This window comes from Rhizobium sp. FKY42, assembly GCF_005222835.1.
Lineage (GTDB): Bacteria > Pseudomonadota > Alphaproteobacteria > Rhizobiales > Rhizobiaceae > Neorhizobium.
The window spans coordinates 1-56,726 of the sequence record NZ_STGA01000073.1; the positions used below are offsets into that span (position 1 = coordinate 1).

Below are 56,726 nucleotides of genomic sequence, written 5' to 3' on the forward strand. Positions count from 1 at the left end.
GGTCTCTCCACTACGATGTAGAACTCGTCCAGTCCTCCACCGTAGGTGGAGGTTTACTTTGATTGCAATGTACAACAGCCGCCCCTTGAGGCGGCTGTTGTCGTTTAGAGCGGGGTTCGATCTGATTGGATCACATTGTAAGGTAGAATCCGGGCGGTCCGGCCTGCCCGCTACCTGCATTCAGTTCAGAGAAGCACTCGCCGCAAACAGTTCGTTCTTGTCGTACAAAGCAAAGCGGTCAATCATGCCGACACTGGCTTGATTGAACACAAGAACCTGCACGTTGTGACCGGCCTGACAGAGCTTGTCTTATGACTATCGACGCTTCTTTGTGAGATAAAGAAGCGCCGGAGAGGACGGCCATCCTCTTCCGGCGATGGGGGAGAGAGCGTGGTATAAGAGAAAATCGTTCAGTTTGAGGAGTGAATCCACCGGTAGATCCAATATCCATCAGGGGTTCGCGACTTAAGGCACGGCGCACTTTATTGGATTTGATAGAGCCGCGCCTTCGATCTTTTTTTGCCGCATGGACGTTATCGTTCAATCGAGGACGACTGAACGCGACATGCCGTAGAAATGGACGATTCCGCCATACCCCTGGGGGACGCGGCGAATCTTTCTCTGCGGCAGCGTCGAAAAGGCTTCGTGGAAATAGGCTCCACAGCAGCCTCTCCTCCTATTCGCAAACAATCTGCTCAAGCCACGCCCGAAACCTGGTGGTGTTTTGACCCCTGAAACGACCTTGTCCAAGGCTTCAATTGTGGTGATATCAGGCAGATGCGCCTCGTGAGATCGACAGTGGTTCACCTGACGGCGTCGGCAAATCGAAGGACTGGATGGGTTCAGGCTTCAATCACACCATGAAAAAGGGAGGCGCTGTCAGCAACTCCCTGAAACATCTTTGGCCTCTGAAAACTTAGATCGAGCGAAGCGTCCAGTCCACGATATCGGCTCCCACCTTTGCGAAAGCGCGATTGATGGCACCAATAAACTTCGAATTGTCTTCGCCGGAAACCGGTACAGCCGCTCGGAAAACATTCTGCGCCCGCACCGATCCGTTGCGATCGTTCAGAATCTTGACGGAGATCTCAACCTTCGCAGTCCGTGGTCCAGAGGTATCGATCTCAAACGAGCGAATATCCGCGACCACCTGATAATCGATAGCAAGGCCCTGCCCCGGCTTGCCGACACCTGCCAGCTTGCCCGAATTTTCGAATGCCTCAACGAGCTTGGACTGCACCATCTTCGGCAGCCTGTCACCCCATTGCGAATTCGCCAGATACTGGATTTCGGAGGGCGAGACGCGCACCACCACCTGCTCGCTATCCAGTGATTTCAGTGCGGTCGGCTCTGGCACGAGGATCTGCTTGCTCTTGGCAGATGGTCCCTGCGCCATCGGTGTGATCGACAAATCGAATGTATCGTTATTCGCTTTGGTGCCACAGCCGACAAGCAATAGAGCCATGACCGGAAGGGCGAAGAGGGCCTTGGGAATAGAGATTGCCGGAACCATCTGCACCTCGGTTCTATCAAATGTTCGCATCAGCGCCGCGTCCTGCCATCATATTCCTTCACCGTTTCCCCGCCAAAGATCAGGCGCTGCGGGTTCTGGTCGAAGTTGGTGATCGTCTCGTTAAGATTCTGAACCGCTTTGCGGGTATCGCCAATCAAGGTTTGAACATCGCGCAGGCCGGTATTGGAGAAGCGGGCAAGGTTATCCGCAATTGGGCCGATCCGAGAATTCAGATTGTCGGCGGTGGCGCGAATGGATTGCAGGGTTTTCTGCGCTTCGGCAAACAGACCCTTGGATTCATCGCCGCTGACCATCGTATCTACCTTGGCCAGAATGCCGTCGACACGCGTTGACGCCTGGTTCAGCTTTTGCGCCAACTGCGTGAAGTCCTCGATCGCCTTGTTGATCTCATCGCGGCGGTCAGCCACACCATCGACAACCTCGCGTGCGGAGGAAAGCGCGCTGCGCGCATCCGCTGTCGCGGAGGTGATGTTGTCCACCGCCGTGTTGACCTTCTTCGGGTCGACCGCTGCCAGCAACTGATCGGCACGCTTTAGAACCGACTGCGCCTCCTCGCTTGCCTTGTTGAATCCGGCAGCGGCATCACGCACTTCCAGCATGATGCCATCGATCTTGTCGGAAGACTTGGCAATATTGCCCGTCACGGTTTCGGCATTGGTCAGGATATTGTTGATCTTGTCCGGATTGACGGCCTTCACCAAGCCTTCCGCTGCAGCCAGTGTCGAATCCAGACGTTCCGAAACACGATTGAATGTGCCCGAAAGCGCTGAAAGGCTACGCAGGAAGTCGTCGATTGCATCCGAATTTGCACTCAGCGCACCGGTAAAGGCTTCGGCGTGCTGGATCGTGCGGGTCAGCGGACCGCGCGCATCCGTCACGAAACCTTGAATCTGGCCGATCGCATCGTCCGCGCGCTGCAAAATCTTGTCTGCGGTCGCCAGAAGGTTGGTCACGCTCGATTGATCCGCAATCAAAACTGCGGGACGCCCGTTATCCTGCGCCTTCTGCAACAGGTTGTCCTCGCCGGTCTTACCGCCTGACAGTTCGATATAGGCAGCACCCGTCAGACCCTGCACTTCCAGAACCGCTTTCGTCGAAGGGTACACCGGAGCGCTTGTCTGGACCTCTGTGAAAGCGATGGAATAGCGCGGATCATCCGGGTCGATATTCAGACTGCGAACGGAACCAACAGGAATGCCGTTGAACCGGACTGCAGAACCGACCGAGAGACCGTTTGCGGAGCCGGGAATACGAATGGCAAGCTCGGCCATGGGTCCGCTGCGGCCATACTGCGCCATCCAGTAGACGAAGCCGAATGCGGCAGCGACCACCAGCAGCGTGAAGAAGCCGACGAGGGCGTAATTTGCTTTAGTTTCCATGGGCGTTACTTTCCTGGCACCGCATGTGCGTCACCGTAGTCCGTCGTAACGGACCGGGCACGCTTTCCGTGGAAATAAGACTGAACCCACGCATCGTCGCAGGCCAGCATGTCATCCAACGTACCTTCCACCAGCACCTTTTTCTGCCCCAGAACCGCAATGCGGTCGCAAACAGAAAACAGGCTGTCTAGGTCGTGGGTCACCATATAAACAGTCAGCCCAAGCGTATCACGCAGCCGGGCAATCAGCATGTCGAACTCGGCGGCGCCGATAGGGTCAAGACCGGAGGTTGGCTCATCGAGGAAGACGAGATCCGGGTCGAGGGCGAGCGCGCGCGCAAGCGCCGCACGCTTGATCATGCCGCCGGAAAGCTCCGAAGGATATTTGTCAGCTGCATCCGCCGCCAGGCCCACCATGTCGATCTTGAGATAGGCCAGTTCATCCATGAGCGATTGCGGCAGATCGAGATATTCCCGCATCGGGAGCTGGATGTTTTCCTTCACGGTGAGCGAGGAGAAAAGAGCACCATGCTGAAACAGCACGCCCATGCGCATATCCAATGCCATGCGGGTCTTCACATCGGCCTTCTCGTAATCGACACCGAGAATGTGGATTGATCCCGAACTATGCGGGACCAGCCGCAGAACGGTGCGCATGAGAACGGATTTGCCCGTACCGGACGCACCGACGAACCCTAAAATTTCCCCGCGATAGACGTCGAGATCAAGGTGATCCAGCACGGTCTTGGTGCCGAAGCTGACGGTCAGATCCCGCACGGACAGGATCACCCGGTCATCATCCGGGTGTTTCTCTTCAGCCGTGGTATCGTCCTGAACTGCCATGCTCATCCTAGAAGTCGATTGCGGAATAAAAGATTGCGAATAGCGCATCCATCAGGATCACGACAAAGATGGATTTGACCACGGAGGCCGTAACATGCGTGCCGAGCGATTCGGCACTGCCGCCAACTTTCATCCCTTCGACAGCCGAAACGATGCCGATAGCAAGCGCCATGAAAGGCGCCTTGATCATGCCGGACGCGACAGACGAATAATCCACCGCCTCATGCAGCCGTGACAGGAAGGTCTGGAAGGTGATGCCGGAATAGACAAAAGTAACGATTGCCGCGCCGTAGAGCGCTGCAAAATTGGCGATGATCGTCAGCAGCGGCAAAGCGATGGTCAACGCAACCAGGCGGGGAAAAACCAGTACGCCGACGGGGTTGAGACCGATCACGGTCAGGGCGTCGATCTCCTCGCGCATCTTCATGGAGCCGATTTCGGCAGTGATGGCGCTGCCGGACCGGCCCGCGATCATGATGGCGGTCAAGAGAACGCCGATTTCGCGTAACTGCAGAATACCGACCAGATCAACGACGAAGAGTTCTGCCCCGAAATAGCGAAGCTGGAAGGCACCTTGCTGGGCAATGATCGCGCCGATCAGAAAGGACATCAGTACGATGATCGGTACGGCCCGCACACCCATCCGGTCGATATGCGTAACGACCGATGCAGGGGAAACGCCCGCGCCGCGCCCCCCCTTGAGCTGCGCGCCGCCGACGGCTGAGCCGAGGATGTGCAACCCCGCCAGCGCATCCTGCCCCAGGCTCCAGACGGCCTTGCCGGTCGGCTCAAACACGCGCTGGAACAATGTACGTTGATCTTTGTCGGAAGAAGGTCTTTTCAACCCGTCCTCCGGCAGGACGTCAACCAGATCGGACAGCGTCTTGCTTGCGCCGACCAGTTCCACATCGCGTCCTTCGGCCTGCTTGCCGTTGATCAGGCGCCGAATCAGCCAGGCACCGGACGTATCGACGGCTTCGATACCGGATGCATCTATTTCCAGTTTCCCCTGGCCTTGCTTCTGCTCGGCGGCCATGAGGTCGTTCAGGACCTGACTAATGCCGCGGTTGCGCCAGTCTCCAGCCAGAACGTAACGCTCAACACTCTCAGCCGTAGAGGTCATCTCAAGGGTTGCGGCCTGTTCATCGGCCGTCTTCGGCTTTGCCTGCATGTAGGGGTGCTCGATACGCTTTCGAAAATTGAATAGAACCTGTCGGCAATATATCCGCCAGTCTGTGAAATGCCATGGCACTAGAGCCCGAAATCACCCTCCAGTCACCCTAAAGCCACAGAACAATTTCAGGTTAGGCCTCCAATAGTCTGCAACTTCAACCTCTATCCATTTAAGCTTTCCAGGCTCGGCGTGAAACGGTCAATGTAATCAACAAACCGAAAGCTGCGACCGCGGACATAACGTAATAGGAATGCTGTCCGAGCGAATGATAGATCAAGCCTGACAGGAACGTAGACGCAGCCAGGAAGGCACCATTGTAGAAGAAGAACGTGCCTTGAATGGACGATTCCTGACTTTCGTGCACCACCTCGACGATCTTTTGCTGCATGCCGAAATGAAGAAACGCGAAACTGAGCGCGTGGCTACACTGCAGAAGGACGGAAGCCTCAAAGCTTAAGGGGGTCACAAACAGCGACCAGCGAATCACGGCAGCTACCGACCCGATCAGGATGAGACTGACGGCTGAAATATGCCTGACGATCCGTCCCGCGCAGAAAAAAAACAGGATCTCGGCAATGACGCCGGACGCCCAGAGAATGCCGATCTCTTGACCGCTGAAACCTATACCTTGCCAGTAAATTCCAGAGAACGCATAGTACATTCCGTGCGTGGACTGCACGATCGTACAACCGATCATGAGCAAGTTTAGACTTGAGCGAAACGGCAGACGGGCCATCTGCCGCATACCGGTCGTATCCGCCGTCGGCGCCGTCGGCGCCCTCATCGCTCTTCCCAGTCGCGGCGCCATCAGGGCAGCAGACAATGTCAGTAGATAGGTCAGCGCGGTCGCTTCCGGAACGATCCGGCCGGACAGATGCGAGATCGCCCAACCAGCGATCAGGGTCGAAACGACAAAACCAATTGATCCCCAGACACGAATGGTTCCGTAACGAAATCCCCAGCGGCGAACGCCCATAACGGTGATTGATTCAAGAACCGGCATAAACGGAGCAAAAGTTGCCCCCTGAAGACTGAAAATGATGAGGACTGTCCAGAAGCCACCGGCCCAGATCAGAAGCAAAGCGGTTATAAGGGAAAGCGCAGCAGAAACGATGAGCACGAAGACACGCTCAGCTATACGGTCTGCGAGGACGCCCGCCAGCGGCGCAGAGACAAGCCGAAGGATGATCGGGACAGTCAAAATAACGCCGATTTCGAATTCATTCAGTGACAGCGATTTAAGCCAGGCTGGAAAGAAGGGGAGCAGAATACCGTTCACGCTCATCGCCGCCGCATAGGCAAAGGCGCAACGCACGGCAAAGCCCGAAGGTGCGGAAGGAACGGCATTCTCGGCCACGGCGGGCTCCGGCGATTCTCGGGTGCAGAGATCGCCTGTCATAAAGAAATTGCGAATAATTGACAGCCCCGACCGCAAGGCTCACAGTAATTAAATTAGTAATTACATATATGGCTCATCTGTGTTGCGCAACGGCAATAGAAGATACGTAGGCACGGGCAAGCATGCAGGTGTCTTTCCGAGGCCTGCCCTATGCGGCCTGCATGTCCTCACGCTTGTCCTTGGGCATGGGCAATGCCTTGATATCAGCAGTCACGGCAATCTTTTGCCAGGAGATCAGCTCGAAGGTGCCATCCATATGCTCGGCAATGGCCGTGCAGCTTTCCACCCAATCCCCTGTATTGATGTAGCGAATGTCGCCGATATCCTCCATCGTTGCGTGATGGATATGACCGCAGATGACGCCGTCCACGTTGTTGCGGCGCGCCTCCTCGGCAACGACGTTCTGAAACTCGCCGATGAAATTGACCGCCTGTTTCACCTGCAACTTTGCCCAGGCCGAAAAAGACCAGTAAGGCAGATGCAGCTTGCGGCGAATGGCGGCCAGAACCACGTTGATTGCAATGGCCGCGTCATAGGCCCAGTCGCCCAGATAGGCTAGCAGTCGGATGTTGCGCACCACGACATCGAACTCGTCGCCGTGAAGAACCAGATACTTCTTGCCGTCTGCCGCTTCGTGGATCATGCGCTCGGCCACCTCGATGCCACCGAAGTGAACGCCGGGGAAGGAGCGTAGAAATTCGTCGTGATTGCCGGGAATGTAGACGATACGCGTTCCTTTGCGCGCTTTGCGCAAAAGCTTTTGAACGACATCGTTGCATCCCTGCGGCCAGTACCAGTTGCGCTTCAGGCGCCAACCGTCGACGATATCTCCGACAAGAACCAGCGTTTCCGCCTCATGGTACCGCAGAAAGTCGAGAAGAAAGTCAGTGCGCGCCGCTTTCGATCCCAGGTGGATATCCGAAATGAAAAGCGTCCTGAAGTGTCTGGTTTCCGTCGTCACAGTCACGAGATCTTCCTTTCGTCACACCGCCCCCATGCCACTCAGAAACCAGAGTCATTTATCAGGAAGATGACAGGTGACCGGGATAACGGGTTTTGCTGTCTCTCAAACGCCATGAGATGTGCCATCGGGCATTCGATACCCAAGAATTCAGTACTGTTCCAAGGCACGGATTGTTGTAAGAGACCACGAAGCACATGATAAAACGGAAGGAGCTGGCGATGGAGCAGCAGGGCAAGGATCAATCGGCGAAAGCAGCCCCACAGGCGGATCTTGATGAACAGGCATTGTTCTTCCACCGCTATCCGCGCCCCGGAAAGCTTGAAATCCAGCCGACAAAGCCTCTGGGCAACCAGCGCGATCTCGCTCTCGCCTATTCGCCGGGCGTTGCCGCTCCCTGCCTGGCGATTCGCGACAATCCGGAAGCCGCTGCCTATTACACTGCTCGCGCCAATCTGGTCGCAGTGGTTTCAAACGGAACTGCCGTTCTGGGTCTCGGCAACATTGGCCCCCTCGCCTCCAAGCCGGTGATGGAGGGCAAAGCCGTCCTCTTCAAGAAATTTGCTGCCATTGATGTCTTCGATATCGAAATCGCTGCCGAAACGGTCGACAGCATGGTCTCCACGATTGCCGCTCTGGAGCCCACCTTCGGCGGCATCAACCTTGAAGACATTAAGTCACCGGAATGCTTCGAGGTGGAGCGCCAGCTTCGTGAGAAGATGAACATTCCGGTTTTCCATGATGACCAGCACGGCACCGCCATCATCGTGGCTGCGGCGATCATGAACGGTCTGGAACTGGCCGGAAAGAACATCGAAAACGTCAAGATCGTGACGTCGGGCGCTGGCGCTGCCGCCCTCGCCTGCCTGAACTTGCTTGTTTCGCTGGGCGCTCGCCGCGAGAACATCTGGGTTCATGATATCGAAGGCCTCGTCTATGAGGGCCGCAACGTGCTCATGGATCCATGGAAGGAAATCTACGCCCAGAAGAGCGACAAGCGCGTTTTGGCCGAAAGCATCGGCGGCGCAGATGTCTTCCTCGGCCTTTCCGCCGCAGGTGTTCTCAAGCCGGAACTTCTGGAGCAGATGGCTGAAAAGCCGCTGATCATGGCGCTCGCAAACCCCACACCGGAAATCATGCCGGAACTGGCCCGTGCCGCCAGACCGGACGCCATGATTTGCACGGGTCGTTCGGATTTCCCCAATCAGGTCAACAACGTCCTTTGCTTCCCTTATATCTTCCGCGGGGCCCTTGATTGCGGCGCAACGACGATCAACGAAGACATGAAGATGGCAGCAGTGAAGGCCATTGCAGGGCTGGCGCGGGAAGAGATTTCGGACGTCGCGGCGCGTGCCTACGCTGATGAGACCCCTGTTTTCGGACCGAACTATCTGATCCCCTCTCCGTTCGATCCGCGTCTTATCCTGCGCATCGCGCCGGCGGTGGCCAAGGCAGCCGCCGAAACCGGTGTCGCGGCCCGACCCATTGCTGACTTCGACCAGTATCTCGACCAGTTGAGCCGCTTCGTCTGGCGGTCGGGCTTCGTCATGAAGCCTATCTTCAACAGCGCACGTGTGGCGGAGAAGAAGCGTGTCATCTTCTCGGAGGGTGAAGATGAGCGCGTGCTGCGCGCCGCCCAGGTTCTTCTCGAAGAAAAGACCGGCACACCGATTCTGATCGGTCGTCCATCGGTTATCGAGGCACGTTTGCAGCGATTCGGCATTCGCATCCGTCCCAATGTCGATTTCCAGGTGGTGAACCCGGAAGACGATCCGCGGTACCGCGACTATGTCGAGGAATATCTCTCGCTTGTCGGTCGTGCGGGCATCAACCCGGAGACGGCCCGCACCATCGTGCGTACAAACAATACCGTGATCGGCGCCCTCGCCGTCAAGCGTGGCGATGCGCATGCTTTGATTTGCGGCGTCGAAGGTGGCTTTGACCGTCATCTGCGCGATGTCAGCCAGATCATCGGCAAGCGGAAGGGTGTCTGCGCCTTCTCCAGCTTGAGCCTGCTGATCACACAGAAGGGTCCGGTCTTCTTCACGGATACCTTCGTGAACGACAACCCGACGCATGAGGAGATCGCCGAAATCACCATTCTGGCGGCTCAGGAAATCCGTCGCTTCGGCATTGTGCCGAAAGCTGCCCTGCTCTCGCACTCCAATTTCGGCAGCCGTGATTCCGAAAGTGCCCGCAAGATGCGCGCAGCACTGGAGATCATCCGCCAGCGTGCTCCCGACCTTGAAGTCGATGGTGAAATGCAGGCGGGTTCTGCCTTGTCGGAAAGCCTGCGCAAGCGTGCCATGCCCAACAGCGATCTTTCGGGCGAAGCGAATCTTCTGGTTTTCCCGAATCTCGATTCATCCAATATCTCGCTTGGTCTCGTCCGCACCATGATGGACGCGCTCCATGTCGGGCCCATCCTTCTGGGTGCAGCACAACCAGCGCACATTCTGTCTACCTCAGTCACGTCGCGCGGCGTTGTGAACATGGCGGCTCTTGCCGTTGTCGAGGCGTCGCATTCAGATTTTGCGGCACTCTCTTAAGCCTCACGCAGGGCAATTATGATATTATCAACCCGGAGACAGGAAACTGTTTCCGGGTTTTATCTTGTCATGGAGCAGGGAAGCGACGTTCATGCCTACTCGCCAGCTTTTCGCAGCAATCGTCCTGTTATTACCGGCGGCGGCATCTGCTGCGGATAATGCGGCGCGCTGCATGGCGCTGGGCAAGGAACTTGCAAGCACGCCCACCGTCATCGGCAGTACACAGACGGCCAATTCCCATGCGAAGGCGCTGAGCGATATCACGGCCGCCACACGAGAAATTCGCGCGGAAATGCAGCGCCTCCGGTGCGGCACCGGCAGCATCGTAACATTTGGCAGAAATGATCCTTGCCGGGATCTCGAACAACAATTGATGGATTCTGAACGCGATAGGCAGGCCGTGCTTGCATCGCGCACGGCACAGGGAAAGCTGGTGAATTCTCTCGGCAGGGATCCAGATATCATCCGCAAGGAAATGCTGCAGCTCAAATGCGGCGAGATCGACTATGCCAACGTTCCGGCATCGATCAATCCCGATGCTCCGGGCTCGGCCTCCTCCATTCAAAGAACGGATACGCAAAAGCCAGGATCTTCGGTGATCATGCTCGGGAAAGCGCGTCCAGCGCAGCCTAGGGATACCTCACCGGTGCCGCCGGTCCGGGAATGGAAGCCGGATCAGCCGGTTCGCACCGTTGGCCCGCTATTTTATCCGGACAGTCAAGACGCAGAGTTGAACCGGCCCGGCATAGAGCCGACACAGTAATAAAAAGACCCGGAAGTTACGGCATGTCCTGCCAGCGCTCCTCGCAAATGAGCTGCTCGAGATTGAGCCTTTGCCGCCAGCCTTTCACGGCTAGTTCCGGCTCTTGATATAGTTCGCGCACATATCCGATGCACAACCAGGCCACGATCTCGATACGCTCGGGAATTCCCAGAAGTGAGCGGACGTCTTCGTCCCGGAAAATACTGACCCAGCCAACACCAACGCCTTCGGCTCGCGCGGCAAGCCAGAGGTTCTGAACCGCACAGACGGTCGAGTAGACATCCATGCGCGGATTATGGGTACGCCCCAGCACCACCGGCCCGGCACGATCTGGATCGCAGGTCACGACTATGGACAGCGGCGCCTTGCGTATGCCCTCAAGCTTCAGGCTCCGGTATAGATCGCGTTTGCCATCGGCGAACATGGCTTCCGCTTCTGCATTGGCCTTGCTGAAGGCTTCCCAGGCTGCGCGCTTCGTTTCCTCTGACCGCAGCAGGATGAAACTCCAGGGCTGCATGAAACCAACCGAGGGGGCAGCATGCGCTGCCTCAAGCAAGCGCCGGATCACGTCATCTGGCAGGGGATCGGGTTGGAACTGATCGCGAACATCCCGCCGGGTATGGATAGCATCATAAACAGCTTTGCGGGCCTCGGGTCCAAACGCATCGGCGCGCATAAGGCCGGAGCCAACCTCTGCATTCCGCTCTTCGCTGATACTACTCCGCACACCGCTGCTCCTTTCATGTTGCACCCACGCGTCGATGGGAACCAGCCAATCCGTACAATTAAGAAATCTTCAATCTTTTGGATACACTCTCCCAATGAAAACAACTTAAAGGCGTCTATAATGTACGAATTTCTAGTTCTTGATGCAGTTTACGGCACTCTTCGGGAAGGCCAGCCGACACAGACCGCAACAGCCTATGTGAGAGACCAGCTTCAACAGGCGCTAAACACTTCGCCGGAAGTATTCATAACCAACGAGACGTTTGGAGTTGATCCTTGCGTGCATTTTGGAAAGCAATTCGCAGCAGTCGTTTCGGTCAACGGCCGGTTACAGTTCTTCGCTGCCGCTGAGGGACAGGCTATCGACTTCCGGTACTATGATGGCGTTCTGACCCCACCCCTCGATCAAAATAGCTAAAGCGTCTAGCGATCTTTCAGATTCGCTCCTGACGCTTAAGCCTCTGTTTTATCACATGTCGTTATAGCGAAACCGCGGCACACTTTTGCGTGGCCCATGTTATAGGACCGGCAAAGGCGTGGGCCATAACCTGGCCCATGCCACCTCACCGATCGCGGAAACGGTTGGTAATGGGATAGCGTCGATCCCGGCCAAAATTCTTCTTTGTGATTTTCACGCCCGGTGCGGACTGGCGACGTTTGTACTCCGCCAGATAGAGAAGATGCTCCACGCGATGGACCGTCGCCACGTCGTGCCCTCGTGCCAGGATCTGATCGACCCCCATCTCGCCCTCAACAAGGCATTCGAGAATATCATCCAGTACGGGATAGGGCGGCAGAGAATCCTGGTCCGTTTGGTTGGGGCGTAACTCTGCCGAGGGTGCCTTGGAAAGAATGTTGGCGGGAATGACTTCCCCATCGGGTCCAAGCGCCCCCTGCGGAACGTTCTGATTACGCCAGGCTGCCAACGCATAGACCTGCATCTTGTACAGATCCTTGATGGGGTTGAAACCGCCATTCATATCGCCATAAAGCGTCGCATAGCCGACTGACATCTCGGACTTGTTGCCGGTTGTCACCACCATGGCGCCAAATTTGTTGGAGATTGCCATTAGAATGGTGCCACGCGTTCTGCTTTGCAGATTCTCTTCCGTAATGCCTTCCTCGGTCCCTTCGAACATTTCCGAAAGCGCCGACAGAAAACCCTCGACCGGTTCGGAGATCGGCACAATATCGTAGTGCGCGCCAAGCGCCTTCGCGCATTCAGCCGCATCCTTAAAGCTCTCTTCAGAGGTGTAGCGATAGGGCAGCATGACTGTGCGCACGCGGTCGCTTCCAAGAGCATCTACGGCAATGGCCGCGCAAACAGCCGAGTCGATGCCGCCGGACATCCCAAGAACAACGGATTTGAACCCATTCTTGTTCACGTAATCGCGGAAGCCCAGAAGGCAGGCGCGATAGTCTGCCTCCTCCTGTTCAGGAATGGTGACAAACGGTCCGCTTTCACAGCGCCAGCCATCGGCAACCCGAATCCAATCCGTCGTCTCTAGTCCGGCCTCAAATTCCGCCATCTGGAAGGCGAGCGTCTTGTCCGCATTCAAACCGAAACTTGCGCCATCGAAAACCAGTTCGTCCTGACCGCCCAGTTGGTTGACGAAAATCAAAGGCAAGCCGCTTTCGATAACCTGCTTCAGCGCCACCTGATGGCGCACTTCCACCTTGCCACGATAATAGGGGGAACCGTTCGGCACGATAAGGAGCTCGGCTCCGCTTTCGGCCAGCGTTTCGCATACACCGAGATCGTTCCAGATCTCTTCACAGATTGGAACACCAATGCGCACGCCGCGAAAATTCACCGGGCCCGGCATCTCACCTTCGACGAACACGCGTTTCTCATCAAACTCGCCGTAGTTCGGAAGGTCAATCTTGTCCCGCAGTGCCAGGATCTTGCCGTTATCGACAATGGCAACCGAATTGTGACGACCCTTCTCGCTTTGACGCGGAAGGCCGATGACGAATCCCGGCCCACCATCCTTGCTATCCTCGACAAGCTCTTCCAGCGCCTTCCAGCACGCTTTCAGGAAAGCGGGCTTCAGCACAAGATCTTCTGGTGGATAGCCACTTAGGAAAAGTTCGGTGAAGACGACGATATGCGCACCGCTCTTCGCGGCATCGCGCCTTGCTTGGCGGGCGAGAGCAAGATTTCCCGCGACGTCACCGACTGTCGGGTTGAGTTGAGCGAGCGCGATACGGAAAGTCGAAGCGATATCCTGAGTCATGGCAATGATTTAGCGTGCATGGCAAAGCTCCGCAACGCGCATGGACACAAATAACGCTGCAAACACCAGCGGATCGAAACGACATCAAGCTCACAAAGTTGAGCAAATTTCTCCCAATTTTTTGAATTGCAAAGCTTTGCAACTACGCAACCTTTAACAGATTGGTAACACCACAACTATAACCTGATTTATAACAGAAAGAAGTTATAAACCTCGGATAAAGGTGCCCTTCCACTTTGACCCGAGTTCTGAGGCTCTGCCAGCACAGCCTCAAAAAGAGAAAGGCCGGTTCCCCCCACCGGCCTTTCCTTTTTTTCAAACTGTCCTGAGTAAGAGGATCAGGCGTTGACCGCCAGACGCTTTTCCTCACGCCCCGACTTCATACGCTCTGCCAGCAGGAATGCCAGTTCAAGCGCCTGATCAGCGTTGAGACGCGGATCGCAATGCGTGTGATAACGATCCTGAAGATCGCCAGCTGACACGGCACGGGCGCCGCCGGTGCATTCGGTGACATCCTTGCCCGTCATCTCAATGTGGATGCCGCCGGGATGAGACCCCTCCGAACGGTGGATCTGGAAGAAGCTTTCCACTTCCGACAGAACGCGGTCGAACGGCCGGGTCTTGTAGTTGTTCAGCGTGATCGTATTGCCGTGCATCGGATCGCAGGACCACACCACCTTACGGCCTTCGCGCTCCACCGCGCGAATGAGGCGCGGCAGGTGTTCGGCAACCTTGTCGTAACCGAAGCGGCAGATGAGCGTCAGACGGCCTGCCTCGTTGGTTGGGTTCAGAATGTCAATCAGCTGGAGCAAACCGTCGGCGGTCATGGATGGACCCGCCTTGAGGCCGATCGGATTCTTGATGCCGCGGCAGAACTCGACATGAGCATGATCGGGCTGACGCGTACGGTCACCGATCCAGATCATATGACCGGACGTCGCATACCAGTCGCCGGACGTCGAATCGACGCGCGTCAATGCCTCTTCGTAGCCCAGCAGCAGCGCCTCGTGGCTAGTGAAGAAATCAGTTTCACGCAGCGCAGGATTGTTTTCCGACGTGATGCCAACGGCCTTCATGAAGTCCATCGTTTCGGAAATGCGATCTGCAAGCTTCTTGTAGCGCTCACCCTGCGGGCTATCCTTGACAAAGCCCAGCATCCACTGATGAACGTTTTCGAGGTTTGCATAACCACCCATGGCGAAGGCACGCAAAAGGTTCAGCGTGGCTGCCGACTGGCGATAGGCCTTCAGCTGACGCTCAGGTGCGGGAATGCGAGCCTCGGGCGTGAACTCGATGCCGTTGATGATATCACCGCGGTAGGACGGAAGCTCGATGTCACCCTGCTTCTCGAAATTCGAGGAGCGCGGCTTTGCGAACTGGCCTGCAATGCGACCAACCTTGACCACCGGCTGCTGCGCGCCGAAGGTCAGAACGACGGCCATCTGCAGGAACGCGCGGAAGAAATCGCGAATATTGTCTGCGCCATGCTCCAGGAAGCTTTCCGCGCAATCGCCGCCCTGCAAAAGGAAGCCATTGCCTTCGGCAACATTGGCGAGGGACTTCTTGAGACGACGCGCCTCACCTGCAAAGACGAGTGGCGGGAACGTGGAAAGCTGGGCTTCCGTCGCCTTCAGCGCGTCCGCATCCGGATAATCCGGAACCTGCTGGATCGGTTTTTGCCGCCATGTGCTTGGTGTCCAGGTTTCTGCCATTGTCTTTCGTCCGTTTTGATTACGCAGTGCCTCATCGCACCTCGTTTGAAGTTGGCGGCTTATAAACCTTTGAGGCAGCCTTGCATAGAGCCAAAGGACCGGGACGAACCACCCTCTCGCACAACGATATTGGCTTGAAGAACAGCAGTCAGCAAAGCAGTCATTGCAGGCTGAACGAAAAGGCGATCGGATCGCCCGCACAAACAAAAATCAATATATCTTAATATACAAAACTCTAAAATACGTTAAGTAATACGAAACCACCTCCGTTGCCGGTATAGCAATATATTACTGTTTATAAGATTTGCTCTGAATAGGTATATTGTCTGCCCTGGGTATATTACATGCAAAAAGATCCGCTTCACAACCTGAAGCTATTCAGGACCAACCGAGACGGAAATTTCGGTGTACTGACCGCACTTATGCTTGTTCCCCTTATTGGGATCGCAGGCCTAGCGGTTGATCTGGGCATGGCTGTCGATGAGCGAAGTGCTTTGATGAATGCGGCTGATGCCGCAGCGGTGGGCGCTCTGTCGGAGAAGTCTGCAACGGTTGCGCAGGCGATGAACATGTCGGCGAACGGCGAGATCCAGCTTGGCAATGATGATGCAAGGCGACTCTTCCTCGCGCAGTTGCCGCAGTCCTTGCGTGACCGGCTAAGTAATGTTGCTGTCAGTATCAAGCGGGAAAACACAGAACTAACCTCGAACGTCAGTTTCACAGCCGCAATACCAACAGCATTCATGGGTATATTGGGAAAGGATAGTATTGGCGTTAGCGGAACGGCCAAGGCAACTTATAAAACCAATGCCTTCATCGATTTCTTCATGCTGCTGGACAACACGCCTTCCATGGGCCTTGGCGCAACGAACGCAGATATCGCCAAACTGGAAGCAAGTTTTGGCTGCGCTTTTGCCTGTCACGCCACAGGGAAAGCGGCAGACAACACACTGGAGGCTGCCGGAGATCTGGGGGTCAAGCTGCGCATAGATATCGTTCGTGATGCAACTAAAAAGCTCACGGAAGACGTCGACTTGTACAAGATTGCAAACAATCAATACCGGATGGCCGTCTACTCATTCGGCACGAGTGCTGACGATATCGGATTGAAGGAGATCGCCAAGCTGACCTCCAATATGGACAACGTTGATAAAGCCGTTGACAATCTCGACCTAATGTCCACGGTCAAGAACAACTATAACGACAATCAGTTGACTGATTTTGCAAGTACGTTCGCGAGCATCAAATCAGTTGTTGGCACAGTCGGCACGGGCAGCAGCGCGACAGATCGGCAGAAAGTGGTCTTTCTGGTATCAGACGGAATGACCGATGCAGCAAAGACGGAATGTTCCGGCTCCGCAAAGGGAACGCGCTGCATGGAACCGATCGATGCAACCGTTTGCAAGGATCTGAAAGACAAAGGCATCAAGGTTGCCGTGGTCTATACCACATACATCCCTCTTCCGGACGACAGCTTCTGGGTCAATCGCATCAAACCCTTCGATTCCCGCCTGCGTCCCAGCATGGAGGCTTGCGCCACTCAGGGCTACTTCATCGAAGCATCCCCCAGCGAGGATATCGGTAAAGCGATGCAGACCCTGTTTCGCAAGTTGATGAACTCGCCACGTCTGACGAACTGACGCTTAACGCTGGATCGAAGAACGCGAGCACATCGGCCGCGCTCTTCGTCCTGTGGCCTCATTCAACCGTCGACACGTTCCCCACCCTTCACGCGGTAGCTGGGTTTGTACATGGTCACCAGCTCTTCCGCTGCTGTCGGATGAACCGCCATCGTGCGGTCGAGATCATCCTTGGTCACGCCGGCTTTTAGCGAAATGCCCAGCAGTTGCGCCATCTCGCCAGCGTCATGCCCAAGAATATGGGCGCCCACAACCTTGCGATCCTCAGCATTGACAAGGAGCTTCATGATCATCTTTTCGGCGCGCCCGGAAAGCGTCGCCTTCATGGGGCGGAACTCCGCGCGATACACTTCGATTTCGTCGAAGCGTTTGCAGGCCTCTTCCTCGGAAAGCCCAACCGTGCCGATTTCCGGCTGAGAGAACACCGCTGTTGCGATCAGATTGTGGTCAGGCGCGGTCGGATTGTTCTTGAACTCGGTCTCGATGAAGCACATCGCTTCGTGAATAGCGACTGGAGTAAGCTGTACGCGATCCGTCACATCACCGAGCGCAAAGATATGCGGCACGTTTGTCCGGGAATAGGCATCAACCACGATAGCGCCCCGGCCATTGACCTCGACCCCTGCCTTTTCCAGACCGAGACCCTTGGTATTCGGATCACGTCCGAGAGCGAGCATGATCTGATCCGCAGAAATGCTCGCGCCCGTCTTGGTGCGCGCCGTCAGCCCGCCCGCCGGAGATTTCGTGACCTCTTCGATCACGTCCGTCAGCATTATACGGATGCCCTTGTCGACCATTGCCTTGTGAAGGCCCTCACGCATGTCGCGGTCGAAACGGGACAGAATTTCCTGGCCGCGATAGATGAGAGTCGTATCGACACCAAGCCCATGGAAAATGTTGGCGAATTCGACCGCAATATAACCGCCGCCTGCAATCAGGATGGATTTCGGCAGCTCTTCGAGATGAAAAGCTTCGTTGGAGGTGATGCAGAATTCATGGCCCGGCAGCGAAGCGTGTGGATTGGCCGTTCCGCCCGTTGCAATCACAATACGTTCTGCCGTCACTGTCGTGTCCGTCCTGACCAGACGGATGGTGTGGGCGTCCAATAGTTCTGCACGGGTATCCAGAATCTCGGCCCCGGCATTTTCCAGCCCGCGGCGATAAAGCCCCTCGAGGCGGGCGATTTCCTTGTCCTTGGCTTCGATGAGCGCTTTCCAGTTGAAGCTGCAATCACCAACAGTCCAGCCGTATCCGGCCGCGTCTTCGAAGTGTTCGTGATATTGCGATGCATAGACGAAAAGCTTCTTCGGCACGCAGCCACGGATGACACAGGTGCCGCCAAAACGGTACTCTTCCGCGATCGCGACCTTCTTGCCCATGGATGCCGCAAGCCGTCCGGATCTCACGCCACCTGACCCACCGCCGATGACAAAGAGGTCGTAATCATAGCTGGTCATTTAAGGCTCCTGTGGAATATCCGGCGAATAGCATTGGCACTTCATATAGTGTGCAATGGCACACAAGGAAAAGCCCGGCGGAACCGGGCTTAGCTTGAAACATTGGAAAGGGGCCGCTTAGGGCTTCGGAGCGTTGCCCGTTGCATCTGCCGTCGGAGCCTTCACCTTGTTGGCATCCATCACGGTGCGCAGCTTGGCAGAGCTGTTGGCAGTCAGGTCTCGCGAAATGCCATTCGCCCAGATTTCGGCTGCCCGCATCGTTTCGCGCTGAACAAGCGGAAGCGTCTGCAGATACTTCTTGCCAACCGGAGAAGAATAGAACGAGGCGATCTGCTTCAGTTCATCAACCGTGAAGGACTTGGCGAAGGTAACCGCAACTTCCTTTTCCAGATCGGCACGGCGTGGAGCGAGCGCCAGGGCTTCCGCTTCAACTGTCTTGGAGATCTGGGCCTGAAAATTGGGTGAAGCGACCGTGTATTCGTTCTTCAGACGCTCGGCTAGATTCGGCAGAATGGCATCGAAACGATCCGTGGCATTCAGGGCTGCAATTGCATCCCGTGCCGCCTTCAGATGATCGGCAGGAATTTCCTGGGCGCTGACGGGAACACTCAGCGCTGCACCGGAAAGAAGAATGGCGAGCGCGGCGGTACGGCCGAAAACCGCTTGTCTGATCATGTTTCGTTGCTCCTGTCTTATTTCGCCTGCATCGTCCGCGCGCCCGCCGGTCCGGCAATGATCGCAAACGATGCCATATTGATGAACAGCCCGTGCTCTACGACGCCGGGTATTGAATTCAGCTGGGTAGCCAATGCCTCTGCATCAGGAATACGGCCAAAAAAAGCATCGAGAATCAGGTGGCCGCCGTCGGTAGTGAAGGCGCCGTCATCCGACTTTCTCAACTTCAGATCGCCCGAAAGCCCAAGCTTCGCGGCCAGTTTATCGATCGCAATGCGCGTGGTCGCAAGACCGAACGGATTGACCTCGATCGGCAATGGAAACTTGCCAAGAGTTTCGACAACCTTGCTTTCATCCGCAATGACGATCATCCGGCTCGACGCCGATGCGACGATCTTTTCGCGCAACAGGGCGCCGCCGCCGCCCTTGACCAGACGCAGCGAGCCGTCGACTTCGTCGGCACCGTCAATGGTCAGATCCAGCTCGGGAAGTTCATCCAGGGATTTGAGTGGAACACCAAGCTCCAGGCACAGACGTGCAGTTCGTTCCGATGTTGGCACACCCTGAACCCGCAGGCCGCCCGACACTTTTTCTGCAAGTAGTCGAACAAATTCTTCCGCCGTCGATCCGGTGCCGATTCCAAGACGCATCCCGTCTTCAACATGCTGGAGCGCAGCCTCGGCTGCCTTGATTTTCATTTCCCGGGCGTCCATCCGCCGCAAGCTCCCATCTGTTTCGTTGTGTGCTGTTTACACGGCCCGCCTGATAAACAAAAGTCCCAGTTTCTGCTTCTTGGAGAGTATTCGAAGACCAGAATAGAATGGCGCCCCCTCTCCTCTGCATTTGCAATTCTTGCTCACGATCCATAATCTCGCGCCACCAATGGACTTGGCGACACCCTCATTCTCTGCTTCGGAAGGTTTGATTTTGACTGCTACCCTTGTTGTTTTCGATCTCGATGGCACGATGATCGATACTGCGCCCGATCTGATCGAAAGCCTCAACCACACCATCGCAGTCCGCGATCTGGAACCTGTCAGTTTTGATGACCTGACACATCTGGTCGGACAAGGAGCAAGGGTCATGATCCGCCGTGCGTTTGACCTGCGCGGATACCCGTTGTCGGATCAGGAAGTGGACCCGCTGTTCGATCGCTTCATCGATCACTACAAGGCGCATATGCCGGGACACAGCAAGCCGTTTGACGGCCTCGAAGCAAGCCTGGATCGATTGGAACGTGATGGCTGCCTCGTTGCTGTCTGCACCAACAAGGCAGAGCAGCTGGCAGTCCCCCTTCTGCGGAAGCTGGGCCTCGCGGACCGAATGGCAGTCATCACCGGGGGAGATACCTTTGCTTTCCGCAAACCGGATGGGCGGCATCTCCTTGAAACGATCAGACTGGCAGGCGGCGATCCTGCCAAAAGCATACTGGTTGGCGACAGCGTCAACGACATTCAGGCTGCCCACAATGCCTCGGTAGCATCGCTTGGCGTAACATTCGGCTATTCCGATGTACCGATCGCCGACCTGAACCCTACACGCATCATCAGTCATTTTGACGAACTGACCGTGGATCTGGTGCAGGAAACGCTCGCCGCAAGCAATCGCGCCACATTCTCGGTGACCGCCTGAACGAAAAAGGCCAGCCCGACAAAGGCTGGCCCAATCACACACATCAGCTTCGGAAATCAGGCGCCGCGCGCCTTGCTGGTGATTTCGAAAGCCTTTTCAACAGCAGCATCGCGCTTGTAAACGTCATCAAAATATTCGACGTGACCATCCTTGTTTGGCCAAGCCGTGAAATAGGCCACATACACCGGGAACTTCTGCGGAACCTGGATTGCCTGATTCTTGCCCTGGGCAATCTTGCCAGCCAGATCCTGCTCGGTAATACCCAGCACGGCAGCGGCCATCTTGCGCGGTTCCGCCAAACGCACACAACCGTGGCTCAACGCGCGCATGTCACGCTGGAAGAAACTCTTCTGCGGCGTATCATGCATGTAGATAGCATGAGCGTTCGGGAACAAGATCTTCAACTCGCCCAGAGCATTGTCGCTCGATGGCGGCTGGCGAACAGAAATCGCCTGCGTGGAGCCGCGCCAGTCGACGGCAGTGGATGACACCGCCTTGCCAGACACTTCTACCTGATAACCCATGCGGTCGAGATAGCTTGGATCCTGCCGAAGCTTCGGCAACATCTCATTGATGATGATCGACTGCGGGACGCCCCAATATGGATTGAGTTCGACTGTCTGAATCTCGTCCTGGAAGAAGAAGGTCTGGTGGCTTGGCGAACCCACCACCACGCGCATGGAGAACTGCTCTTGCCCGTTCTGGTGATAATAAACCCGGAACGCTGGCTGGTTGATGAAGACATAGCGGCTACCAAGATCGTCCGGCAACCACTTGCTCTGTTCCATCGCCACGATCAGCTTCTCGATCTTGTCGTCCGAGGTGTGGCCGGTCATTGCCCGCAGTGTCGCCGGACCGATGACGCCATCCGCTTTCAGGCCGATTTCCTTCTGGAAGCTCTTGACGACCTCTACCAGTTCCGGCGCGTAGGTGGGCGTATTCTGGTATGAAGCAAACACAGAGGAATGCTGCGTCTTTAAGGCATCCGAACCCTTGTGCTGGATCGCCGCGATAACCTTGGCCAGATCAGCATTGCTTTCACCCGGCTTCAGCTTAAGCGTTTCAGGCACCTGAACTGATTGCGTCTCACTCCCGGCAGCGGCGCGCACCTTTGCAAGTTCCGCCTTCAGCGCCAGGAATTGCGGGCTCTTCGGCGCCATGCCGTCGAGATAGGCGCTTGCATCTGCGGCACTCTGCAGCCCCGGCAGAATGGAGGACAGGTTGACGTCGCGTCGCTTCAGGTCGTGATATTCCGAGATCCGGTTCGGATCGATCCGGCCACGCGCCATATCCTGCGCAAACAGCACAGCCTTGGCAGACAGCGCCAGTTCGAACTGCATCAGTTCCTTCTGATGCTCATCGGGAGCCTGAGCGACAGCAGGCTTGACCGCGGTGCCCGCAGGGCTCTCCGCAGCGGGAGCAGATACCGAAGAAGCATCGGCCGACACGGGTGTGACCGTCGGCGCTTCCGCAGGCTTCAGGACATCGGACACGCTGGATGTCACGAAAGTCGGCACCGGAATGCGATAGTCAGCCGGGTTCAGGCCGTAATCGCCAGCCTTTTCCATCAGCGCAATCACCGCACGGGCGCGCTCGCTCACATCTTCCTTGTCTACCCATAGCGGAGCAGCGTTCTTGGCGTAGAAGGCTTCGACCGCGTTCGCGACATCACTCGGCGCGGATACCTTGGCCTGTACGAGGAAACGGTTGGCATCCGTGGCCGATGCAGCCGCGAAACCAGAGGTCTTTACGGCACGGGAGGCATCTGCCTTATAGGTGAAATATTTCGGAGCCGAAACTTTTGGCAGCGGTTCCGGATCGCTGAGATCAATCGCACGCTGGCTGATGGGCGGCTGCACACTTGTTGGCACGCGGCCTTCCACCTGCTCCTGAACGCTTTCGCGCTTCTCGCCGCGCAGCATGTCCATCAGGGTCAGGGCGTTGGCCGTACCTGCGCCAATGGCAGAAGAAGCAATGCCGGAAAGCAGGGCAATTGCGAGAGAAGTCTTTGTGTATGCGTGCGGCAACGTCATCCCCGTCACGTTGAGGGCCTTGAATCAGCGGGCCTTGTGAGCCTTTGCGCCTGAATAGCTGGTCGTGAGCGCTGTGAAAAGTAAACCAAAAGCGATGCCTGACCGGTGAAAGAGCGCGGATCCTGCTCGCAATCGTTGTCGGAAGCTTAAGAAATCATTGGTTAATTTTTTACTGATAACTTGCTTGAAGAGGCATCAAGACGGTTCACAGGCACTTGATCGGGCTCAATATAAATCTTTGGCGTGTCATTAAAAACACGCGGCGAAACTTCAATTTAGCCGCTCCTCATCAACCTTCGCAGTGCTTGCAGTCGCAAAACAAACGTATAGTAATCGCGCGCCCGACCTTGCATCGGAAACCGACACCGCATAGGTGCAGCCGAGCAATCCAGTTTACGTCCGTGTCACGCAGAGGCTTTAAGATGACTACGCGCACCGAAACCGATACATTTGGCCCGATTGAAGTTGCCAGCGACCGCTATTGGGGCGCTCAGGCGCAACGTTCGCTTGGAAACTTCAAGATCGGTTGGGAAAAACAACCCCTCTCCGTCATCCGTGCGCTCGGCATCGTCAAGCAGGCCGCGGCGCGCGCCAACATGGCCCTTGGCGGCCTGGATGCGAAGATCGGAGAAACCATCATCGCCGCCGCGCAGGAAGTCATCGACGGCAAGCTGAACGATCACTTCCCGCTCGTCGTCTGGCAAACCGGTTCCGGCACGCAGTCGAACATGAATGCCAACGAGGTTATCTCGAACCGGGCAATCGAAATGCTGGGCGGCGTCATGGGCTCCAAGAAGCCCGTGCACCCGAACGATCACGTCAACATGAGCCAGTCGTCGAACGATACCTATCCGACGGCCATGCACATCGCTTGCGCAGAGCAGATCGTTCGCCATCTCATTCCAAGCCTCAAGCACCTGCATGCGGCACTGGATGCAAAGTCGAAAGCTTTCGCGCATATCATCAAGATCGGCCGCACCCACACGCAGGACGCAACGCCTCTGACGCTGGGTCAGGAGTTTGGAGGCTATACGGCGCAGGTCGCTTCCGCCATCAAGCGCATCGAAGTCTCCCTGTCGGGCCTTTATGAACTGGCGCAGGGCGGCACAGCCGTTGGCACGGGTCTCAATGCACCCATCGGCTTTGCCGAAAAGGTTGCCGAAGAAATCGCCGCGATCACCGGCCTGCCTTTCGTCACCGCGCCAAACAAGTTCGAAGCACTGGCCGCGCATGATGCCATGGTCTTCGCTCACGGCGCTATCAATGCCGCAGCCGCCGCTCTGTTCAAGATCGCAAACGACATCCGCTTCCTTGGCTCCGGCCCCCGTGCCGGCCTCGGTGAACTGGCCCTGCCGGAAAACGAGCCGGGCTCGTCCATCATGCCGGGCAAGGTCAACCCGACCCAGTCGGAAGCCTTGACACAGGTTTGCGCTCATATCTTCGGCAATCAGGCAGCCATCACCTTTGCTGGCAGCCAGGGCCATTTTGAACTCAACGTGTTCAACCCGATGATGGCCTACAACTTCCTGCAGTCCGTCCAGCTTCTGGCAGACGCAGCGGTCTCCTTCACCGATAACTGCGTTGTGGGCATCGAAGCGCGCGAAGACAACATCAAGCGCGGTGTCGAAAACTCGCTGATGCTGGTCACGGCTCTGAACGGCAAGTTGGGTTACGATGCCTGCGCCAAGATCGCCAAGACCGCGCATAAGAACGGCACGACCCTGCGTGAAGAGGCAGTCGGCGGCGGATACCTCACGAACGAGGAATTCGATCAGTATGTCCGTCCTGAAAACATGATCGGACCCAAGTAAAAAGCAATTCCCTGACGCAAACGGTTGGGCAGAACGTCTGTCCTTCCCTTGCGTCAGGGTACGCAGCAAAATGGTTGCGTACAGCGATAGGGCAACAACCAGATGGACACTTGATGACAATCAGGCCTGACTTCTTAGAAGCTCTGTAATTGCCTAATAGCAATGATACTTTAGCGCCATAAGCGATCCGACATTAATGCTTTTCCAATAAATTGCGAATAACCATTACCATCAGTCTCAAATCGATGACCGGAGCAGAGCAATGACGACGGCAGCTGCGCAGAAGGCGCAAGCCGCCGATGTGGCCGGACAGATCATACACGCCATGCGTGCAATGAATGTCTCTCCCATCCCGCGGAACTACCAGCTCTTCTACGAGGCCTACATAGGCGCGAACCCGGCGTTGACCCGGGAACTTTCGCTGTTGGGCAACCGGCCTCTCCAGGAAGAACTCGACGAGCTTGCCGCAACGTTCATTGGGACCGGTCAGGCGTCGATGATGGAGAAAGCCCACGGCAGGCTGGTGGAAGAGCTCGATGCGCTGCTAAGCCTTTTGCGCCGGGAACAGACCTCGCTCGAAAGCTACAATCGTCTGCTGGATGAAACCGCGACGACCATCAACGCGAAGAACAATTTCTCCGCAGATCTGCTGCGTAACGCCATATCGCTTCTGAGCAAAGCCACGGGAGATACCATCGCACAGGGCGAAAAAACTGTAGAAGGCGTGGTTCAACGCAGCCAGGAAGTCGACCAGGTTCGCAAGGAACTGGACGAGTACAAGCGCATTGCGAACACGGATTCGCTGACCCGTCTTTCGAACCGCCGCGCCTTCGACGAAAAGCTGGCGACACTCTACGACGACAGCATGCAATTGCCGGTAACGGCGCTCGTGCTGGCCGACATCGACCATTTCAAGAAGTTCAACGACGCCTACGGCCATCCGGTGGGTGACAAGATCCTTGCCTCCGTTGCTGCCGTCCTCAGATCAAGCGTCCGCAAGGATGTTTTCGTGGCCCGAACCGGCGGCGAGGAATTTGCACTGATCATTGAAGGCAATACAACCGAAGAAGTGATGGCCATCTGCGAGCGTCTGCGCAAGGCGCTTGAAACAAGACCATTTCGCAATTCACGCACGGGAATGGACTACGGACCGATCACGATTTCGATCGGCGTTGCCATGGCATCGCAAGCCGATGACGCCGGAGATCTTTACGTCAAATCAGATACTGCCCTTTACTGCGCCAAGAACACCGGCCGCAACCGCTCTATGCTCTTCGAGGACGGCATGCGCAAGGACTATGGTGGCAAGAGCTGGCTGATCTACAAGAAGTAATCCGGCACTGACTGCCTTCGCCGCAAGCGACCATCACCACATGGTCGCTTTTGCGCGTTCAGGCCATTCCTTATCATAGGTCTGTTGATCGAAATCTGCTTTCGCTCCCTTCAGCATCTGCCCCGGAGTTGGAAGTGTCTGCGGGTCGGAAAATCTGTCCGGATTCCAAAGCTCGGCACGCATGACCGCACGCGCACACTGGAAGTACACCTCCACGATGGTCACAACGGTGACACTGCGCGGATGATGCCCATCCATCTCGAAGCTTTGAAGCAGTTCCGGCTCGATGGAAACCACGGCCCGACCGTTGATGCGCATCACGCTCGTGGAACCGGGAATGAGAAACATCAGAGCGACACGCGGATCGCGGACAATGTTCTCAAGCGAGTCGACACGATTATTGCCTCTCCAGTCGGGAAGAAGGATCGTTCGATTGTCCTGAATGCGGACAACGCCTCCGAGGTCTCCGCGCGGCGAGCAGTCCAGTCCCTCTGGCGCGACAGTTGCCAGCGCGACAAAAGGTGATGACTCGATCATCAGGCGATATTCCGGCGTCAGCGCCTGTGTCACTTTGACAAGAGACGCTTCGCTCGGGTTCTTGTAGATGTCCCGCAATTGCTCGACGGATGTGATGACGGTCATGTGTTCCTCCCGTTGCATCACTGGAGTAGATCACGCGATCCGGGGCTGCAAGCGCGTTCTTGTGCTCTACTCGCCGCGCAGTTCTCCTACTTCATCCGCCTCATGGGGAATACGTGCCAGCCGCCTGTATTCCCAGATCGCAACGGCGAGCAGGATGCACACGGCAAGCGCAGCGGTCCACAGGGTTACCCATCCCTGCGTCACAAGAAGAAGCGCAAGAAGGGATGAGATACCGGCAATATGCGACCAGGGCATATAGCCGGTGGTCACTCGCTTGACCCAGAGATTCCCAGCCAGAAACACCATCGGGCCACCGCATATAACCAGCGCTCTGGCCAATCCGCCGGTTTCAACCGGATGCGCAATCAGGTGTTCGGCAGCAACGGCACAGAGTATGATACCGGCAACGACCGGAATGTGAGCGTATGTGAAGACATGCAGCGCAACCTCTCCCGGTTCGTCCGATTCCTCGATTTCCTGCGATGCCTTTTCGTGGCCGAAGTGGAAATAGATCCACCACATCAGGCCAGTCGTCAGAAACGAGCCGGCGAGAATGACAACGATCAACGGAGTGATGTCTTGATCCGAGAAGCTGCGACCCGTCGCCAGAATCGACTCACCAAGACAGATCATGACGAACAATCCGCAACGCTCGGCCATATGCTCGCCGGATATGTCCCAGTCTTCGGTTGTAGAGCGACCATAGCCGGGTACGAAGAACCGTAGCTCGGGAGCCAAAAACTCTAATAGCAGGGCGCCATACCAGATGATCAGTCGCGCATGCGGGTCGCTGAGAGCACCCCAGATCCATAGGATTGCGGACAAAGCAAACCAGAGGGAAACCCGCACGAAGTTGCGGCGGACATTTTCCATAACGCCGTTGAAGGCATAGATTGCGAACAGTGACCGGCCCAACTGCATGGCGACATAGGTCGCGGCAAACATCAGGCCCCGTTCCTCGAACGCCTTCGGAATGGCCGAGGACATCAGGAGGCCGAGAAACATGAGGCCGAACAGCAGCGCCCGAACCGGCATGCGCTCCGGGTCCAGCCTGTTCGTAACCCAGGCCGTATGAATCCAGACCCACCAGAGGGCAAGTGCAAAAACGCCACCTTCTGTCAGTCCCGCAAGCGTAAAGTCTTCGACTATAAAATGGGAAAGCTGGATGAGTGCGAAGACGAAGACGAGGTCGAAGAACAGTTCGGGAAACCCGACAGTGCGTTCACGCTGGTCGCTGTCCTTGACCCAATGGTCGTCGGATTTGATGTCGGTGTGCGCCATGAAACGTAAGCATTCAATGAGAGGTCGGGAAAAGCACGAAGCCGTGCGCCCGTCAAATCACTAGCGGCTTAAAGGTTCCATCAAATCTGATCTGTCTTCGTTGAAGCTAGCGCATGTCGCGCAAAAGTGTGCAGCGGTTTTGCGATAACGACATGCGACAAAACAAATAGTTAAAGCGTCAGGAGCGAATCTGAAAGATTGCGCCACGCTTTAGCGGGCGATGCCGGGTGTGTCCCTGTTCATTCCCTTCGCGGCCAGTTCCCGTTCGTATTCCGCGAACAGATCCTGTCCCTTTTCACCCAGTTCTCGCAGGTATTTCCAGGTAAAGATGCCGCTGTCATGACCATCATCGAACGCGATCCGGATCGCATAATTACCGGCGGCAACAACGTTTCGAATGCCCACCATCCGCTTGCCCGGCACCGTTACCTTCTGCCCGGGTCCATGCCCCTGCACCTCCGCTGAGGGAGATAGAACCCGCATCATTTCCGCAGGTACGGCGAAAGCAGTCCCATCATCAAAGCTGATTGTCAGGCTGCGCTTGTCGGCAGCCACCTTGATTTCGGTCGGCCAGGAAGAGTCGCTTGCATCACTCATATCGTTTATTCCGCATCTCTATGCTTGCTGGTCCGGATGTTGGTGACCATTCAAGCATCTTCTGTCAAAACCATTTCCATCCGCCTTGACGCATGTCACAGCAAGTCCCATCTTCCGCGAAGGAGGACACGCGCCTTGAACAGTCTGGTCAATCCCAACGATACCCATACGCCATTGCGCACGAATGCGCATCCAATGATTGACCCCTTCGGCCGCATGGTGAGCTATCTTCGTGTGTCCGTGACGGATCGGTGCGATTTCCGCTGCACCTATTGCATGGCGGAAAACATGACCTTCCTTCCGAAGAGGGATCTTCTGACACTGGAGGAGTTGGACCGGCTCTGTTCCGCCTTCATTGCCAAGGGCGTGCGCAAACTGCGCCTCACAGGCGGCGAACCGCTTGTGCGAAAGAACATCATGTACCTCGTCAGGGCGCTGGGTCGGCACATTGAATCGGGTGCACTGGAGGAACTGACCCTGACGACAAACGGCTCGCAGCTGACGCGCTATGCAAAAGAGCTTTACGATTGCGGCGTCAGGCGCATCAACGTCTCCGTCGACACGCTCGATCCGGACAAGTTCAAGGCTGTCACACGCTGGGGCGACTTGCAAAAGGTTCTTGAAGGCATTGAAGCTGCTCGCAAGGCGGGCCTGAAGATAAAGTTGAACGCAGTCGCTCTCAAAGGGTTCAACGAGCACGAGATCCCATCGATGCTGCGATTTGCCCACGAGCGAGGCATGGATCTGACGGTCATCGAAACCATGCCGATGGGTGAGATCGAAGAGGATCGCACGGACCAATATCTGCCGCTCTCCCAGGTGCGAACCTCGCTCGAAGAACAGTTCACCCTTTCGGATATCCCATTCAAGACAGGCGGTCCGGCACGATATGTCACGGTGCAGGAAACCGGCGGCAAGCTTGGTTTCATCACTCCGATGACCCATAATTTCTGCGAAAGCTGCAACCGCGTTCGGCTCACCTGCACGGGAACGCTTTACATGTGCCTTGGGCAGAACGATGCGGCCGATCTGCGCACCGCTTTGCGGGCATCCCCAGATGACGCCTATCTTTCGGCAGCCATCGATGAGGCGATCTCGCGCAAGCCGAAAGGCCACGACTTTATCATCGACCGGAACAACCGGCCCGCCGTCAGCCGGCATATGAGTGTCACCGGCGGCTGATGCCTCAAGAGGCCCGTCTGACAGCCCCTTGTGCGGTTGCTGGATGAGGAATCCTGAAATCCGCTCATAGAGCGCGCGGGCCTCTTCCGCCAAGGATTACGCGACCGCATTTGCCTCTTCCACCGTTGCAGCATTTCGCTGTGTCGTCTGATCCAGAACATTCACCGCTGAACTGATCTCGGCGATACCTGTCGCCTGTTCGCGAGAGGCCTGGGAGATCGCGACCACGTCAGCTCCGTGTCCTTGACCTGTCACACGATCTCGCTGAGCTGATGCCCCATGGCAGCGAGAAAGTTCTCGTTCGCTTTGACCACTCTGCCATCGCGCTCGAACTCGATGATGGCATGGCTCTGGTCGATCGCGGTCAGACGATTCTCGTCATCCTGAGCCGCAAACTTGCCGGCGGTGATGTCACCCGCAATCTTCAGGATGCGCACGACCCTGCCGTTTTGCATGACGAGATTGTAGGCCGCCTCGATCCAGACATCGTCCCCCGTCTTTGTCTGGCGAAGGAATTGGCCGTGCTGGAATTTTCCTGCGGAAAGCTCGGCCAGAACCGGCGGCATTCTTCGGAAGATCGGAGCGCCTCAGTACAGAAAAGCCGGTGATGCTAGCCAATGATCACGCCAATCTCGTAACCCGGCGCCTTGCAGAAATTCTCATTAGCATGGAGAATCTTGCCAGACGGATCAAACCCCATCATGGCCTGTGAGTGGGAAATCGCCGCCATCTCGTTGGAAGGCGGGATGCACTGAACAGGTGACGAATGGCCATAAGCTTGAAATCCCAGCGAGTAACAACTTACGGATCACAACCCGTAAGTATCTAATTACCTGCTAAATATAAAGATCCACTTCCACTGGTTGAGAATTTGTGTTGTGACGGCAGCGAAGTTTAGCGGATGCGTTGCCAAGATGCCCGAAGTCAGTTTCCAGACGCGTAGTTGCGCCCGATGCACGCTCTGCTGCCGTCTTCCGGATATCGATGAACTCGACAAGCCAGCCAACGTCAACTGCGTCCACTGCATCGACGGCTTTGGCTGCCGGGCCTATGATAAGCGCCCCCGAACCTGCCGGGAATTTCAGTGCGACTGGTTGACCGACCCGGCACTGGATGACGCGTGGAACCCGCTCGACTGTCACATGATGGTCTATCGTCAGGGAGCCCAGAGAACTGTCCTTGTCGATCCCAGCATTGGCAAAGCCTGGCAACAGGGCCACTACGCCTCAATGCTCACTGAGCTTGCGCGCCAAAGCGAGGCTGAAGGCGGATACCTCATCCTCTTTGCCGGGGATGAAGTTCGCCGCATTCGCCCCATCTGAGCGAAACGCAGGCCTCCAAAATTCGACGTAAACAAAAGGGCCGCACGATGAAGCCGACCCTTCAGATGATTGCACAAAGCCTAGGCTATCAGGCGGCCCAGCCACGCCGCGCTTGGCCGCCACCGGCATCTCCAACGCGGAAGTGCTCGATCTTTTCAGCAAGCGCCACCGCACGGCCTCTCAGCCCGTGGATTTCAGCATTGTTTTCCTCCACCATCGCAGCGTTGCGCTGCGTGATGAGCTCGACCTCGCCAAGCGCCTGGCTCACCTCGCCAATACCCAAGGATTGCTCGCGCGTAGCGGACGAAATATCGGCCACCAGCTTCTGGACTGTGCTGACGTGGGAGATGATCTGGCTGAGCGCCTCACCTGTCTCCTCTACCAGATGCACACCATTGGTTACCTGTTGTGCACTTTGTGAAATCAGACCCTTGATCTCCTTGGCCGCATTCGCGCATCGCTGCGCCAGTTCGCGCACTTCCTGTGCCACGACCGCAAAGCCGCGGCCTGCCTCACCTGCACGCGCCGCTTCGACGCCCGCATTCAACGCAAGCAGGTTCGTCTGGAACGCAATCTCGTCGATCACGCCGATGATCGTGCTGATCTTTTCAGAAGACCGGCTGATCTCACCCATGGCAGTGATCGCGTTGGTCACGACCTGACCGGACTGGACCGCGAAGGCTTCCGTCTGGTTGACCGAGTCTGACGTGCGCTGCGCGCTGCCGGCCGTCGACTTGACGATGTCGCTCAGTTGTCTCAGGGCGCGCGTGGACTGTTCCAGTGCGGCGGCTTGCTGTTCCGTACGCCGCGCCAGATCATCCGCGGAGCTGGCCAGATTGCTGGACCCGCTGTTGATGTCAGCTGCGACCGATCGAACGTCTGCGAGCGTCGCTGAAAGCGTGCGGACGGCCACGTTATAGGTACGGGCCATATCGACGAAATCGGCTGGCAGATTCTCGTTCATCTCGACCTGCAAGTTGCCTTCAGCAAGTTGATGCAGAACGTCGGAGAGGGCCGAAAGCGCCATGCGCTGCTCATTCGAAACCTTTGCACGCTCTGCAGCTCGACGTTCGGCTTCAGCAGTCGTGGCATCGCGCGCGGCAGAGGCTTCCTGCTCCAGCCGGATGTTTTCCAGCGCGGCATCGCGGAAGACGGTGACGGAACGAACCATATCGCCGATTTCATCGCCGCGCTCACGACCCTCGATGCGCACTTCCAGATCGCCGCTTGCAAGGCGGGTCATAATTTCGGTAACGCGGCGCAGCGGCGCCCGCAGCGTTTCAACCAGCATCAGGGCACCGATGATGGCCAGCACGGTGCCGATCACTGTTGCGGCGATGGACAGGTTTGCGGAGCGTTCGCTATCCTGCTTGCCAGCCTCCTGAGCCTGCGCAACGAAATTCTTTAGACCGGCCATGCCATCCAGCAACTGCTTCTCGGTCGTCACCCGTGCGGCTTTCCACTGCCCTGCCAGCTCCAGCATTGTTGCGGATTGCTTTTCGACAGTGTCGAGGATCGGTGTGACCAGAGATGCGAAATCCCGCATCGTCGGGTTCTTCTTCCCAAGGTCGGAAACCTTTTCGCTGGTTGAACGAAGCGCACGGATGTCGGACAGAAGCTCCTCGCGTGCACTGTTCGTCAAAGCCACACGCAAACGTTCGCTATGCAACTGCAACATGTCGTTCAGGCGTAACGCTTCCGTCAATTGACCAACCAGCGCGCGGTTAATCTGCAAGTCGTCTTCCAGTGTCGCGAATCGGTCCGCCGCCGTGTTCGTGTTCTGGTTCGCCGTCATCAGATAGGTATCGCGAACTGGCTGGAGAGCAGCCATCGCGTCACGAATGGCGCTCGCCTTGTCGGAGGCAGGCTGGTCGCTCTTGGCGATCGTCTCAATGGCGGTCAGCTTGTCCTTGAGGGTCGAGAGCGAACTCAAGGCCTTCGTCGTCGCCTTTGCCTCGAGCTTCGGCAAATCCTTGCGAAGAACGCCGATATAGGTCACGGCGGCACGTGGTAGAGCCTCGTCATTCGTGATGTTCTTGACCGCATCGAACAGGCTGTCCATGCGGGCCGCTGTTGTTCTCAGCGCATAGGCATCAAAAAGCGCGCCCTTTGCAAACTTCTCCTTGCTTTCGCCTTCCTTTCGCACAGTCTCGAACTGCGCGCTCACAGCACCGGCAAGCGCGCGGATCTCGTCCACGCTGGCCTCCATGGTCTGTTCAGTGCGGGTGGTCTTGCGCTCGATTTCCCAAAGTCCGGCGGTAGATTGCTTGAGGACTGGAGCTGTCTGCAGCACGACAGCGAGGCGCTCTCGGTCCTGCGGCGTCACCACGAGACTCTCAAGAACGTTCACGCCCTTTTCCTGCTCGGCAATCGCATCGTTCAACGCCTTGAGGCTTGCGTTACTGGGCTGGGCAAGAAACCCGAGAAGGGAAGCCTGCAGCCGCTCGAAATCGCCAATGTTCTCGATGGTGGCGCGCGTCACAGTCATATGCCCGTTGAGCATGCGCGCAGTGTAGAAACCAGCGAGCCCCACACCTGCGATCAACAGGATCAGGGGAACCACAAACAGCAGAACCTTCGTAACGATACGGCGGCTTTGTAACAAACGATCCAGGAACGACATTGCACCTCCTCGTGCAACTTCGGCGCGTCCATTCATGGGCGGCGGTACACGGCCATCCCTCATCATGCGGGAGCTTGAAACGAAGCTTTGCTGATTAGCTATTGAGCAATAGTTAATTCGACAGAGAAAACTGACCGAATAACAGCAACCTGAGATTTCATGGAAACCGTTGATAATCGCCTTAACAAACATTAATGCTACCTCCATTTTAAAATGGAGTTTTTAAATGTATTTTGTAAGAAATAATGCAGATATGTTTTGTATGATATTAGCAACTTTATGTTTTACATTCAACGATTCGATCATAAAGATGATAAACAACTCCCTATCGACGTTTGATATATTATTTTACAGATCAGCTATGGTTGCTCTCGTCATTGGAGTTTGCCTGATCTGCATCAAGCGCGATGCCTCCTGGAAACAGGGCTTTGCCAAAGGCGGCCTGCTGCGCGCGGCTCTGGATGTCGGCGCCGCAATGACTTATGTCACCGCTATACGGGTCGGAGACCTGTCAACTGCCGCCGCCATCAGCCAGTCCCTTCCTCTCTTCATGGCGCTGGGAGGTATGCTGTTGCTGGGTGAAAAGTCGAATGCTCCTACCTCAGTCGCGCTTGGTCTGGGATTGGCGGGCGTCCTGTTGATCCTCAACCCGCATTCCATTCACCTTGGTTCGACCGCTCTGCTTGCATTGATCTCGGTCCTCTTTACCGCTGGGCGAGAACTGGTAACGCGTCGTTTTTGTCATGACGCCAATGTGCTTTCCCTCGCAATGTCTACCAGCATCGCAAACATCCTGTTGGGCGGTACAGTCAGTTTTGCCAGCGGCGCAATACCCATCCCGTCGCTGTTCGTTTTCCTCCTGCTGTCATCTGCAGCCCTCTGCGTTTTGATCGGATACATAGCGATCATCAAGGCATCGCAGTTGGGCAGTGTTACGAGGATCGCGCCCTTCCGATATTGCGGCCTCCTTTTCTCGTTTTATGCGGCCACACTGGTGTTCGGGGAACAACCCAACAAGATGCTTCTCGCCGGAAGCGTGCTGGTGATTCTGGCAGGCCTCGTCACAATTTTAGCTAGCAATGGCGGCAGCCTTTCCAGCTTGAACCTGTGGAACGTCATCAGACGAATGAAAACTCCCGGCTCCAAACGTCTGGCGCGGCTCTCTCCCATGGATTAGACAGCTTATTACAGCTGACTAAAGGAATGGAATATGCCCCTTTCGCCGAATTCGCGCGGAGCCTTGATGATGACAATCGCGATGGGGGCATTCACGACAAATGATGCACTGATCAAGTCCATCACCCTCGATCTCAACATCGCGCAGATCATCTTTCTGAGAGGGCTGGCCACCGCCGTCATTCTCGCCGCGATGGCCTGGTCCTACGGGATTCTCGGGCAGTTTCGGGTCATGTTCAACCGCGCCGTCATCCTCCGCTCAGGCTTCGAAATCGGCGCAACGATCACCTATATCAGCGCGCTTTCGCACATCGATCTGTCTGTGGCTGCTACCATCCTGCTTTCGCTTCCCCTGGCGGTCACATTCGGTGCCTGGGCTTTCTTTAAGGAGCCGGTGGGCTGGCGAAGGTGGCTGGCCATCATCGTCGGCTTTATCGGCGTCATCATCATCCTGAAGCCGAGCCCGGAAGCTTTCGTGCCAGCTTCCCTGCTGGCGGTGATCACCGTCTTTTTCACCGCCGGCCGCGATCTCACCACACGCCGCATCAATGCAGGAATCCCGACCCTGCTGGTCTCGCTGTTTGCCGGCTTGACCAACACAGTTTTCGGCGCTGTCCTCATCGTTCCCATGGGCGGCTGGATGCCGGTCAGCAGCCATTCGGTGATGATCATCATCGTTGCCGCCTGCTTCATTATCGCAGGCTATCTTTCAATCATCGGCGCCATGCGAACGGGTGACATCTCCTTCATCGCACCATTTCGCTACACGAGCCTCATCTTCTCGCTAAGCCTCGGCTACTATCTGTTTCAGGAGAGACCGGACGGCTACATGACGCTCGGTGCCAGTCTCATCGTTGCATCGGGGCTTTATGCCTTCTACCGTGAGAAACAGCGCGCACGGGAAACGCCCGCTGCCAAAAGTACGCAGACACCCAATTGAGAACGCAAATGCCCCTGCCTTCCGCGCCAGCCGTCGCCGTTATCCTCGCCGGGGGGCTTTCCCGACGGATGGGTCGAGACAAGGCCGAGGTCTTACTGGCGGGAACCAGACTGGTGGATCGCGTGGCCGCCCGGCTTCGTCATCAGAACCTCTCCGTGTTCCTCAACGCGCCGGACGATCTTGAGACGTCGCTTCCCCTGGTGCCGGATACGCTGGAGGGCCATCGTGGACCGCTTGCCGGAATTCTTGCCGCCATGCGCCACGCCGCAAGCGCGCCCCATCCCATGAACCATGTCCTGACGGTGCCGATCGATAGCCCCTTCATGCCGCTGAATCTTGCAGCAAAGTTAAACACCGCAGTGACATCCGATGAAAGCATCGTGATTGCAACCTCGCAAGGAACACTGCATCCGGTTGTCGGTTTCTGGCCGATCCGTTTGGTCGATGATTTGCAGGCGTTTCTGGAAGGTCCGGAAAATCCGCGCGTGAAAACCTTCCTGTCCAGCCATCAAACTGCCTATGTTGACTTTCCCGAAATCGAGACACCGCTTGGACCGGTTGATCCCTTTTTCAACGTCAATACGCCGGAAGACCTTCGGCTGGCGCATCGCTATGTGGAGTTCATGCCATGAACCCAAAGTTGTTCGGTATTGCGGGCTGGAAAAACTCCGGCAAGACGGGCCTGGCCGTGCGCGTGGTGGAGGAACTGACACGCCGCGGCTATCGCGTCTCGACCGTCAAGCACGCGCATCATGATTTCGATATCGATAAGGTTGGCGCAGACAGCTACCGTCATAGACAGGCAGGCGCGCAAGAGGTCGCCCTTGTTTCCGGCACGCGGTATGCAATCATGCACGAATTGCGTGGCGCCGATGAGCCCAGCTTCGAAGAGATCATCTCCCGCCTCGCCCCGTGCGATATCGTCATCATTGAAGGCTACAAGCGCGAACCGATCCCGAAGATCGAAGCACGCCGCCTTGAGGCAGCCAAGCGCGAACCACTGGCACCCAGCGATCCGTTTATCTTGGCCATTGCTGCGGATCATGCTGTCGAAGGCACCGCCCTACCGGTTTTTGATCTGGACGATACCCACACCGTTGTCGACTTCATCGTTCAGACAACACGATTGACGGGCTGAAATGAGGGAGCCGCCGCAACCCTGCGCGGCGGCTCTCTATAGTAGTCTAGGCCGATTTTACCGGTTTTGCGCCACTGGCTTTACCAGCGCGGTGATACGGCGGATCGTCACGCGACGGTTCTGCTGCTCCGGCCCCTGGGTCGCGACCTTAAGGTAGCGCTCGCCATAGCCTTGCGTCACCATGTTTTCCGGCGGAATACCAAAAGCATCCGTCAGAACCCGCGCAACAGATTCGGCACGGCGGTCGGACAATACGAGGTTGCTCTCATCCGAGCCGACAGCATCTGTATGGCCTTCGATCAGGAAGGTTTCGGATGGATCGCGATCCAGAACCTTCGTGATGGCGTCCGCCACCTTCCGCAGGCTGGACGCCTGGTTCATCGGAATGTCCGCACTACCCGTTGCAAAGGTAATCGTATCAAGGTCGATACGGCGAACCTTGTCACGGATACGGGCCGAGTAACGCACTTCATCGACGGAGTAGACCCGCTCCACCCGCTCGACGGGCGGCTGTTCAAGGAAGCGATAATAGTCACGATCCGGATCGCTGGTCGTATCAATGATATACTGGTTGACCGGAATCGTCAGGCGCATCGGAGGCAATTCCGCACCCGGATCGCGCCAGCGGTAGTCGCGGTCGGCCCGTTCGTCGGCAAGCTCCGGCGCATAGAACAGGATGATTTCCCGTCCGTCACGCCCGACGCGGGAACGCTGGATCACATCGCCATAACGATTGCGGATCGTGACGATCTGCACGCCACCATCACGCTCGTAAATCTCACGTGTGCGTCCACCCGGCAGGCGGTCATATTCTGGACGATAGCCGTCACTGATGAAACGCTCACTATCGTCATGGCGAACGAACGTCCGGTTATCGAACTGAATGATCACGCGGCCATCATCGGCACGGCGTACGTCATCCCAGCCACGCGGGTCTTCGAAGCGTGGGCGTTCGCGCAATCTCTCACCCTGAACGCGCGAGAAGGATTCGATGCGAACGGGTGCTGCCGGTTGCGTACCCGGCGCGGCTGCCTGGGCAGCGGCATCGGATGTAGGCGGTGGTGGCAGCGGAGCTGTCGGTGCTGGTGCGGGCGCCTGCGCCTGACCTTGCGCCGGAGGCATACCGAGACGCTGACCATCTCGACGTTGACCAGGGATGGCCGGTGCTCCGGGCTGGCCTGGTGCTGCGGCAGCGGCAGGCGCCTCCTTGGCACTGTCAAGCACAGCGGCACCATTCTGGACAGGTAGAACCACCGGCCCCTGAGCCTGAGCAGGATTGTTGGCAATCGCCTTTGCTCGCTCGATTTCCTGAGGCGTGGTCGGTGACGCAGCAACAGGAGGCTGACCTGCTGCCTGACCGGGAGCCGGTACAACAGCTGGAGCGTCGGAACGCTGGCCCGGCGCTACCGGCGGCTGACCCGGCGCAGGTGCAACTGGTGGCTGGGCAGCAGGCGGAACTACTGGGGGTGCTGCTGGAGGAGCAGGTGGAGCGGGCGGCTGCGCGCCGGAAGCGGGCGGTGTTGCAGGACGCTCGCCGACTGGACGTTCACCTGCTGGGCGCTCTCCCGCAGGACGCTCAGCACCCGGACGTTGCGCAGGTGCAGCCGGTGGCGCTGCCCGCTGCGCTGGCTCGGCTGGCGGCGCAGGACGTTCGGCAGGTGCCGGCTCTGCAGCTTTCGGCTCGCGACGTGGCGGATTTTCGCCCTGCGGATTCGGCTCTCTCTGAGGCTCTGGCTTAGCTTCTGGTTTCGGCTGCTCTGCTTTAGGCTGTTCTGTCTTGGGCTCGGGCGCTGCACGAGCAGGTGCTTCCGCAGGCGGCTCAGCTCGTTTGGGCCGCGGCGGTTCGGCACGAGGCGTTCCCTTCGGCTCCCCTTGGGGCTCCCCTTGGGGCTCCCCTTGGGGCTCTCCGCGCGGGCGGCCCTGCGGTTCGGCTTGCGGTTCAGCGGCGGGACGCTCTGGACGCGCACCACCTTGTGCGCCGCGTGACTGCTCGGGCTCGCCACGCGGGCCTGCGCCCTGCGCCTCTGGCGGCGGGCGCCGCTTCTTCTGCTCTTCCTCGCCTGCTGCACTTTCCGGTCCCGACGGTGGAGCCTGAACGTGAATAATTTCGGACTGGATGCCCTGTGCAGGCGGCTGGATACCCGGCATTGCGGCATGCACGTCGGGCGCCAGAAGGCTGATGGAAATCAATGGCATCGCCACACTGGCGAGAAGTCTTGTACGCTTGGGCATGATTGCTCCCTAACTGCGTTATCAGTCGGTCGTCCCTTGCCGATACCCTTCTTTTTCAGGGGCATTCGGCTCGCACCAACGAGAAGGTCTGTACTTTGTTCCAGAGGGAACTTGGCGCCGTGCCGCCTGAACCGGCAATGAATCACTCTGGCAGCAGCCATTCAGATTGAGTGCTAAGACTTTGAATACAAACAATAATAAGCGCGATCTAGCGTCTTGACCTTAAGCTTCGGTTAAGGCTCCAATGGTCCAATCTTCTTGGCAAACCGCAATTTGCCGCTGAAGAGATCGACGTTACGGAGCCACAGAATGACGCCTGAAATGGAACTGATGCTGAAGGGCTACGGCATGACAACGGCCCAGATCCTCTATCGTATGCCCGACCACAAGAACCTGCTGCAGACCTATATCTGGCAGCATTACGATCTTGCCCCGGAATTCCCTGAAATGAAGACCTTCCTAAAATTCTGGCAGGAGAAGCTGGACGGGCCATTGCACTCGGTGCGCTATGTACATCGAAAACTCATAGCAGCTAATGAATGGCGTGCTCTGAAGGGCGAATTTATCATTCATTGAGGGCATGAAATCTCGGCAAATGCCGCCTGCGCTTGCCTTCCGGCGACCTTCAGCTTAAAGCCGCCTCTCTAGAGACGAAGTTTTGACGAGAGGCAGCCATGAGCAAGATCGACGAAGAAGCGCTGGCGGAAGCCTATAACCGTGCGCTTGCGCTGGAAAAGGCGGGCGAGATCGATGCAGCGGTCGCGGCTTACCAGCAGGTGCTGGACATCGATCCAGATGATCATGGCGGCGCGGCCGTCCGCATCGCGGCCATGGGTCGCGGGGAAACGCCCCCCAAGGCACCGGATGCCTATGTCGAGACGCTGTTCGACCAGCACGCCGAAAGCTTCGAGGATATCCTTGTCGAGCAATTGGGTTATGCGGTGCCTGTTCTAGTGCGTCAACGCCTGCAGGATCTGAAGCTCGGGCCGTTCAAGCGCATGCTGGATCTCGGTTGCGGCACCGGCCTTACCGGCGGCACCCTGCGAGACATGGTGGACGATATCACCGGCATCGACATCTCCGAAAACATGGTTGAGATCGCCCACGAGAAGGATCTCTACGAGACGCTTTACGTTGCGGAAGTCGAGGATTTTCTCGAAGATAACGACGATGAAGCCTTTGATCTCGTTACGGCAACCGATGTCCTGCCCTATCTGGGTGCGCTGGAACCACTTTTCTTCGGCGCGGCGGAAAACATGGTGGAAGGCGGCATCTTCGTCTTCTCGTCGGAGACATTACCGGACGAGGTTTTCGCTGGTCGCTCCTACATGGTTGGCCCGCATCAGCGCTTCGCCCATGCGGAAACCTATGTGCGCGAGCGCCTTGCCGCCACCGGTTTCGAATTGATCGAGATTTCCGAAATCAACGTCCGCATGCAGGACGGCAATCCGACGCCAGGACATCTGGTGATTGCTCGCCTGAAAGGCTGAACTCTCCGTTCCAGCCATTCCAATTTGTTTGGAACCGATCTAGATTGCGCGCGAACCGCCACGGCTGACCATCCGGCCGTGGCCATGCGGGATCGTCTATCCCATCATGCCTCGCCGATCTGGAACGGAACTTATGCTTTATTTCCTCCTCAAGGCCCTGCACGTCGCGTCGGACTTCATCTGGATCGGCGGAATGCTGATCAATGCCTTCGTCATCTCAATGGTGCCGGCTCCCATTCGTGGCGGCGTCATTACTGCGATCCGGCGCTATGATCGCATTGTCACGACGGGCGCTCTTGCGGGCGTATGGATCTTCGGCCTCATCCTCGCCTTCGGTTACATTGGTTTCTCCGGCGGCTGGCTGCACCTCAAGCTGCTCATCGTCATTATGCTGTCGGCCCTGCATGGCATGCAGAGCGCCTGGTTGCGCCGAATGGAAGCGAATCCGCTTCTGGATCCCCCGGCTTTCGTGCGCGCGGGTATGCCCATCGTGCTGGTTTCCACCATCATCATTGTGCTCTTGGCGATCGTGAAACCCTTCTGATCGGTGCCGTTCAACGATCCTTCAGGATAGCTTCAAGCAACTGACCTTCCAGTTCCGCCAGCTCAGCATCTCCGTGTTTACGGGAGTGCGGCTGTGGGATGCTGAGGTCTAGCGAGATCCTGCCCTCGCCCAGCACGATCACCCGGTCGGCCAGATGCACCGCCTCGCTCACGTCGTGAGTAACGAGAACGGCGGTAAAACCCAGTTCCCGCCAGACGCGGGCGATCAGGGTCTGCATGCTGATGCGCGTGAGAGCATCCAAAGCGCCAAGCGGTTCATCCAGAACCAGAAGGCCGGGCCTGCTGACAAGCGCCCTTGCAAGAGCAACGCGCTGCCGTTGACCGCCCGATAGCTGGGAGGGCCACTCCTCCGCCTTGTTGCGCAGGTGTACCTCCCACAGCGCTGCAAGCGCCTTCGTCCGGGCTTCGTCCTTGTCGATACCCTCGCCCAGACCCACCGCCACATTCTTGGCAACGTTGAACCAGGGCAGCAGTCGCGGTTCCTGAAAAACGATGCGCGCGTCGGCCTTGGCAGAATTGCCGTACTCGTCGTGAAACGAGATATCGCCTCCAGTGTGCTGATCAAGACCAACCAGCAATCTCAGAAGTGTGCTTTTCCCGCAGCCGCTTTTCCCGACAATAGCAACGAATTGCCCGGCTTCGATGTCGAGATCGATACCACGCAGAACCTGATTGTCACCGAAGCGTTTTTCAACGCCACGTAGATGGAGAGAGACCGCCTGCGTTGTCGTGGATGCAGCATCAGGACGAGTGGCGCCATGCGTGCTGCTAGAATAAGGTGATCTTGCCGGACGTTCATGAATATGGAGAGACATCGCTAATCCTCACTTCTGATAGGCTGCATTCCAGGAAAGCGTCCAGCCTTCCAGGCGGCGTGCAATGACATCGGCAAGCTTGCCAAGCAGCGCATAGATCACAAGCGCCAGCACAACCACGTCCGTCATCATGAACTCGCGAGCGTTGTTGGCCATGTAGCCGAGACCGGAAGACGCTGCGATGGATTCAGATACGATCAGCGTCAGCCACATGATGCCGAGCGCATAGCGCAGGCCGACGAAGATGGAGGGAAGCGCGCCGGGGAAGATGACCTTGCGGAACAGAGACCAACGGCTCATGCCGTAGATCCGGCCCATCTCCAACAGATCCCGGTCCACGTTGCGCACGCCGTGATAGGTATTCAGGTAGATCGGGAACAGCACGCCCAGAGAGGTCAGAAAGAGCTTCGCTTCCTCGCCAATCCCGAACCACAGGATGACCAGCGGAATAAGCGCCAGATGGGGGATCGTGCGTATCATTTGCAGCGTCGTATCGGTCAACTGCTCGGAAAGCTTCGAGACACCATTGATGATGCCCAGAAGGAAACCAATCGTGCCACCGACCAGAAGACCCGCCAGCGCGCGTCCGGCGCTGACCAGGATATTGTGCCCGAGGTCGCCGCTCGCGGCTTCGCTCCAGAAGGCCTGCGTAACCGCAACCGGTGACGGCATGATCCGGTCGGATATGAACCCGGTCGAGGATCCCAGCTGCCATAGCGCAATCAGGGTCACAGGCACGACAAGCGGAAGAACATGTGCGCGGCCAAGTCTTGGGAAGGAAGGGATGCGTTTGTTCGTCTGCTTCAGCGTGCGGCTGAACGTGAGATCGGCAAGTGCCATGAGAGTCTCCTCAAACCGGGTTCAATTCAATGCAGCAGGCTTCAGGAAGCCGCCACTGCTCGCAGTGTCTGGTGCCCACCACCGGCGAAGACCGTGCGTTGGGAAAACTCGCTACCGAAGCCTGTGCGCTGCGGAAGCGTGGTAATTCCCAATTCCGGGAACAGAAGTTCGGCCACCCGGTACGCCTCTTCCAGATGCGGATAGCCGGAGCCAATCACCGTCTCGATGCCGATCTCCTGATATTCGCGCAGCCGTGCTGCCACGGTCTTCGGTGAGCCAACCAGCGCCGTGCCTGCACCGGAGCGCACAAGCCCGATTCCCGCCCAGAGGTTCGGGGAAACCTCAAGCTTGTCGCGTCGGCCACCATGGAGAGCCGCCATGCGCTGCTGTCCAACGGAATCCGACGCGGTCGCAAAATGCGCCTGTGCCTTGGCGATTGTTTCGTCGTCGAGCTTGGAAATCAGCCTGTCGGCCGCTTCCCAAGCCTCCTCGTCCGTCTCACGAACGATGAAGTGCAAGCGAATTCCGAATGAAACATCCCTGCCCTTGGCCGCGGCGGATTTGCGCACACGCGCCACCTTTTCCGCCACCTGCTCCGGCGGTTCGCCCCAGGTCAGATATTTGTCTGCACGCCCGGTGGAGAATTCTATCCCCGCATCGGAGGAGCCGCCGAAATACAGCGGTGGGCGCGGCTGCTGGATCGAGGGGAAGCCGAGACGGGCTTCCTTGGCCTTGATGTGCTTGCCATCCAGATCCGCTTTGCCAGTCGCCAGCAGATCCTCGAATACCTGGAAGAACTCTTCCGCATGGTCGTATCGCTCGTCATGCGGCAGGAAGATCCCATCACCTGCCAGTTCGGCGGGCGCACCACCCACAACGATATTCAGCAGAAGCCGACCTTCCGTGATGCGGTCCAGCGTCGATGCAAGGCGCGCATAGTAGGCTGGCGATGCCGTGCCTGGGCGAATAGCCACGAGAAACTTCAGGCGTTCCGTGAAAGGCGCCAGAGAGGCAGCCGTCACGAAGCTCTCTTCGCAGGAAACGCCGGTCGGCAACAGCACGCCGCTGTAACCGAGGCGATCCACGGCAACCGCGATCTCTCGCAGATAGCGATTGTCCGGCGCCCGGTTCAGATCACTGGCGCCAATATAGCTGCCATCTCCGCTCGTCGGAATGAACCACAGAAAATCGATGGGTTTTTGCGTATTGGACATGGTGTCGCTCCCTTTCGTGGGTTCAGCTTGCCTTCGGGCGCCAGACGATGTCCGTGATCGTCAGCTTCTTCGGAATGATCTTGAGATCGAAAAACTCGTCCGCGAGCGCTTGCTGGTAGGCAATCGCCTGATCCGAGATCGTGCCGACGTCGCCGAGACTGAAGCCTGTGCGCTGAAGCGTCTTGCGGGTGATGTCCTCCGGCACGCCGGTGATGGCAGAGAGCGCCGGAACCGTCTTGTCCAGATTGGCCTGCGCACGCTTGCCCACCTGCGCCAACTCATCGAAGATTTCGAGAATGAGCGCACCGTTTTCCTTTGCGAAATCGCCGTTGGCGAGGAAGTAGCTCCAGCTGTCGACAATGCCCTGCGCCGTCGTCAGCACGCGCGTCTGCGGATCAGCTTCAGCAACCGCCGTGTAGGGATCCCAGATCGACCAGGCATCGATACTGCCGTTCTTGAACGCCGCTGCAGCATCCGGTGGCGCAAGATCGACGAGCGTCACGTCCGTCAAAGAAAGCCCGCCCTTGCGCAAAACCTTCACCGAGACATTGTGTGCGCTGGAGCCGCGCTTGAATGCAAGCTTCTTGCCCTTCAGATCGGCAATCGTCTTGATCGGCGAATCCGCTTTGACCAAAATCGCCGAGCCTTCGGAACTGCCCTTGTACGTTCCGGCATAGACGAGGTTTCCACGCGCGGCCTGCGCAAACAACGGTGGAACATCGCCCGTCGGCCCGAAGTCCAGCGCTCCGGCTCCCAGCGCCTCCAGCAGCGGCGGGCCGGAGGAAAACTCGGACCAGGTGATTGTCACACCCTTGGCCGCGAGACGCTTCTCCAGAGCACCTTCTGCTTTGGCAAGGGCAAGAACACCGCCCTTCTGCCAACCAATTCTGATGGTCGTGGTCGCGGCACGTGTGACGCCAGTCAGCGTGAACGCGGAAGCGACGACAGTGCCACCGAATAGAGCCAGCGTCTGTCTGCGTGAAAAATCAGTCATGTCCCCATCTCCAGATTTACAACCGGCGTCCGAGCGCCCGGTGATTCAACGATGAGGTAAGGCTCCCATAGACGACCAATTGCATCGACATAAGAAAATCTCTTTTCGACGACGCAAACGATAACTTCTTTCAATTCTATGGACTATTATGATTATTCGCTTCCGGCGTGTTGGATTTCGCGTGCTTCCGTGGGATGAAAATCTGGTCTAATGAAAGCCAGCACTCAAAGAGGAATGGGTAATGGCAAAGGTAGCTTTCATCGGTCTCGGCGTTATGGGCTTTCCAATGGCGGGACACCTGAAGGAAAAGGGCGGACACGAGGTGTCTGTGTACAACCGCACAACCGCCAAGGCTGAAGCTTGGGTATCGAAATTCGGTGGTCGTTTGGGTAAGACACCGGCAGAAGCCGCCGAAGGTGCCGATTTCGTTTTCACCTGCGTCGGCAATGATGATGATCTTCGCTCGGTTACCATCGGACCGGACGGTGTTCTTGCCGCCATGAAGCCGGGTGCCATTCTGATCGACAACACCACCGCTTCTGCGGAGGTAGCGCGGGAATTGGCGCAGGCGGCTTCGGCCAAGGGCTGTGGCTTCATCGATGCCCCGGTGTCCGGCGGACAGGCTGGCGCGGAAAACGGCGTACTCACCGTCATGTGCGGTGGCGATCAGGCGACCTTCGACACAGCAAAACCGGTCATCGATGCCTATGCCCGCATGGTCGGCCTCATGGGTCCGGTCGGCGCGGGCCAGCTGGCCAAGATGATGAACCAGATCTGCATTGCCGGTCTCGTTCAAGGCCTGTCAGAGGCTGTTCACTTCGGCAAGAAGGCCGGCATGGACATTGAGAAGGTGGTCGAGGTCATTTCCAAGGGCGCCGCCGGCTCCTGGCAGATGGAAAACCGCCACAAGACGATGAACGCAGGAAAATACGACTTCGGCTTTGCCGTCGACTGGATGCGCAAGGATCTCGACATCGTCCTGACCGAGGCCAAGCGCAATGGCGCAACCCTGCCGGTGACAGCACTAGTAGACCAGTTCTACGCCGAGGTTCAGAAAATGGGCGGCAACCGTTGGGACACCTCATCCCTGCTGGCGCGGCTTGAGAAGTAAGAAAATCGCAGCCTCGGGCCCATCCAGTTCGAGGCTGCCTCCTATATCGGCAGCGGCCAGACGACAACAAAAGGCGCTAGTCCGAAGATGACGCCAAGCACCAATAGAAACGTATTTCGTCCCGATGTGTGATTGAACGCAGGTTCGGATTCTACCCTCAACTTCATCACCTGCAGGATATTGCGCACGATGCTGGTCTCATCCGCAGTCGGGTTTTCGAAGATCTCCGCCAGCTCTTCCTCCGCATTGGGAAAAGGGTCGCGAAGCAAGTGCGCCGAACTGGATGCAAGCTTTCGCAACGCACGGGTGGCCAGGAGGGCAGACGCGACCAGGCAACCAATGGCAAGAAGCGCAAATCCAATGCGCATCAGGCTGCCCGGATCGCTTCCCAACTCGGCACCCAGACGGATCGCCGCCGCATAAAGCGTTACCAGACCGGCGACAGCACTGAGCGACAGACCGAAGTTCAGCCGGTAATGGTTCATAACCAGATGACGTGAGCCTTCCAGATGCTCTAGGTGGATTTTCACGAGAAGTTCGACGGCCAGTTTCCTGGCCTCAAACCGTATGCGGCGCTCTTCGATCTGGGACGTTTCCATTAGGGTCAAAACTCACCACGATCAGAGGAGCGGCCTCTCCAACGGCCGACGATGGCATGCATCGCCGATCCCTTCATTATTCCTCGCCGGAACGCTGATTGTCGAGCATCATGTAATCGAGCGGCAATTCGGTTGTGTACTTGATCTGCTCCATCGCAAACACCGATGAAACATCGCGAATCTCGATCTTGGAGATCATCCGCTTGTAGAATGCATCATAGGAGGCGATATCCGGTACGACGACACGCAGGAGATAATCCACATCGCCGCTCATACGGTAAAACTCCACCACTTCCGGGAATTCCGAAATGACTTCCGAGAACCGCTTCAGCCATTCCATGGAGTGACTGTTGGTGCGGATCGAGACGAAAACGGTCACTTTGGTATTGACCTTGGCCGGATCGAGCAGCGCAACCCGGCGACGGATAACGCCATCCTCTTCCATCTTCTGGATGCGGCGCCAGCAAGGCGTGGTGGAAAGACCGACCTTCTTGGCAAGATCGGCCACGGCAAGAGTCGAGTCTTCCTGCAAAATGCGCAGAATCTTGCGGTCAAGACGGTCCATATTCGCTCCTTCAGAGATTATTTTTCTTCATAGCGTGAAATCTGGAGCATGTAACCGAAAATCGTTTCAGCGAATGAGACTGTCCACACTCTGTCGCAAAACGGGAAGCAACTCTGTTTCGAACCACGGATTACGCCTCAACCAGCCACTGTTACGCCAGCTCGGATGCGGCAATGGCAGGATGCGCACACCATGATTGACCATGAAACTTCGTCGCCAGTTGAACACCGTGTCCGTCATCCTTTCCTTGTCGACGCGCTTCAGGTGCCAGCCTTGCGCATACCCGCCGATTGCGAGAACAAGTTCGATCTGCGGCATCGCATCGATCACGGCCCGACGCCACAGGGGCGCACATTCCCGGCGCGGCGGCAGGTCGTGCCCTTTGGCATTATAGCCGGGAAAGCAGAAACCCATTGGAGCAATCGCAAACTTCGCCGCATCGTAAAACTCATCACGGGTGACAGCCAGCCACGCACGCAGCCTGTCGCCGGATGCGTCGTTGAACGGTATGCCGCTTTCATGAACGCGAAGCCCCGGCGCCTGCCCCGCAATCAATATCTTCGCCGTGGAGGACAGAACGGCCACGGGCCGAGGGTCATGCGGCAGCCGGTCCTCAATGCCTTTGGCAGGAACATCCCGGCAGATCCGGCAGGCGGCAATGGCCTGCCGCAAGAGTCCGATACGCTGCTCGTCACCCGTCAAAGCCATCGTAGAGATAGAAGTCCTTTCAATTTACCCAGAATATCGGAGAAATCCTTGCCCTGATCTTCAAGTTTCCGCTCTCTCCGCCATTGCGATGGACGCTGGAAGCGTCCGGCCCAGATGCCGCGCTTTTCGTTTTCGGCCTTCAGCTGTTCACGCTGATAGGCCAGCCAGCCCGCTGAAAGCGCAAAGCCTGTACGAACCATCTGGACGTTCAGATTCGTATTCTGCCTATAACATACTACGAGTGCGCGGTCGTAACGGTCCACCTCCGTACCACGACACTCGATATCACTGTCCTTGACGAGATCCACCAGTTGATCCCGCGCAGCCTTTCCGCAAGGCCAAGGCTGGTCATCCACGGTGCGGCACGCTTGGTCCAACTCTGGCGCGTCGATCCCCGCAAGCCGCAACCGAGACCCTGCCTGTGCAAGCGTATCGCCATCAATGACATGAAAGGGGCCACGGAAAACCTTCTGCTCGCCCCCGCCCCGTAGCAAGGATGCAATGACGATGAGTCCCAGAATGAAACAGGCCGTCAGGATCCAGTCCTGCGCCTTTCGGTAACGCCGATGCCTTCTATATGCACTCATTCAAATTCGATCTTAATTACAAACGGAAGCCTGCCAAAGATGGCAAACGAAACCTTTCCGTCAGGATCTTCTTAAGATTTAGACCCTACCATTCCCAAAACGCGTATTCGATTGAAAAATGGCCATGAGTAGCGGCGTCAGCACATCCACCGACAAGATCATCGTGGACAAATCGCGGCACCACCGTAACAAGGCGGTGTCGAAGGCGGTTCGCGCCACGCGTGAACGTTTGCAGTCCAGCGCCAATGGCAGCCATGCCTTCGATCACGATGCGCTTGCTTTGCATGTCAACAACATGCTGCAAAGTGCGCTCATACTGCCCTTCTTCATCATCCTCGTCGCTGCGGTCGGCACCTACATCACCGGCGAGTCCACCCTGTTGCCATGGGCGCTGTTTACTCTTGCGGTTCATTCACTGAACCTTCTGCTGGCACGCCGCGCTTCGAAAACTGAACTGACCGCGCTCAATACCCAACGCTGGCAGCGCATGTTCATCTTCGGCCAGTTTCTGATGGGCGCTTGCTGGGCAACCTTTGCCTTCAGCGAATGCGCTGTTTGTGGTGGCGATGGCTATTACTTTTACAAGGGCGCGGTACTGCTGATAGCGATTTCTATCACAGCCATGAGCAATGTCCTGTTGCGCATGGCGGTTATCGTTGCCTTCCTGTTGCCGATGATCAGCCTCGGCCTCATCGCCCTCGGTAGCCGTAGTGTCTTCGATGTCGGTCTTCTTGGTCTGTGCGCCACGGCCGTTCTGTTTTTTCACTACATCTCGAACCGCTTCTATCGCTCGAACCTGACACTGATGTCCTATCAGTCGGAAAAAGACGATCTGATTGCCGAACTCGAGGTTGCCAAGTCTGTGTCGGATGAGGCCCGCCGTCGCGCGGAAGAGGCCAACCTGGCCAAGTCGCGTTTCCTCGCCTCCATGTCGCACGAATTGCGCACCCCCCTGAACGCCATCCTCGGCTTTTCGGAGGTCATGAGTTCGGAAGTGCTGGGACCGATGGGAAATGCCACCTACCGCGACTATGCCGGTGACATTCATCGCTCTGGCCAGCATCTGCTCAACCTCATCAACGAAATTCTCGATCTGTCGCGCATCGAGGCGGGCCGCTATGAACTGAACGAGGAAGCGCTTTCACTGCTGGAAATCGCCGAGGATTGCATTGGCATGGTGCAATTGCGCGCGCGCGCCAAGAACATCAGCATTCACCAACAGTTCGAGCCAAACCTGCCGCAGGTCTGGGCCGATGAGAAATCAATGCGGCAGGTCCTGCTCAACCTGCTGTCAAACGCGGTGAAATTTACCAGCCAGGGCGGTGAGGTCACGGTCAAGGTCGGCTGGACCGCCGGTGGCGGTCAATATGTCGCCATCAAGGACAACGGGCCGGGCATCGCGGAAGATGAGATTCCGGTCGTGCTTTCCGCGTTTGGTCAGGGCTCCATCGCGATCAAGAGCGCGGAGCAAGGCACCGGCCTCGGGCTTCCCATCGTGCAGGCCATCCTGGCAAAGCACGACGGTCAGTTCATCCTGCGCTCGAAATTGCGTGAGGGCACCGAAGTCATCGCAATTTTGCCCGCCACTCGTGTTCTGCAAAGCTTGCCCGCCGTGGCAGCCACGCGCGCGGTGGAACCGCGGCGCAAAAGCTTTGCGTGAAACTCTCTTCCCACGGTAAGCCAAGCGGCGCATAATGGCGCCATGACAACGCTACTCGACATCGCCGTTGAGGCCGCCCGCCAGCGTCCGCCCGAAAAGCAGGATGACATTGCACGTCTGGTTTTGCAGATGGCAAGCGAGGACCAATCCGTCTATCGCCTCAGCGAGGAAGAGTTGGCTGAGGCCCACGCTGGCCTACAAGAGGCCGAGCAGGACGAACTCGTGGACGAAGCCCAGGCACGACAGTTGCTGAATAAATTCAAGCGATGAAAATTCGCCTTACCAAGCGTTCTGCTCAGCAAATCGAAACCATACTTGAATTCATCCGCGTCAGTTCTCCGACAGGCGCATCGAATGTCGCAGCCCGGCTTGATGCGGTACTGACCCTGCTCAAAGAACAACCAGGCGCCGGCAGACAAACGGATATTCCAACCGTTCGTCGGCTGGTTGTGACGCCTTAACCATATGTGTTGTTCTACCGCCTCACCGAGAATGAAGTCGTCATTCTCCGCGTTCCCCATACCAGCCGCCGAAAAGCGGCTGGCTGAAACTGCAAAATTCAATGGTGATGCGGCGTCGGTGTTCCCGCCGTGCTGACGCCTGCCTGTGCAAACGTCGCCATGCCGGAATGGCAAGCGGCAGCTGCCTTCACAATGCCTGCGGCCAGCGCCGCGCCCGTGCCTTCGCCAAGCCGCATGCCCAGCGCCAGAAGCGGCGTCTTGCCAAGTCGCTCGATGGCGCGCAGGTGGCCGGGCTCGCCGGACACATGGCCGATGAGGCAGTGGTCCAGCGCGGTCGGGTTCGCTGCCTTCAGAATAGAGGCCGCAGCTGTCGCCACATAACCGTCGATGAGAACCGGGATCTTCTCCACGCGCGCTGCGAGAATGGCGCCCGCCATGGCCGCCACTTCACGTCCACCCAATCGGCGCAAGATTTCCAGCGGATCGGACAAGTGATCGCGGTGGAAAGCAACAGCCTGCTTGACTGCAGCGATCTTGCGGGCCAGCACGTCACCTTCTGAACCTGTTCCGGGACCGACCCAGTCTTCCGCCTCACCGCCGTAAAGCGCCAGGTTGATTGCAGCCGCGATGGTCGTGTTACCAATGCCCATTTCGCCGATACACAGAAGATCGGTGCCACCGGCAATCGCCTCCATCCCGAATGCCATGGTCGCAGCACAGTCTCGTTCGGAAAGAGCCGCTTCGCAGCTAATATCTCCGGTTGGATAGTCCAGCGCTAGATCAAAGATCTTCAGGCCCAGATCGTTGGCCGCACAGATCTGATTGATGGCCGCGCCACCGGCGGCGAAATTCTCCACCATCTGCTGCGTGACTGACGGCGGATAGGGCGTAATACCATGACGGGCCACACCGTGATTGCCGGCGAAGATCGCGACAAGCGGACGTGTCACGGCAGGTGCGCGACCCGTCCAGGCAGCCAGCCAGAAGGCGATTTCTTCCAGGCGTCCCAGCGAACCCTTGGGCTTGGTCAGTTGCGCATCCCGTTCGCGTGCAGCCACCAGAGCACGGGTATCCGGGCCGGGAAGCTCGCGCAACAGCGTGCGAAAATCATCGAATGGCAAGCCGCTCATGCTCATCGGATCAATCTTCCTTGTCGTTAAGTCCAGATCGCCCTTTGAGTTAGGCGATGGAATCTGATTTGCTGCGTCCTCCTTAATGAGAGCAGCCCGGAGGAACAACTGCAAAACGTGCCTGAATTCATAACCGATCTGGCGCGCTCGGTCGCATTCCTGTCGCGGCTGCCGGTTCCCGCGCGCTTTTTCGAGGGGCACGATGGCTCCGTGGCCCGCGCCTGTCGCGCCTTCCCGGCTGCAGGCGCGCTGATCGCCCTGCCCTCTGCCCTGCTCGTCTGGCTCATCGGAGGCAATCCAGCAGCGTTTTTACTTGCTCCATTTCTGGCGCTTGCGCTTGGTGCCCTTCTTACCGGCGGCCTGCACGAAGACGGCCTTGCCGATAGTGCCGATGGGCTGTTCGGTGGCCACGACAAGGAGCACGCGCTCACCATCATGAAGGACAGCCGCATCGGCAGCTTCGGCGTCATAGCCCTCATCGCAAGCTTCGGTATTCGTGCGGCGGCGCTTTCGGCCCTTCTCTCCACCCATGGCGGAACACTCACCGCCTTAGCGTTGATATCGGCCGCCGCAATTTCGCGTGCGCTCATGGTCTGGCACTGGGCCCATCTTCCCCCTGCGCGCGTCAACGGCACAGCGGTTGCCATGGGCCAGCCACAATCCTCCGCCGTGCGCGTCGCGGTTCTCTCCGCTCTCGGGTTCTCGCTTTTGCTCATTGTCGCGGGCGCCTCCGCAGGGTCGGTCATCGCCATGTTCGCAGGTGCGACCGTCGCCGCTTTCCTGTTCATCCGCTATGTGCAAGGGAAGATCGGCGGCCACACCGGAGACACTATCGGCGCCACCCAGCAGATCACGGAAATGGCATGTCTCGCCACTCTTGTGGTCAGTCTCTAGAGAGCCAATATTATGGCCATGATAACGCCGTGCATTCTTGTGTGTGCTCTTGATCCGCAATCCGGCATCTGCATCGGCTGCGGGCGCACGGGCCATGAGATCGGAAGCTGGACCAGTATGACGGAAGCGCAAAGGATCGCGCTGATGGAACTCCTCCCTGCCCGCCTGAAAACGCTTGGCTCCGTCGATCCTCCGCAACAGGAGGACGCCCGGCCATGCTGATGATTGTGCTCGCCATTCTCGGTGCCGGTCTTGCACTGTTGATCTTCAACAATGATGCGGGCCAGACCTTCGGCTTCGCCAATGATGATTTCGCCCATCTCGTTCAATTGTCGGCAATTGTTATCCTTCTGTCGGCAGGTGTTCTGGCAGGGCGAAGAGGCAAGGCATCCGAGGTGCTTCGTAACATTGTTATCTGGATGTTTGTTGCGCTCGTTCTTGTCGCTGGCTATGTCTACCGCGATGATCTCCGCAGCGTTGGCGCGCGCGTAACAGCAGGGCTCATCCCAGGCAGCCCGATGGTAATGACGACGAGTGAAGGCGGTTCGGAAGTCGTGCTCTACCGCGCCCGCAACGGTCATTTCCAGGCGCAGGTCAGTGTCGATGGCAAGACGATACCCATGCTTGTCGATACAGGCGCAAGCTCCATCGTTCTGTCCTGGCGCGACGCTCAGTCAATCGGGCTTGATCCGTCGAAGCTCGACTTCACAACGCCCGTCATGACCGCAAATGGCCGGGCGATGGCCGCCCCTGTCCGTCTCGACAATGTTGGCATAGGGCCCATTGCACGGCAGAACCTGCGGGCGTTGGTGGCAGAACAGGGGCGTCTGGAGCAAAGCCTTCTGGGCATGAGTTTTCTCTCCACCCTTGGCTCCCTCCAGATGCAGACAGATCAGCTTCGCCTGCGCGATTGAATCTCGTTGGCCGTGAGTTATTTCCGCAGCCGGTAACCCGTACGGAAGATCCAGAACAGTAGGCTGAGGCAGATCGTCAGGAACACCGCAATCATCACGAGGCTGATGACGGGGTTCACATCCGCTATCCCGTAGAAGCTCCAGCGGAAACCCGAGACCAGATAAAGCACCGGATTGAAATGGCTGACCGTCTGCCAGAACGGCGGCAGCATATCTATCGAGTAGAAGCTGCCACCGAGGAAGGTCAGCGGCGGCACCACCAGCATGGGCACGAGGTTCAACTGTTCGAAATTGTCAGCCCAAATGCCGATGATGAAGCCAGCCATGGAGAAAGTTATCGCCGTCAGCACCATGAAGACCAGCATCATGACCGGATGCTGGATTGACAGATCGACGAAGAACGAGGCTGTGGCAAGGATGATGAGACCAATTATTATACCCTTGCTGGCCGCAGCTCCGACGTAGCCGATCACCACCTCCGTCATGGAAACGGGCGCGGACAGGATTTCGTAGATCGTGCCGGTAAACTTCGGAAAATAGATGCCGATCGCGCCATTGCTGATGCATTGGCCAAGGAGCGTCAGCATGATCAGTCCCGGCGTAATAAAGGCGCCGTAAGACACACCATTGACTTCCTGGATGCGGGTGCCAATCGCCGTTCCGAACACGATGAAGTAAAGTGAGGTGGTGATCACCGGCGAAATCACGCTTTGCAGCAGGGTTCGCTTCATGCGGGCCATCTCGAAAAGGTAGATGGATTTGATCGCTTCCCAGTTCATGCGCGATCTCCCACCAGCGAAACGAAGATATCTTCCAGCGAGCTCTGGTGCGTTGAAATATCGCTGATCGTCAGGCCTTCGCTTTCCATGGCGGCCAACACCGCGCCAATGCGTGCCTCGCCAGCGCCATTTCCATACTCGTGAGTAAGAGCCCAACCATCCTCGGAAAGAGTGAGTTGCAAAGCCTCAAGCGAGGGCGGCAAGGCGGAAAGCGGTGACTTCAGTTCAAGCCGGAGCTGTTTGCGTCCAAGCTTCTGCATCAGCGCGCGCTTTTCCTCCACCAGCAAAAGCTCGCCGCCACTGATGACGCCGATCCGATCCGCCATCTCTTCAGCCTCCTCAATGTAATGGGTGGTCAGGATCACGGTCACGCCGCCCTCACGCAGGCGGTCGATCGCCGCCCACATGCCGCGCCGCAGCTCCACATCCACGCCAGCCGTGGGCTCATCCAGAAACAGAATGCGCGGCTCATGCGCCAGCGCCTTGGCAATAAGCACACGACGCTTCATACCGCCGGAAAGCTCGCGCAGCTTGTTGTCGCGCTTGTCCCAGAGCGAGAGATCCTTGAGGATCTGCTCGATAAGTTTCGGGTTGGCCTTTTCGCCATGCAGACCGCGCGAAAAGCTGACTGTATTCCACACGGTCTCGAACTGATCCGTCGTCAATTCCTGCGGCACGAGGCCGATCAGTTTGCGTGTCTGGCGAAAGTCGCGAACCACATCATGGCCACCCACCATCACGGTTCCGCCCGTGGGCATGGAAATTCCGCAAATGATGGAAATCATCGTCGTCTTGCCCGCACCGTTCGGACCCAGCAGGGCAAGAATTTCGCCCTCCTCGATATCGAGGTTGACGCCCTTAAGCGCCGAAAATCCGTTGGCATAGGTCTTCTGAAGATTTCGAATGGAAACAATCGCGGGCATCGCGGACCTTCGCGTAAATCATGGCGGGTAGATATCGTGGCAGGCGGAATCTGTAACGATCCCGTGGCCTATATAGGCTGCCAGCTCCGAAAAAGGAGGTCAAAAATCCAGAGATCAGGAGGAAGGTCGCAGGACCAGATGGGCAATCATCTCGCCATCCTCATCCAGTCCCGTCTCTACAAAGCCGGCACTGAGATAAAGCTGGCGCGCGGCACGGTTCTCCGGTTCGTAACAGATAGAAATCTTGGAGACATGCGGTTCGCGACGGATCTCGGCGATTACTGCGGACAGAGCAGCCCGTCCAAAACCCTTGCCCTGCTGCCGTTCATCGATAATGAAGCGATAGAGCTGGGCGACATCATCTGCACTGGTCGCGTCATACATCAAAAAGCCGACAGGCTCACCATCATGTAGAACGGCGCGCGGCCGCGCGTCTTCATCGGTCTCGGCCTCTTCAAGGGAATCGACAACGCTCGCAACCATCCGCACCTGATCTTGTCGCAGACGCAGCTCGAGAAGTTTCGGCACGAGGTCCGCCGTTACCGGAGAAAGCTGGATAGTGGCTGGCTCAGTCGGCACGGGGGGCGTGCTCCTCTCTCCGCGTTAATTCGGTTTGCGGCGTGGCTGGAATGTATGTTCCTCAGCCGGAAAGCTACCGTCTCGTACGTCGCGTGCATAGTCTGCGGCAGCTTGCGACACCAGAGCGCCGAGTTCGGCATAGCGTTTCACGAAGCGCGGCTTGAACGCATCGAACAGACCCAGCATGTCATCGCAGACCAGCACCTGGCCATCGCATGCGGCGGAGGCACCGATCCCGATTGTTGGGATAGCCAGCGACTGTGAAATCGCTCTGGCGACCGGCTCGACAGTTCCTTCGATCACAACGGCAAATGCACCCGCCTCTGCAACCGCAGCAGCGTCGGAGGCAATCTTCGCCGCCTCTTCATCGCTATGGCCGAGCGCACGGAACCCACCGGATGTGTTGACCATCTGCGGCATCAGCCCCACATGTGCCAGCACTGGCACACCCCGTGTCGAGAGGAAATGGATCGTATCGGCCATCTCCGCGCCGCCCTCAAGCTTTATCCCGTCGCAGCCGGTTTCCTGCAGAATGCGGACAGCGTTGCGATAGGCCTGCTCCTTCGATTCTTGATAACTTCCAAAGGGCATATCGACGATGACGCATGCCTGCCTTGCGCCACGAACAACAGCCTGCCCGTGCGCAATCATCATGTCGAGTGTCACGGCAACGGTCGTGTCCATTCCGTAGAGCACCATACCCAGAGAATCTCCGACCAGCAACAGATCGCAATGCGGGTCAAGCATGCGTGCCATCGGCGTGGTATAGGCGGTCAGCGACACAATCTTCTGCTGACCTTTCATGGCCCGAATGGCTGTAATCGTCTTGCGTCGAACCTTTGTCGGTGCGCTCATCGGTGGGAATCCTGTCCATGAGAAACGGGATGAATGACCCGGTTGTCCAACAGC

56 protein-coding genes (1 of these 56 running past the window's edge) are annotated in these 56,726 nt (G+C 57.3%); 22 read left to right on the forward strand and 34 right to left on the reverse strand.

Annotated elements, in window-relative coordinates; all coding sequences use genetic code 11:
* Positions 1–916: 916 nt before the first annotated feature.
* From E8M78_RS21690 to E8M78_RS21715, 6 genes are all read right to left on the reverse strand, one after another.
* Positions 917–1,513 (reverse strand): ABC-type transport auxiliary lipoprotein family protein, encoded by a 597-nt coding sequence (locus E8M78_RS21690; RefSeq protein ID WP_137137236.1) that lies wholly within the window; start codon positions 1,511–1,513, stop codon positions 917–919.
* A 29-nt stretch (positions 1,514–1,542) separates the two neighbouring features.
* Positions 1,543–2,913, reverse strand: coding sequence for an MlaD family protein (locus E8M78_RS21695; protein WP_137137020.1), 1,371 nt, complete (start codon positions 2,911–2,913; stop codon positions 1,543–1,545).
* A 5-nt stretch (positions 2,914–2,918) separates the two neighbouring features.
* Positions 2,919–3,755: an ABC transporter ATP-binding protein gene (locus E8M78_RS21700; RefSeq protein ID WP_137137021.1), complete on the reverse strand. Its 837-nt coding sequence runs from the start codon at positions 3,753–3,755 to the stop codon at positions 2,919–2,921.
* 7 nt (positions 3,756–3,762) lie between these two features.
* Entirely contained in the window at positions 3,763–4,878 is a 1,116-nt protein-coding gene (locus tag E8M78_RS21705) for an MlaE family lipid ABC transporter permease subunit (protein WP_246658448.1), read from the reverse strand.
* Positions 4,879–5,098: 220 nt separating this feature from the next.
* Positions 5,099–6,286, reverse strand: coding sequence for an MFS transporter (locus E8M78_RS21710; protein WP_170973513.1), 1,188 nt, complete (start codon positions 6,284–6,286; stop codon positions 5,099–5,101).
* Positions 6,287–6,476: 190 nt separating this feature from the next.
* On the reverse strand, positions 6,477–7,295 hold the full coding sequence (locus E8M78_RS21715) for a UDP-2,3-diacylglucosamine diphosphatase (RefSeq protein WP_137137024.1): 819 nt from the start codon (positions 7,293–7,295) through the stop codon (positions 6,477–6,479).
* Positions 7,296–7,510: 215 nt separating this feature from the next.
* On the opposite strand from E8M78_RS21715, the gene E8M78_RS21720 reads away from it, so the two are divergent.
* A complete protein-coding gene (locus E8M78_RS21720; protein WP_137137237.1) occupies positions 7,511–9,838 on the forward strand; it encodes an NADP-dependent malic enzyme in 2,328 nt (775 codons plus the stop codon).
* Between the two features lie 91 nt (positions 9,839–9,929).
* A complete protein-coding gene (locus E8M78_RS21725) occupies positions 9,930–10,601 on the forward strand; it encodes a hypothetical protein (RefSeq protein WP_137137025.1) in 672 nt (223 codons plus the stop codon).
* A gap of 16 nt (positions 10,602–10,617) precedes the next feature.
* Here the strand turns inward: E8M78_RS21725 and bluB are convergent, their stop codons facing one another.
* A complete protein-coding gene (gene bluB, locus E8M78_RS21730) occupies positions 10,618–11,277 on the reverse strand; it encodes a 5,6-dimethylbenzimidazole synthase (protein WP_137137238.1) in 660 nt (219 codons plus the stop codon).
* A gap of 171 nt (positions 11,278–11,448) precedes the next feature.
* Here bluB and E8M78_RS21735 point away from each other — a divergent pair, with 171 nt between their 5' ends.
* Complete coding sequence (locus tag E8M78_RS21735) at positions 11,449–11,745, forward strand: hypothetical protein (RefSeq protein WP_137137026.1); 297 nt, start codon at positions 11,449–11,451, stop codon at positions 11,743–11,745.
* 145 nt (positions 11,746–11,890) lie between these two features.
* Here the strand turns inward: E8M78_RS21735 and E8M78_RS21740 are convergent, their stop codons facing one another.
* Both E8M78_RS21740 and E8M78_RS21745 read right to left on the reverse strand, forming a co-directional pair.
* Positions 11,891–13,564, reverse strand: a complete 1,674-nt coding sequence (locus E8M78_RS21740; RefSeq protein ID WP_137137027.1) for an NAD+ synthase — start codon at positions 13,562–13,564, stop codon at positions 11,891–11,893.
* A 338-nt stretch (positions 13,565–13,902) separates the two neighbouring features.
* A complete protein-coding gene (locus E8M78_RS21745) occupies positions 13,903–15,276 on the reverse strand; it encodes a 3-deoxy-7-phosphoheptulonate synthase class II (RefSeq protein WP_137137028.1) in 1,374 nt (457 codons plus the stop codon).
* A 344-nt stretch (positions 15,277–15,620) separates the two neighbouring features.
* Here E8M78_RS21745 and E8M78_RS21750 point away from each other — a divergent pair, with 344 nt between their 5' ends.
* Positions 15,621–16,916, forward strand: coding sequence for a pilus assembly protein TadG-related protein (locus E8M78_RS21750; RefSeq protein ID WP_137137029.1), 1,296 nt, complete (start codon positions 15,621–15,623; stop codon positions 16,914–16,916).
* 62 nt (positions 16,917–16,978) lie between these two features.
* Here the strand turns inward: E8M78_RS21750 and gor are convergent, their stop codons facing one another.
* From gor to rpiA, 3 genes are all read right to left on the reverse strand, one after another.
* Positions 16,979–18,373 carry a glutathione-disulfide reductase gene (gene gor / locus E8M78_RS21755; protein ID WP_137137030.1) on the reverse strand — a complete coding sequence of 465 codons (1,395 nt, stop codon included), beginning with the start codon at positions 18,371–18,373 and terminating at the stop codon, positions 16,979–16,981.
* 117 nt (positions 18,374–18,490) lie between these two features.
* Positions 18,491–19,048, reverse strand: a complete 558-nt coding sequence (locus tag E8M78_RS21760; protein WP_137137031.1) for a DUF2059 domain-containing protein — start codon at positions 19,046–19,048, stop codon at positions 18,491–18,493.
* 17 nt (positions 19,049–19,065) lie between these two features.
* Complete coding sequence (rpiA, locus tag E8M78_RS21765; protein WP_137137032.1) at positions 19,066–19,761, reverse strand: ribose-5-phosphate isomerase RpiA; 696 nt, start codon at positions 19,759–19,761, stop codon at positions 19,066–19,068.
* A gap of 214 nt (positions 19,762–19,975) precedes the next feature.
* On the opposite strand from rpiA, the gene E8M78_RS21770 reads away from it, so the two are divergent.
* Entirely contained in the window at positions 19,976–20,680 is a 705-nt protein-coding gene (locus E8M78_RS21770) for an HAD family hydrolase (protein WP_281405089.1), read from the forward strand.
* Positions 20,681–20,736: 56 nt separating this feature from the next.
* Here the strand turns inward: E8M78_RS21770 and E8M78_RS21775 are convergent, their stop codons facing one another.
* A complete protein-coding gene (locus E8M78_RS21775) occupies positions 20,737–22,713 on the reverse strand; it encodes a L,D-transpeptidase family protein (RefSeq protein ID WP_137137034.1) in 1,977 nt (658 codons plus the stop codon).
* 422 nt (positions 22,714–23,135) lie between these two features.
* On the opposite strand from E8M78_RS21775, the gene fumC reads away from it, so the two are divergent.
* Positions 23,136–24,524 (forward strand): class II fumarate hydratase, encoded by a 1,389-nt coding sequence (gene fumC, locus E8M78_RS21780; RefSeq protein WP_137137035.1) that lies wholly within the window; start codon positions 23,136–23,138, stop codon positions 24,522–24,524.
* A 262-nt stretch (positions 24,525–24,786) separates the two neighbouring features.
* Positions 24,787–25,857 (forward strand): GGDEF domain-containing protein, encoded by a 1,071-nt coding sequence (locus E8M78_RS21785; RefSeq protein WP_137137036.1) that lies wholly within the window; start codon positions 24,787–24,789, stop codon positions 25,855–25,857.
* A gap of 33 nt (positions 25,858–25,890) precedes the next feature.
* On the opposite strand, the gene E8M78_RS21790 is transcribed toward E8M78_RS21785, so the two are convergent.
* The 3 genes from E8M78_RS21790 to E8M78_RS21800 form a co-directional block, all read right to left on the reverse strand.
* A complete protein-coding gene (locus E8M78_RS21790; protein ID WP_137137037.1) occupies positions 25,891–26,499 on the reverse strand; it encodes a pyridoxamine 5'-phosphate oxidase family protein in 609 nt (202 codons plus the stop codon).
* Between the two features lie 66 nt (positions 26,500–26,565).
* Positions 26,566–27,780 (reverse strand): low temperature requirement protein A, encoded by a 1,215-nt coding sequence (locus tag E8M78_RS21795; RefSeq protein WP_137137038.1) that lies wholly within the window; start codon positions 27,778–27,780, stop codon positions 26,566–26,568.
* A gap of 210 nt (positions 27,781–27,990) precedes the next feature.
* Positions 27,991–28,377 carry a DUF971 domain-containing protein gene (locus E8M78_RS21800; RefSeq protein WP_137137039.1) on the reverse strand — a complete coding sequence of 129 codons (387 nt, stop codon included), beginning with the start codon at positions 28,375–28,377 and terminating at the stop codon, positions 27,991–27,993.
* A 195-nt stretch (positions 28,378–28,572) separates the two neighbouring features.
* On the opposite strand from E8M78_RS21800, the gene moaA reads away from it, so the two are divergent.
* Positions 28,573–29,559 carry a GTP 3',8-cyclase MoaA gene (gene moaA, locus E8M78_RS21805; protein ID WP_246658450.1) on the forward strand — a complete coding sequence of 329 codons (987 nt, stop codon included), beginning with the start codon at positions 28,573–28,575 and terminating at the stop codon, positions 29,557–29,559.
* Positions 29,560–29,655: 96 nt separating this feature from the next.
* Here the strand turns inward: moaA and E8M78_RS24095 are convergent, their stop codons facing one another.
* A complete protein-coding gene (locus tag E8M78_RS24095) occupies positions 29,656–29,787 on the reverse strand; it encodes a hypothetical protein (RefSeq protein WP_281405090.1) in 132 nt (43 codons plus the stop codon).
* A 23-nt stretch (positions 29,788–29,810) separates the two neighbouring features.
* Positions 29,811–30,125, reverse strand: a complete 315-nt coding sequence (locus E8M78_RS21810) for a PAS domain-containing protein (RefSeq protein WP_137137041.1) — start codon at positions 30,123–30,125, stop codon at positions 29,811–29,813.
* A 348-nt stretch (positions 30,126–30,473) separates the two neighbouring features.
* Here E8M78_RS21810 and E8M78_RS21815 point away from each other — a divergent pair, with 348 nt between their 5' ends.
* Positions 30,474–30,881, forward strand: a complete 408-nt coding sequence (locus E8M78_RS21815) for a hypothetical protein (protein WP_137137042.1) — start codon at positions 30,474–30,476, stop codon at positions 30,879–30,881.
* Between the two features lie 88 nt (positions 30,882–30,969).
* Here the strand turns inward: E8M78_RS21815 and E8M78_RS21820 are convergent, their stop codons facing one another.
* Positions 30,970–33,504 (reverse strand): HAMP domain-containing methyl-accepting chemotaxis protein, encoded by a 2,535-nt coding sequence (locus tag E8M78_RS21820; RefSeq protein WP_137137043.1) that lies wholly within the window; start codon positions 33,502–33,504, stop codon positions 30,970–30,972.
* 226 nt (positions 33,505–33,730) lie between these two features.
* Here E8M78_RS21820 and E8M78_RS21825 point away from each other — a divergent pair, with 226 nt between their 5' ends.
* From E8M78_RS21825 to mobB, 4 genes are all read left to right on the forward strand, one after another.
* Positions 33,731–34,681: a DMT family transporter gene (locus E8M78_RS21825; protein ID WP_137137044.1), complete on the forward strand. Its 951-nt coding sequence runs from the start codon at positions 33,731–33,733 to the stop codon at positions 34,679–34,681.
* Positions 34,682–34,747: 66 nt separating this feature from the next.
* Positions 34,748–35,620 carry a DMT family transporter gene (locus E8M78_RS21830; protein ID WP_246658434.1) on the forward strand — a complete coding sequence of 291 codons (873 nt, stop codon included), beginning with the start codon at positions 34,748–34,750 and terminating at the stop codon, positions 35,618–35,620.
* Positions 35,621–35,628: 8 nt separating this feature from the next.
* Complete coding sequence (gene mobA / locus E8M78_RS21835; protein WP_137137046.1) at positions 35,629–36,252, forward strand: molybdenum cofactor guanylyltransferase MobA; 624 nt, start codon at positions 35,629–35,631, stop codon at positions 36,250–36,252.
* Positions 36,249–36,758 carry a molybdopterin-guanine dinucleotide biosynthesis protein B gene (mobB, locus tag E8M78_RS21840; protein WP_137137047.1) on the forward strand — a complete coding sequence of 170 codons (510 nt, stop codon included), beginning with the start codon at positions 36,249–36,251 and terminating at the stop codon, positions 36,756–36,758. The genes mobA and mobB overlap by 4 nt, the downstream gene beginning before the upstream one ends.
* Positions 36,759–36,815: 57 nt before the next feature.
* Here the strand turns inward: mobB and E8M78_RS21845 are convergent, their stop codons facing one another.
* Positions 36,816–38,990 carry an OmpA family protein gene (locus E8M78_RS21845; RefSeq protein ID WP_137137048.1) on the reverse strand — a complete coding sequence of 725 codons (2,175 nt, stop codon included), beginning with the start codon at positions 38,988–38,990 and terminating at the stop codon, positions 36,816–36,818.
* A 309-nt stretch (positions 38,991–39,299) separates the two neighbouring features.
* Here E8M78_RS21845 and E8M78_RS21850 point away from each other — a divergent pair, with 309 nt between their 5' ends.
* The 3 genes from E8M78_RS21850 (at position 39,300) to E8M78_RS21860 (ending at position 41,024) form a co-directional block, all read left to right on the forward strand.
* Positions 39,300–39,566 carry an usg protein gene (locus E8M78_RS21850; RefSeq protein WP_137137049.1) on the forward strand — a complete coding sequence of 89 codons (267 nt, stop codon included), beginning with the start codon at positions 39,300–39,302 and terminating at the stop codon, positions 39,564–39,566.
* A 98-nt stretch (positions 39,567–39,664) separates the two neighbouring features.
* Positions 39,665–40,480, forward strand: coding sequence for a methyltransferase domain-containing protein (locus E8M78_RS21855; RefSeq protein WP_137137050.1), 816 nt, complete (start codon positions 39,665–39,667; stop codon positions 40,478–40,480).
* Positions 40,481–40,613: 133 nt separating this feature from the next.
* On the forward strand, positions 40,614–41,024 hold the full coding sequence (locus E8M78_RS21860) for a CopD family protein (protein WP_170973514.1): 411 nt from the start codon (positions 40,614–40,616) through the stop codon (positions 41,022–41,024).
* Positions 41,025–41,034: 10 nt separating this feature from the next.
* On the opposite strand, the gene E8M78_RS21865 is transcribed toward E8M78_RS21860, so the two are convergent.
* From E8M78_RS21865 to E8M78_RS21880, 4 genes are read right to left on the reverse strand one after another with little or no spacing between them, the layout of a single operon-like run.
* Positions 41,035–41,859, reverse strand: a complete 825-nt coding sequence (locus E8M78_RS21865; protein ID WP_137137052.1) for an ATP-binding cassette domain-containing protein — start codon at positions 41,857–41,859, stop codon at positions 41,035–41,037.
* 9 nt (positions 41,860–41,868) lie between these two features.
* Complete coding sequence (locus tag E8M78_RS21870) at positions 41,869–42,699, reverse strand: ABC transporter permease subunit (protein ID WP_137137053.1); 831 nt, start codon at positions 42,697–42,699, stop codon at positions 41,869–41,871.
* A 41-nt stretch (positions 42,700–42,740) separates the two neighbouring features.
* Complete coding sequence (ssuD, locus tag E8M78_RS21875; protein WP_137137054.1) at positions 42,741–43,913, reverse strand: FMNH2-dependent alkanesulfonate monooxygenase; 1,173 nt, start codon at positions 43,911–43,913, stop codon at positions 42,741–42,743.
* Positions 43,914–43,935: 22 nt separating this feature from the next.
* Entirely contained in the window at positions 43,936–44,907 is a 972-nt protein-coding gene (locus tag E8M78_RS21880) for an aliphatic sulfonate ABC transporter substrate-binding protein (protein ID WP_137137055.1), read from the reverse strand.
* Between the two features lie 241 nt (positions 44,908–45,148).
* Between E8M78_RS21880 and E8M78_RS21885 the strand changes: the two genes are divergently transcribed.
* Positions 45,149–46,018 carry an NAD(P)-dependent oxidoreductase gene (locus tag E8M78_RS21885; RefSeq protein WP_062554262.1) on the forward strand — a complete coding sequence of 290 codons (870 nt, stop codon included), beginning with the start codon at positions 45,149–45,151 and terminating at the stop codon, positions 46,016–46,018.
* Between the two features lie 41 nt (positions 46,019–46,059).
* On the opposite strand, the gene E8M78_RS21890 is transcribed toward E8M78_RS21885, so the two are convergent.
* The 4 genes from E8M78_RS21890 to E8M78_RS21905 form a co-directional block, all read right to left on the reverse strand.
* Entirely contained in the window at positions 46,060–46,617 is a 558-nt protein-coding gene (locus E8M78_RS21890) for a hypothetical protein (RefSeq protein WP_137137056.1), read from the reverse strand.
* 76 nt (positions 46,618–46,693) lie between these two features.
* Complete coding sequence (locus E8M78_RS21895; RefSeq protein ID WP_137137057.1) at positions 46,694–47,182, reverse strand: Lrp/AsnC family transcriptional regulator; 489 nt, start codon at positions 47,180–47,182, stop codon at positions 46,694–46,696.
* Positions 47,183–47,248: 66 nt separating this feature from the next.
* On the reverse strand, positions 47,249–47,890 hold the full coding sequence (locus tag E8M78_RS21900; RefSeq protein WP_137137058.1) for a uracil-DNA glycosylase family protein: 642 nt from the start codon (positions 47,888–47,890) through the stop codon (positions 47,249–47,251).
* A complete protein-coding gene (locus E8M78_RS21905; RefSeq protein ID WP_137137059.1) occupies positions 47,881–48,477 on the reverse strand; it encodes a thermonuclease family protein in 597 nt (198 codons plus the stop codon). The genes E8M78_RS21900 and E8M78_RS21905 overlap by 10 nt, the downstream gene beginning before the upstream one ends.
* 124 nt (positions 48,478–48,601) lie before the next feature.
* Here E8M78_RS21905 and E8M78_RS21910 point away from each other — a divergent pair, with 124 nt between their 5' ends.
* Positions 48,602–50,137, forward strand: a complete 1,536-nt coding sequence (locus E8M78_RS21910; protein ID WP_137137239.1) for a HAMP domain-containing sensor histidine kinase — start codon at positions 48,602–48,604, stop codon at positions 50,135–50,137.
* A gap of 42 nt (positions 50,138–50,179) precedes the next feature.
* Positions 50,180–50,407, forward strand: coding sequence for a hypothetical protein (locus tag E8M78_RS21915; RefSeq protein ID WP_137137060.1), 228 nt, complete (start codon positions 50,180–50,182; stop codon positions 50,405–50,407).
* A gap of 289 nt (positions 50,408–50,696) precedes the next feature.
* On the opposite strand, the gene cobT is transcribed toward E8M78_RS21915, so the two are convergent.
* Positions 50,697–51,734 (reverse strand): nicotinate-nucleotide--dimethylbenzimidazole phosphoribosyltransferase, encoded by a 1,038-nt coding sequence (gene cobT, locus E8M78_RS21925; RefSeq protein WP_137137062.1) that lies wholly within the window; start codon positions 51,732–51,734, stop codon positions 50,697–50,699.
* Positions 51,735–51,836: 102 nt separating this feature from the next.
* Here cobT and cobS point away from each other — a divergent pair, with 102 nt between their 5' ends.
* From cobS to E8M78_RS21940, 3 genes are read left to right on the forward strand one after another with little or no spacing between them, the layout of a single operon-like run.
* Positions 51,837–52,622 carry an adenosylcobinamide-GDP ribazoletransferase gene (gene cobS / locus E8M78_RS21930; RefSeq protein ID WP_137137063.1) on the forward strand — a complete coding sequence of 262 codons (786 nt, stop codon included), beginning with the start codon at positions 51,837–51,839 and terminating at the stop codon, positions 52,620–52,622.
* A gap of 12 nt (positions 52,623–52,634) precedes the next feature.
* Positions 52,635–52,844, forward strand: coding sequence for a DUF1289 domain-containing protein (locus tag E8M78_RS21935; protein ID WP_246658435.1), 210 nt, complete (start codon positions 52,635–52,637; stop codon positions 52,842–52,844).
* Positions 52,838–53,536, forward strand: a complete 699-nt coding sequence (locus E8M78_RS21940) for a TIGR02281 family clan AA aspartic protease (RefSeq protein ID WP_137137064.1) — start codon at positions 52,838–52,840, stop codon at positions 53,534–53,536. Before E8M78_RS21935 ends, E8M78_RS21940 begins: the two co-directional genes overlap by 7 nt.
* Positions 53,537–53,553: 17 nt before the next feature.
* Here E8M78_RS21940 and E8M78_RS21945 read toward each other — a convergent pair whose 3' ends face one another.
* The 5 genes from E8M78_RS21945 to panC all read right to left on the reverse strand — a co-directional run.
* Positions 53,554–54,315, reverse strand: coding sequence for an ABC transporter permease (locus tag E8M78_RS21945; RefSeq protein WP_062554251.1), 762 nt, complete (start codon positions 54,313–54,315; stop codon positions 53,554–53,556).
* Entirely contained in the window at positions 54,312–55,238 is a 927-nt protein-coding gene (locus E8M78_RS21950) for an ABC transporter ATP-binding protein (protein WP_137137065.1), read from the reverse strand. Before E8M78_RS21950 ends, E8M78_RS21945 begins: the two co-directional genes overlap by 4 nt.
* A 114-nt stretch (positions 55,239–55,352) precedes the next feature.
* Positions 55,353–55,817: a GNAT family N-acetyltransferase gene (locus E8M78_RS21955; protein ID WP_246658436.1), complete on the reverse strand. Its 465-nt coding sequence runs from the start codon at positions 55,815–55,817 to the stop codon at positions 55,353–55,355.
* Between the two features lie 24 nt (positions 55,818–55,841).
* The gene (gene panB / locus E8M78_RS21960; RefSeq protein ID WP_137137066.1) at positions 55,842–56,672 is read right to left on the reverse strand and encodes a 3-methyl-2-oxobutanoate hydroxymethyltransferase; all 831 of its coding nucleotides are present in this window, start codon (positions 56,670–56,672) and stop codon (positions 55,842–55,844) included.
* Positions 56,669–56,726 carry the end of a pantoate--beta-alanine ligase gene (gene panC / locus E8M78_RS21965; RefSeq protein WP_137137067.1) on the reverse strand. It continues 818 nt past the right edge of the window, so only the last 58 of its 876 coding nucleotides appear in the window; its start codon lies off the right edge, out of view; it ends in the stop codon at positions 56,669–56,671. Before panC ends, panB begins: the two co-directional genes overlap by 4 nt.

Excerpts from the sequence above, each read along its gene's own strand:
- E8M78_RS21740 (WP_137137027.1), bottom strand. The coding sequence starts at position 13,564 with ATGACTCAGGATATCGCTTCGACTTTCCGTATCGCGCTCGCTCAACTC.
- E8M78_RS21690 (WP_137137236.1), bottom strand. The coding sequence starts at position 1,513 with ATGGTTCCGGCAATCTCTATTCCCAAGGCCCTCTTCGCCCTTCCGGTC.
- E8M78_RS21860 (WP_170973514.1), top strand. The coding sequence starts at position 40,614 with ATGCTTTATTTCCTCCTCAAGGCCCTGCACGTCGCGTCGGACTTCATC.
- E8M78_RS21945 (WP_062554251.1), bottom strand. The coding sequence starts at position 54,315 with ATGAACTGGGAAGCGATCAAATCCATCTACCTTTTCGAGATGGCCCGC.
- E8M78_RS21760 (WP_137137031.1), bottom strand. The coding sequence starts at position 19,048 with ATGATCAGACAAGCGGTTTTCGGCCGTACCGCCGCGCTCGCCATTCTT.
- fumC (WP_137137035.1), top strand. The coding sequence starts at position 23,136 with ATGACTACGCGCACCGAAACCGATACATTTGGCCCGATTGAAGTTGCC.
- bluB (WP_137137238.1), bottom strand. The coding sequence starts at position 11,277 with ATGCGCGCCGATGCGTTTGGACCCGAGGCCCGCAAAGCTGTTTATGAT.
- E8M78_RS21890 (WP_137137056.1), bottom strand. The coding sequence starts at position 46,617 with ATGGAAACGTCCCAGATCGAAGAGCGCCGCATACGGTTTGAGGCCAGG.
- E8M78_RS21720 (WP_137137237.1), top strand. The coding sequence starts at position 7,511 with ATGGAGCAGCAGGGCAAGGATCAATCGGCGAAAGCAGCCCCACAGGCG.
- E8M78_RS21915 (WP_137137060.1), top strand. The coding sequence starts at position 50,180 with ATGACAACGCTACTCGACATCGCCGTTGAGGCCGCCCGCCAGCGTCCG.
- E8M78_RS21790 (WP_137137037.1), bottom strand. The coding sequence starts at position 26,499 with ATGACCGTCATCACATCCGTCGAGCAATTGCGGGACATCTACAAGAAC.
- E8M78_RS21800 (WP_137137039.1), bottom strand. The coding sequence starts at position 28,377 with ATGAGTGATGCAAGCGACTCTTCCTGGCCGACCGAAATCAAGGTGGCT.
- E8M78_RS21855 (WP_137137050.1), top strand. The coding sequence starts at position 39,665 with ATGAGCAAGATCGACGAAGAAGCGCTGGCGGAAGCCTATAACCGTGCG.
- E8M78_RS21910 (WP_137137239.1), top strand. The coding sequence starts at position 48,602 with ATGAGTAGCGGCGTCAGCACATCCACCGACAAGATCATCGTGGACAAA.
- rpiA (WP_137137032.1), bottom strand. The coding sequence starts at position 19,761 with ATGGACGCCCGGGAAATGAAAATCAAGGCAGCCGAGGCTGCGCTCCAG.
- E8M78_RS21815 (WP_137137042.1), top strand. The coding sequence starts at position 30,474 with ATGCCCGAAGTCAGTTTCCAGACGCGTAGTTGCGCCCGATGCACGCTC.
- E8M78_RS21895 (WP_137137057.1), bottom strand. The coding sequence starts at position 47,182 with ATGGACCGTCTTGACCGCAAGATTCTGCGCATTTTGCAGGAAGACTCG.
- E8M78_RS21885 (WP_062554262.1), top strand. The coding sequence starts at position 45,149 with ATGGCAAAGGTAGCTTTCATCGGTCTCGGCGTTATGGGCTTTCCAATG.
- moaA (WP_246658450.1), top strand. The coding sequence starts at position 28,573 with ATGATTGACCCCTTCGGCCGCATGGTGAGCTATCTTCGTGTGTCCGTG.
- E8M78_RS21825 (WP_137137044.1), top strand. The coding sequence starts at position 33,731 with ATGTATTTTGTAAGAAATAATGCAGATATGTTTTGTATGATATTAGCA.
- E8M78_RS21950 (WP_137137065.1), bottom strand. The coding sequence starts at position 55,238 with ATGCCCGCGATTGTTTCCATTCGAAATCTTCAGAAGACCTATGCCAAC.
- E8M78_RS21700 (WP_137137021.1), bottom strand. The coding sequence starts at position 3,755 with ATGGCAGTTCAGGACGATACCACGGCTGAAGAGAAACACCCGGATGAT.
- E8M78_RS21745 (WP_137137028.1), bottom strand. The coding sequence starts at position 15,276 with ATGGCAGAAACCTGGACACCAAGCACATGGCGGCAAAAACCGATCCAG.
- E8M78_RS21785 (WP_137137036.1), top strand. The coding sequence starts at position 24,787 with ATGACGACGGCAGCTGCGCAGAAGGCGCAAGCCGCCGATGTGGCCGGA.
- cobT (WP_137137062.1), bottom strand. The coding sequence starts at position 51,734 with ATGAGCATGAGCGGCTTGCCATTCGATGATTTTCGCACGCTGTTGCGC.
- E8M78_RS21750 (WP_137137029.1), top strand. The coding sequence starts at position 15,621 with ATGCAAAAAGATCCGCTTCACAACCTGAAGCTATTCAGGACCAACCGA.
- panB (WP_137137066.1), bottom strand. The coding sequence starts at position 56,672 with ATGAGCGCACCGACAAAGGTTCGACGCAAGACGATTACAGCCATTCGG.
- ssuD (WP_137137054.1), bottom strand. The coding sequence starts at position 43,913 with ATGTCCAATACGCAAAAACCCATCGATTTTCTGTGGTTCATTCCGACG.
- E8M78_RS21900 (WP_137137058.1), bottom strand. The coding sequence starts at position 47,890 with ATGGCTTTGACGGGTGACGAGCAGCGTATCGGACTCTTGCGGCAGGCC.
- E8M78_RS21940 (WP_137137064.1), top strand. The coding sequence starts at position 52,838 with ATGCTGATGATTGTGCTCGCCATTCTCGGTGCCGGTCTTGCACTGTTG.
- E8M78_RS21865 (WP_137137052.1), bottom strand. The coding sequence starts at position 41,859 with ATGTCTCTCCATATTCATGAACGTCCGGCAAGATCACCTTATTCTAGC.
- gor (WP_137137030.1), bottom strand. The coding sequence starts at position 18,373 with ATGACCAGCTATGATTACGACCTCTTTGTCATCGGCGGTGGGTCAGGT.
- E8M78_RS21830 (WP_246658434.1), top strand. The coding sequence starts at position 34,748 with ATGATGACAATCGCGATGGGGGCATTCACGACAAATGATGCACTGATC.
- E8M78_RS21905 (WP_137137059.1), bottom strand. The coding sequence starts at position 48,477 with ATGAGTGCATATAGAAGGCATCGGCGTTACCGAAAGGCGCAGGACTGG.
- mobA (WP_137137046.1), top strand. The coding sequence starts at position 35,629 with ATGCCCCTGCCTTCCGCGCCAGCCGTCGCCGTTATCCTCGCCGGGGGG.
- E8M78_RS21735 (WP_137137026.1), top strand. The coding sequence starts at position 11,449 with ATGTACGAATTTCTAGTTCTTGATGCAGTTTACGGCACTCTTCGGGAA.
- E8M78_RS21725 (WP_137137025.1), top strand. The coding sequence starts at position 9,930 with ATGCCTACTCGCCAGCTTTTCGCAGCAATCGTCCTGTTATTACCGGCG.
- E8M78_RS21870 (WP_137137053.1), bottom strand. The coding sequence starts at position 42,699 with ATGGCACTTGCCGATCTCACGTTCAGCCGCACGCTGAAGCAGACGAAC.
- E8M78_RS21775 (WP_137137034.1), bottom strand. The coding sequence starts at position 22,713 with ATGACGTTGCCGCACGCATACACAAAGACTTCTCTCGCAATTGCCCTG.
- E8M78_RS21935 (WP_246658435.1), top strand. The coding sequence starts at position 52,635 with ATGGCCATGATAACGCCGTGCATTCTTGTGTGTGCTCTTGATCCGCAA.
- E8M78_RS21695 (WP_137137020.1), bottom strand. The coding sequence starts at position 2,913 with ATGGAAACTAAAGCAAATTACGCCCTCGTCGGCTTCTTCACGCTGCTG.
- E8M78_RS21795 (WP_137137038.1), bottom strand. The coding sequence starts at position 27,780 with ATGGCGCACACCGACATCAAATCCGACGACCATTGGGTCAAGGACAGC.
- E8M78_RS21705 (WP_246658448.1), bottom strand. The coding sequence starts at position 4,878 with ATGACCTCTACGGCTGAGAGTGTTGAGCGTTACGTTCTGGCTGGAGAC.
- E8M78_RS21820 (WP_137137043.1), bottom strand. The coding sequence starts at position 33,504 with ATGTCGTTCCTGGATCGTTTGTTACAAAGCCGCCGTATCGTTACGAAG.
- E8M78_RS21845 (WP_137137048.1), bottom strand. The coding sequence starts at position 38,990 with ATGCCCAAGCGTACAAGACTTCTCGCCAGTGTGGCGATGCCATTGATT.
- mobB (WP_137137047.1), top strand. The coding sequence starts at position 36,249 with ATGAACCCAAAGTTGTTCGGTATTGCGGGCTGGAAAAACTCCGGCAAG.
- E8M78_RS21850 (WP_137137049.1), top strand. The coding sequence starts at position 39,300 with ATGACGCCTGAAATGGAACTGATGCTGAAGGGCTACGGCATGACAACG.
- E8M78_RS21880 (WP_137137055.1), bottom strand. The coding sequence starts at position 44,907 with ATGACTGATTTTTCACGCAGACAGACGCTGGCTCTATTCGGTGGCACT.
- E8M78_RS21810 (WP_137137041.1), bottom strand. The coding sequence starts at position 30,125 with ATGCCGCCGGTTCTGGCCGAGCTTTCCGCAGGAAAATTCCAGCACGGC.